Origin of the sequence: Ruegeria aquimaris (assembly GCF_025751555.1) — a bacterium.
In the GTDB taxonomy this organism is placed as follows: Bacteria; Pseudomonadota; Alphaproteobacteria; order Rhodobacterales; family Rhodobacteraceae; genus Ruegeria_B; species Ruegeria_B aquimaris.
On the sequence record NZ_JAOWLB010000003.1, the window covers coordinates 228,645 to 282,926 of the forward strand.

63 protein-coding genes (1 of these 63 cut by a window edge) are annotated in these 54,282 nt (G+C 63.4%); 24 read left to right on the forward strand and 39 right to left on the reverse strand.

Annotated elements, in window-relative coordinates; all coding sequences use genetic code 11:
* Positions 1–7 precede the first annotated feature (7 nt).
* On the forward strand, positions 8–691 hold the full coding sequence (locus OE747_RS06195; RefSeq protein ID WP_263827734.1) for a DUF1045 domain-containing protein: 684 nt from the start codon (positions 8–10) through the stop codon (positions 689–691).
* Here the strand turns inward: OE747_RS06195 and OE747_RS06200 are convergent.
* The 8 genes from OE747_RS06200 to phnG all read right to left on the reverse strand — a co-directional run bounded on the left by OE747_RS06200 (position 673) and on the right by phnG (position 6,633).
* Positions 673–1,221 (reverse strand): phosphonate metabolism protein/1,5-bisphosphokinase (PRPP-forming) PhnN, encoded by a 549-nt coding sequence (locus OE747_RS06200; protein WP_263827735.1) that lies wholly within the window; start codon positions 1,219–1,221, stop codon positions 673–675. The two genes, OE747_RS06195 and OE747_RS06200, sit on opposite strands and share 19 nt — an antisense overlap.
* Positions 1,218–1,901, reverse strand: a complete 684-nt coding sequence (phnL, locus tag OE747_RS06205; protein WP_263827736.1) for a phosphonate C-P lyase system protein PhnL — start codon at positions 1,899–1,901, stop codon at positions 1,218–1,220. Before phnL ends, OE747_RS06200 begins: the two co-directional genes overlap by 4 nt.
* Before the next feature lie 68 nt (positions 1,902–1,969).
* Positions 1,970–2,740 carry a phosphonate C-P lyase system protein PhnK gene (phnK, locus tag OE747_RS06210; protein WP_263827737.1) on the reverse strand — a complete coding sequence of 257 codons (771 nt, stop codon included), beginning with the start codon at positions 2,738–2,740 and terminating at the stop codon, positions 1,970–1,972.
* 85 nt (positions 2,741–2,825) lie between these two features.
* Positions 2,826–3,656 (reverse strand): alpha-D-ribose 1-methylphosphonate 5-phosphate C-P-lyase PhnJ, encoded by an 831-nt coding sequence (locus OE747_RS06215; RefSeq protein WP_263827738.1) that lies wholly within the window; start codon positions 3,654–3,656, stop codon positions 2,826–2,828.
* Positions 3,657–3,659: 3 nt separating this feature from the next.
* Entirely contained in the window at positions 3,660–4,505 is an 846-nt protein-coding gene (locus tag OE747_RS06220) for an EamA family transporter (protein ID WP_263827739.1), read from the reverse strand.
* Positions 4,502–5,599, reverse strand: a complete 1,098-nt coding sequence (locus tag OE747_RS06225) for a carbon-phosphorus lyase complex subunit PhnI (protein ID WP_263827740.1) — start codon at positions 5,597–5,599, stop codon at positions 4,502–4,504. The genes OE747_RS06220 and OE747_RS06225 overlap by 4 nt, the downstream gene beginning before the upstream one ends.
* A gap of 3 nt (positions 5,600–5,602) precedes the next feature.
* Entirely contained in the window at positions 5,603–6,178 is a 576-nt protein-coding gene (gene phnH, locus OE747_RS06230; RefSeq protein ID WP_263827741.1) for a phosphonate C-P lyase system protein PhnH, read from the reverse strand.
* Entirely contained in the window at positions 6,178–6,633 is a 456-nt protein-coding gene (gene phnG, locus OE747_RS06235; RefSeq protein ID WP_263827742.1) for a phosphonate C-P lyase system protein PhnG, read from the reverse strand. Before phnG ends, phnH begins: the two co-directional genes overlap by 1 nt.
* 103 nt (positions 6,634–6,736) lie before the next feature.
* Here phnG and phnF point away from each other — a divergent pair, with 103 nt between their 5' ends.
* The 3 genes from phnF to OE747_RS06250 are packed head-to-tail and all read left to right on the forward strand — an operon-like array spanning position 6,737 to position 8,775.
* A complete protein-coding gene (gene phnF, locus OE747_RS06240; RefSeq protein ID WP_263827743.1) occupies positions 6,737–7,447 on the forward strand; it encodes a phosphonate metabolism transcriptional regulator PhnF in 711 nt (236 codons plus the stop codon).
* Between the two features lie 57 nt (positions 7,448–7,504).
* Entirely contained in the window at positions 7,505–8,296 is a 792-nt protein-coding gene (locus OE747_RS06245; protein ID WP_263827744.1) for a formate/nitrite transporter family protein, read from the forward strand.
* Positions 8,293–8,775, forward strand: a complete 483-nt coding sequence (locus tag OE747_RS06250) for a pyridoxamine 5-phosphate oxidase (protein WP_263827745.1) — start codon at positions 8,293–8,295, stop codon at positions 8,773–8,775. The genes OE747_RS06245 and OE747_RS06250 overlap by 4 nt, the downstream gene beginning before the upstream one ends.
* Before the next feature lie 2 nt (positions 8,776–8,777).
* Here the strand turns inward: OE747_RS06250 and OE747_RS06255 are convergent, their stop codons facing one another.
* From OE747_RS06255 to parA, 4 genes are all read right to left on the reverse strand, one after another.
* Positions 8,778–9,356: an NYN domain-containing protein gene (locus tag OE747_RS06255; protein ID WP_263827746.1), complete on the reverse strand. Its 579-nt coding sequence runs from the start codon at positions 9,354–9,356 to the stop codon at positions 8,778–8,780.
* Positions 9,357–9,417: 61 nt separating this feature from the next.
* On the reverse strand, positions 9,418–9,825 hold the full coding sequence (locus OE747_RS06260; protein WP_263827747.1) for a universal stress protein: 408 nt from the start codon (positions 9,823–9,825) through the stop codon (positions 9,418–9,420).
* Positions 9,826–9,909: 84 nt separating this feature from the next.
* A complete protein-coding gene (locus OE747_RS06265) occupies positions 9,910–10,236 on the reverse strand; it encodes an antibiotic biosynthesis monooxygenase family protein (RefSeq protein WP_263827748.1) in 327 nt (108 codons plus the stop codon).
* Positions 10,237–10,267: 31 nt separating this feature from the next.
* Positions 10,268–10,900 carry a ParA family partition ATPase gene (gene parA, locus OE747_RS06270; RefSeq protein ID WP_263827922.1) on the reverse strand — a complete coding sequence of 211 codons (633 nt, stop codon included), beginning with the start codon at positions 10,898–10,900 and terminating at the stop codon, positions 10,268–10,270.
* A 150-nt stretch (positions 10,901–11,050) separates the two neighbouring features.
* Here parA and OE747_RS06275 point away from each other — a divergent pair, with 150 nt between their 5' ends.
* Complete coding sequence (locus tag OE747_RS06275; RefSeq protein WP_263827749.1) at positions 11,051–11,716, forward strand: hypothetical protein; 666 nt, start codon at positions 11,051–11,053, stop codon at positions 11,714–11,716.
* A 55-nt stretch (positions 11,717–11,771) separates the two neighbouring features.
* On the opposite strand, the gene OE747_RS06280 is transcribed toward OE747_RS06275, so the two are convergent.
* Both OE747_RS06280 and OE747_RS06285 read right to left on the reverse strand, forming a co-directional pair.
* Positions 11,772–14,057, reverse strand: coding sequence for a glycosyl hydrolase family 28-related protein (locus OE747_RS06280; protein WP_263827750.1), 2,286 nt, complete (start codon positions 14,055–14,057; stop codon positions 11,772–11,774).
* Positions 14,058–14,197: 140 nt separating this feature from the next.
* A complete protein-coding gene (locus tag OE747_RS06285) occupies positions 14,198–14,599 on the reverse strand; it encodes a DUF4864 domain-containing protein (protein WP_263827751.1) in 402 nt (133 codons plus the stop codon).
* Between the two features lie 199 nt (positions 14,600–14,798).
* Between OE747_RS06285 and OE747_RS06290 the strand changes: the two genes are divergently transcribed.
* Positions 14,799–15,257, forward strand: a complete 459-nt coding sequence (locus tag OE747_RS06290; protein ID WP_263827752.1) for a DsrE family protein — start codon at positions 14,799–14,801, stop codon at positions 15,255–15,257.
* A gap of 42 nt (positions 15,258–15,299) precedes the next feature.
* Here the strand turns inward: OE747_RS06290 and OE747_RS06295 are convergent, their stop codons facing one another.
* From OE747_RS06295 to OE747_RS06305, 3 genes are all read right to left on the reverse strand, one after another.
* On the reverse strand, positions 15,300–15,602 hold the full coding sequence (locus tag OE747_RS06295) for a DUF4389 domain-containing protein (RefSeq protein WP_263827753.1): 303 nt from the start codon (positions 15,600–15,602) through the stop codon (positions 15,300–15,302).
* A 93-nt stretch (positions 15,603–15,695) separates the two neighbouring features.
* Positions 15,696–17,270: a lysine--tRNA ligase gene (locus tag OE747_RS06300; protein WP_263827754.1), complete on the reverse strand. Its 1,575-nt coding sequence runs from the start codon at positions 17,268–17,270 to the stop codon at positions 15,696–15,698.
* A 101-nt stretch (positions 17,271–17,371) separates the two neighbouring features.
* The gene (locus OE747_RS06305) at positions 17,372–18,253 is read right to left on the reverse strand and encodes a LysR family transcriptional regulator (RefSeq protein ID WP_263827755.1); all 882 of its coding nucleotides are present in this window, start codon (positions 18,251–18,253) and stop codon (positions 17,372–17,374) included.
* 95 nt (positions 18,254–18,348) lie between these two features.
* On the opposite strand from OE747_RS06305, the gene OE747_RS06310 reads away from it, so the two are divergent.
* Together OE747_RS06310 and OE747_RS06315 are read left to right on the forward strand one after the other, a co-directional pair.
* Positions 18,349–18,807, forward strand: a complete 459-nt coding sequence (locus OE747_RS06310) for a cupin domain-containing protein (protein WP_263386927.1) — start codon at positions 18,349–18,351, stop codon at positions 18,805–18,807.
* Between the two features lie 91 nt (positions 18,808–18,898).
* Positions 18,899–19,321, forward strand: coding sequence for a tellurite resistance TerB family protein (locus OE747_RS06315; protein WP_263386926.1), 423 nt, complete (start codon positions 18,899–18,901; stop codon positions 19,319–19,321).
* Between the two features lie 8 nt (positions 19,322–19,329).
* Here the strand turns inward: OE747_RS06315 and dacB are convergent, their stop codons facing one another.
* The gene (gene dacB / locus OE747_RS06320) at positions 19,330–20,820 is read right to left on the reverse strand and encodes a D-alanyl-D-alanine carboxypeptidase/D-alanyl-D-alanine endopeptidase (RefSeq protein ID WP_263827756.1); all 1,491 of its coding nucleotides are present in this window, start codon (positions 20,818–20,820) and stop codon (positions 19,330–19,332) included.
* Between the two features lie 85 nt (positions 20,821–20,905).
* Here dacB and OE747_RS06325 point away from each other — a divergent pair, with 85 nt between their 5' ends.
* Positions 20,906–21,733, forward strand: coding sequence for a DMT family transporter (locus OE747_RS06325; RefSeq protein WP_263827757.1), 828 nt, complete (start codon positions 20,906–20,908; stop codon positions 21,731–21,733).
* Here OE747_RS06325 and OE747_RS06330 read toward each other — a convergent pair.
* From OE747_RS06330 to OE747_RS06340, 3 genes are all read right to left on the reverse strand, one after another.
* On the reverse strand, positions 21,686–22,327 hold the full coding sequence (locus OE747_RS06330; RefSeq protein ID WP_263827758.1) for a nicotinate-nucleotide adenylyltransferase: 642 nt from the start codon (positions 22,325–22,327) through the stop codon (positions 21,686–21,688). The genes OE747_RS06325 and OE747_RS06330 overlap by 48 nt on opposite strands.
* Before the next feature lie 33 nt (positions 22,328–22,360).
* Positions 22,361–22,831: an MOSC domain-containing protein gene (locus OE747_RS06335; protein WP_263827759.1), complete on the reverse strand. Its 471-nt coding sequence runs from the start codon at positions 22,829–22,831 to the stop codon at positions 22,361–22,363.
* A gap of 157 nt (positions 22,832–22,988) precedes the next feature.
* Positions 22,989–23,861, reverse strand: a complete 873-nt coding sequence (locus tag OE747_RS06340) for a hypothetical protein (protein ID WP_263827760.1) — start codon at positions 23,859–23,861, stop codon at positions 22,989–22,991.
* 371 nt (positions 23,862–24,232) lie between these two features.
* Between OE747_RS06340 and ettA the strand changes: the two genes are divergently transcribed.
* Positions 24,233–25,888, forward strand: a complete 1,656-nt coding sequence (gene ettA, locus OE747_RS06345; RefSeq protein ID WP_263827761.1) for an energy-dependent translational throttle protein EttA — start codon at positions 24,233–24,235, stop codon at positions 25,886–25,888.
* Positions 25,889–26,019: 131 nt separating this feature from the next.
* On the opposite strand, the gene OE747_RS06350 is transcribed toward ettA, so the two are convergent.
* Together OE747_RS06350 and OE747_RS24655 are read right to left on the reverse strand one after the other, a co-directional pair.
* Entirely contained in the window at positions 26,020–26,256 is a 237-nt protein-coding gene (locus tag OE747_RS06350) for a hypothetical protein (protein ID WP_263827762.1), read from the reverse strand.
* Positions 26,148–26,687 carry an REP-associated tyrosine transposase gene (locus tag OE747_RS24655; protein WP_404818298.1) on the reverse strand — a complete coding sequence of 180 codons (540 nt, stop codon included), beginning with the start codon at positions 26,685–26,687 and terminating at the stop codon, positions 26,148–26,150. Before OE747_RS24655 ends, OE747_RS06350 begins: the two co-directional genes overlap by 109 nt.
* A 209-nt stretch (positions 26,688–26,896) precedes the next feature.
* On the opposite strand from OE747_RS24655, the gene OE747_RS06355 reads away from it, so the two are divergent.
* Entirely contained in the window at positions 26,897–27,112 is a 216-nt protein-coding gene (locus OE747_RS06355) for a hypothetical protein (RefSeq protein ID WP_263827763.1), read from the forward strand.
* A gap of 6 nt (positions 27,113–27,118) precedes the next feature.
* Here the strand turns inward: OE747_RS06355 and OE747_RS06360 are convergent, their stop codons facing one another.
* The 4 genes from OE747_RS06360 to OE747_RS06375 all read right to left on the reverse strand — a co-directional run bounded on the left by OE747_RS06360 (position 27,119) and on the right by OE747_RS06375 (position 28,823).
* Positions 27,119–27,319, reverse strand: a complete 201-nt coding sequence (locus OE747_RS06360) for a YgaP family membrane protein (protein WP_263827764.1) — start codon at positions 27,317–27,319, stop codon at positions 27,119–27,121.
* A gap of 93 nt (positions 27,320–27,412) precedes the next feature.
* Positions 27,413–27,838 carry a thioredoxin TrxC gene (gene trxC / locus OE747_RS06365; RefSeq protein WP_263827765.1) on the reverse strand — a complete coding sequence of 142 codons (426 nt, stop codon included), beginning with the start codon at positions 27,836–27,838 and terminating at the stop codon, positions 27,413–27,415.
* 80 nt (positions 27,839–27,918) lie between these two features.
* Positions 27,919–28,287 carry a hypothetical protein gene (locus tag OE747_RS06370; protein WP_263827766.1) on the reverse strand — a complete coding sequence of 123 codons (369 nt, stop codon included), beginning with the start codon at positions 28,285–28,287 and terminating at the stop codon, positions 27,919–27,921.
* Between the two features lie 155 nt (positions 28,288–28,442).
* Positions 28,443–28,823: an acyl-CoA thioesterase gene (locus OE747_RS06375; protein ID WP_263827767.1), complete on the reverse strand. Its 381-nt coding sequence runs from the start codon at positions 28,821–28,823 to the stop codon at positions 28,443–28,445.
* Between the two features lie 129 nt (positions 28,824–28,952).
* Here OE747_RS06375 and OE747_RS06380 point away from each other — a divergent pair, with 129 nt between their 5' ends.
* From OE747_RS06380 to OE747_RS06390, 3 genes are all read left to right on the forward strand, one after another.
* Positions 28,953–29,336, forward strand: a complete 384-nt coding sequence (locus OE747_RS06380) for a hypothetical protein (RefSeq protein ID WP_263827768.1) — start codon at positions 28,953–28,955, stop codon at positions 29,334–29,336.
* A gap of 56 nt (positions 29,337–29,392) precedes the next feature.
* Complete coding sequence (locus tag OE747_RS06385; RefSeq protein ID WP_263827769.1) at positions 29,393–29,950, forward strand: L,D-transpeptidase; 558 nt, start codon at positions 29,393–29,395, stop codon at positions 29,948–29,950.
* Positions 29,951–30,171: 221 nt separating this feature from the next.
* Positions 30,172–30,378, forward strand: coding sequence for a cold-shock protein (locus OE747_RS06390; protein ID WP_164129056.1), 207 nt, complete (start codon positions 30,172–30,174; stop codon positions 30,376–30,378).
* 107 nt (positions 30,379–30,485) lie between these two features.
* Here OE747_RS06390 and OE747_RS06395 read toward each other — a convergent pair whose 3' ends face one another.
* Positions 30,486–31,115: an arylesterase gene (locus tag OE747_RS06395; RefSeq protein WP_263827770.1), complete on the reverse strand. Its 630-nt coding sequence runs from the start codon at positions 31,113–31,115 to the stop codon at positions 30,486–30,488.
* A 49-nt stretch (positions 31,116–31,164) separates the two neighbouring features.
* On the opposite strand from OE747_RS06395, the gene OE747_RS06400 reads away from it, so the two are divergent.
* Complete coding sequence (locus OE747_RS06400; protein WP_263827771.1) at positions 31,165–31,860, forward strand: ABC transporter ATP-binding protein; 696 nt, start codon at positions 31,165–31,167, stop codon at positions 31,858–31,860.
* Positions 31,857–34,385, forward strand: a complete 2,529-nt coding sequence (locus tag OE747_RS06405) for an ABC transporter permease (protein WP_263827772.1) — start codon at positions 31,857–31,859, stop codon at positions 34,383–34,385. The genes OE747_RS06400 and OE747_RS06405 overlap by 4 nt, the downstream gene beginning before the upstream one ends.
* Here the strand turns inward: OE747_RS06405 and OE747_RS06410 are convergent, their stop codons facing one another.
* Positions 34,386–34,832 (reverse strand): RrF2 family transcriptional regulator, encoded by a 447-nt coding sequence (locus OE747_RS06410; protein ID WP_263827773.1) that lies wholly within the window; start codon positions 34,830–34,832, stop codon positions 34,386–34,388.
* Positions 34,833–34,932: 100 nt separating this feature from the next.
* Between OE747_RS06410 and OE747_RS06415 the strand changes: the two genes are divergently transcribed.
* Positions 34,933–35,502, forward strand: a complete 570-nt coding sequence (locus tag OE747_RS06415) for a gamma-glutamylcyclotransferase family protein (protein ID WP_263827774.1) — start codon at positions 34,933–34,935, stop codon at positions 35,500–35,502.
* Positions 35,503–35,552: 50 nt separating this feature from the next.
* Here OE747_RS06415 and gltX read toward each other — a convergent pair whose 3' ends face one another.
* Together gltX and OE747_RS06425 are read right to left on the reverse strand one after the other, a co-directional pair.
* Positions 35,553–36,878: a glutamate--tRNA ligase gene (gene gltX, locus OE747_RS06420; protein ID WP_263827775.1), complete on the reverse strand. Its 1,326-nt coding sequence runs from the start codon at positions 36,876–36,878 to the stop codon at positions 35,553–35,555.
* 63 nt (positions 36,879–36,941) lie between these two features.
* On the reverse strand, positions 36,942–37,370 hold the full coding sequence (locus OE747_RS06425; RefSeq protein ID WP_263827776.1) for a DUF1801 domain-containing protein: 429 nt from the start codon (positions 37,368–37,370) through the stop codon (positions 36,942–36,944).
* Positions 37,371–37,488: 118 nt separating this feature from the next.
* On the opposite strand from OE747_RS06425, the gene OE747_RS06430 reads away from it, so the two are divergent.
* Positions 37,489–38,421, forward strand: a complete 933-nt coding sequence (locus OE747_RS06430; RefSeq protein ID WP_263827777.1) for an MBL fold metallo-hydrolase — start codon at positions 37,489–37,491, stop codon at positions 38,419–38,421.
* Here OE747_RS06430 and OE747_RS06435 read toward each other — a convergent pair.
* The 4 genes from OE747_RS06435 to OE747_RS06450 form a co-directional block, all read right to left on the reverse strand.
* Positions 38,418–39,749 (reverse strand): NAD(P)/FAD-dependent oxidoreductase, encoded by a 1,332-nt coding sequence (locus OE747_RS06435; RefSeq protein WP_263827778.1) that lies wholly within the window; start codon positions 39,747–39,749, stop codon positions 38,418–38,420. The two genes, OE747_RS06430 and OE747_RS06435, sit on opposite strands and share 4 nt — an antisense overlap.
* 113 nt (positions 39,750–39,862) lie before the next feature.
* Positions 39,863–40,519, reverse strand: a complete 657-nt coding sequence (locus OE747_RS06440) for a hypothetical protein (RefSeq protein ID WP_263827779.1) — start codon at positions 40,517–40,519, stop codon at positions 39,863–39,865.
* Positions 40,520–40,669: 150 nt separating this feature from the next.
* The gene (locus OE747_RS06445) at positions 40,670–41,359 is read right to left on the reverse strand and encodes a hypothetical protein (protein WP_263827780.1); all 690 of its coding nucleotides are present in this window, start codon (positions 41,357–41,359) and stop codon (positions 40,670–40,672) included.
* A gap of 102 nt (positions 41,360–41,461) precedes the next feature.
* Positions 41,462–43,120, reverse strand: a complete 1,659-nt coding sequence (locus OE747_RS06450; protein WP_263827781.1) for an NAD+ synthase — start codon at positions 43,118–43,120, stop codon at positions 41,462–41,464.
* 159 nt (positions 43,121–43,279) lie between these two features.
* Between OE747_RS06450 and OE747_RS06455 the strand changes: the two genes are divergently transcribed.
* Entirely contained in the window at positions 43,280–44,701 is a 1,422-nt protein-coding gene (locus OE747_RS06455) for an MORN repeat-containing protein (RefSeq protein ID WP_263827782.1), read from the forward strand.
* Here the strand turns inward: OE747_RS06455 and OE747_RS06460 are convergent.
* Both OE747_RS06460 and OE747_RS06465 read right to left on the reverse strand, forming a co-directional pair.
* Positions 44,698–46,224 (reverse strand): cryptochrome/photolyase family protein, encoded by a 1,527-nt coding sequence (locus OE747_RS06460; protein WP_263827783.1) that lies wholly within the window; start codon positions 46,222–46,224, stop codon positions 44,698–44,700. The two genes, OE747_RS06455 and OE747_RS06460, sit on opposite strands and share 4 nt — an antisense overlap.
* Positions 46,221–46,886, reverse strand: coding sequence for an SDR family NAD(P)-dependent oxidoreductase (locus tag OE747_RS06465; RefSeq protein ID WP_263827784.1), 666 nt, complete (start codon positions 46,884–46,886; stop codon positions 46,221–46,223). The genes OE747_RS06460 and OE747_RS06465 overlap by 4 nt, the downstream gene beginning before the upstream one ends.
* 274 nt (positions 46,887–47,160) lie before the next feature.
* On the opposite strand from OE747_RS06465, the gene OE747_RS06470 reads away from it, so the two are divergent.
* A complete protein-coding gene (locus tag OE747_RS06470; protein WP_263827785.1) occupies positions 47,161–48,735 on the forward strand; it encodes a 2-isopropylmalate synthase in 1,575 nt (524 codons plus the stop codon).
* 30 nt (positions 48,736–48,765) lie between these two features.
* Here the strand turns inward: OE747_RS06470 and OE747_RS06475 are convergent, their stop codons facing one another.
* Together OE747_RS06475 and OE747_RS06480 are read right to left on the reverse strand one after the other, a co-directional pair.
* Positions 48,766–50,508, reverse strand: a complete 1,743-nt coding sequence (locus tag OE747_RS06475) for an adenylate/guanylate cyclase domain-containing protein (protein WP_263827786.1) — start codon at positions 50,506–50,508, stop codon at positions 48,766–48,768.
* Between the two features lie 256 nt (positions 50,509–50,764).
* Complete coding sequence (locus OE747_RS06480) at positions 50,765–51,550, reverse strand: 23S rRNA (adenine(2030)-N(6))-methyltransferase RlmJ (RefSeq protein ID WP_263827787.1); 786 nt, start codon at positions 51,548–51,550, stop codon at positions 50,765–50,767.
* A 164-nt stretch (positions 51,551–51,714) separates the two neighbouring features.
* Between OE747_RS06480 and OE747_RS06485 the strand changes: the two genes are divergently transcribed.
* The 4 genes from OE747_RS06485 to mrdA all read left to right on the forward strand — a co-directional run.
* A complete protein-coding gene (locus OE747_RS06485; RefSeq protein WP_263827788.1) occupies positions 51,715–52,761 on the forward strand; it encodes a rod shape-determining protein in 1,047 nt (348 codons plus the stop codon).
* Between the two features lie 77 nt (positions 52,762–52,838).
* Entirely contained in the window at positions 52,839–53,747 is a 909-nt protein-coding gene (gene mreC / locus OE747_RS06490; protein ID WP_263827789.1) for a rod shape-determining protein MreC, read from the forward strand.
* Positions 53,740–54,276 carry a rod shape-determining protein MreD gene (locus OE747_RS06495; RefSeq protein ID WP_263827790.1) on the forward strand — a complete coding sequence of 179 codons (537 nt, stop codon included), beginning with the start codon at positions 53,740–53,742 and terminating at the stop codon, positions 54,274–54,276. Before mreC ends, OE747_RS06495 begins: the two co-directional genes overlap by 8 nt.
* Before the next feature lies 1 nt (position 54,277).
* On the forward strand, positions 54,278–54,282 hold the 5' end (the start) of the coding sequence (mrdA, locus tag OE747_RS06500) for a penicillin-binding protein 2 (RefSeq protein WP_263827791.1). It continues 1,942 nt past the right edge of the window; the window shows 5 of its 1,947 coding nt (coding positions 1–5); it begins with the start codon at positions 54,278–54,280; its stop codon lies off the right edge, out of view.

Below are 54,282 nucleotides of genomic sequence, written 5' to 3' on the forward strand. Positions count from 1 at the left end.
GGCCAATGTGACATTCCTGCGATACGCGATCTATTTCCTGCCGCCCGCGTCCGAGGCCTGGGCAAGGTTCGGTGCCGCCTGGCTGGGCTGGGATGTCGAGACCGGGCAGGAGCTGGCGCATCCCGAGGGCACCGGGCTGGATGTGGCCGCCCTGACCGCTACGCCGCGCAAATACGGGCTGCACGCGACGATGAAACCGCCGTTTCGCCTGGCCGCGGGGCAGGATCCCGAGGCGCTGCACCGGGCCTGCGCGGCGCTGGCCGCCCGCCGCCCGGCGGTGGTGCTGGCGGGGCTGGAGATCACCCGGCTCGGCCGGTTCCTGGCGCTGCGCCCGGTGGGGGAGCTGAGCGCGCTGAACGCGCTGGCGGCGGCCTGTGTCACCGAGTTGGACCCGTTTCGCGCCCCCGCCACCCCGCAGGAGCTGGAGCGCCGCCGCGCCGCCCGGCTCAGCCCGGCGCAAGACGCGCATCTGGAGCGCTGGGGTTATCCTTACGTGCTCGACCAGTTCCGCTTTCACATCACCCTGACCGGAAGGCTGGACGAGGACGCGCTGGCGCAGGCACAGGCCCTGTTGCAGGACCGGCTCGGCCCCTTGCTGCCGGTGCCGTTCACGCTCGCCGATCTGGCGCTGGTGGGCGAGGCCGCATATGGCCGGTTTCACCTGATCCATCGCTACGCGCTTTCCCTCTGAAGATGGGCCAGAACCGCCTCGACCGTGTCGTCGAGCGGGCCTGAATTGTCGATCGTGATTTCCCGGCGCAGCCCCTCGGGCAGGGCCATATCGGCACGCCCCAGCCGCCGCGCCTGATCGGCCACATCCTCGCGCCCGCGCGCGGCCAGCCGCGCCGCCAGCACCTCGGGCCGCGCCGTCAGGGACAGCACGGCAAAGGGGCGAAACACCTCCTGCGCGCGCAAGAGCACACCGCGCGACAGGTTGACCAGCAGCGCCCGCGCCCCTGCCCGTTCCGCGTCCGAGGGCATCGGAATTCCATAGCTCAGCCCATGCGCCTGCCAGCTCAGGGCAAAACCGCCCGCCGCGCGCATCGCCTCGAATTCCTGCGGTGAGACGCCGGTAAACGGCTCTCCACCCGCCTCTTCCGGCCGGGTGATCACCCGCCGGATCAGGCGCAATCCCGGATCGCGCGCCGCAAGTGCGGCCATGACGCTGTCCTTGCCCACGCCGGACGGGCCGACAACCGCGATCACCGGCACAGGACTCATGCCGCCACCACCGGGGTAAACCCCGAGACATCGACCACCCGGTCGCAGACCCGCTCCCGCGCCTCGACATCGTGAAAGATGCCGACGATGGCGGCGCCGCGCGCCTTGGCCTCTGCGATCAGCCCCAGCACCACCGCGCGGTTCTCGGCGTCGAGGCTGGCGGTCGGCTCGTCCAGCAACAACGCCGGATAGGCATGGGCAAAGCCGCGCGCGATGTTCACCCGCTGCTGCTCGCCCCCGGAAAAGGTGGTGGGGCTCAACGACCAGAGCCGTTCGGGAATGTTGAGCCGCCTGAGCAGCACCTCGGCCCGCGCCCGCGCCGTGTGGGGATCAACCCCCAGCGCCAGAAGCGGTTCGGCCACCACCTCAACCGTCGGCACCCTTGGCACAACCCGCAGGAACTGGCTGACATAGCCCAGCACCTCGCGCCTCAATCGCAGGATCTCGCGCGGCTCGGCCCGGGCCACATCCAGCCCGCCCACGAGGACAGAGCCCGAGGCCGCCAGGTAATTGCCATAGATCACCCGCATCAGGGTGGACTTGCCCGCCCCCGACGCACCGGTCAGCGCCACACATTCGCCAGGCGCCACATGCAGCGATGCGCCCTCCATCACCCGGATCACCGCGCCGCCCTGATTGTGCAGGGTGAAGCTTTTGCTCACGTCACGGATGTCGATCATCCCAAATCCCTTTCATTTCGCCCCAAAATACTCCGGGGGAGCGCCGCAGGCGCGGGGGCAGCGCCCCCTCAGACCTGCAACACGCTCGACACCAGCAGTTGCGTATAGCCATGCTGGGGATCGTCCAGCACCTGATCGGTCAGACCGCTCTCGACCACGCGCCCGTCCTTCATCACCATCAGCCGGTCAGCCAGCAGCCGCACCACCGCCAGATCGTGGGTGACGATGATGGCGCTCAGCCCCATCCGCCGCACCAGCCCGCGCAAGAGGTCGAGAAGACGCGCCTGCACGCTCACGTCAAGGCCTCCGGTGGGTTCGTCCATGAATACCAGCCGGGGACCTGTCACCAGATTGCGCGCGATCTGCAAACGCTGCTGCATGCCGCCGGAAAAGGCCGATGGCCGGTCGTCGATCCGGGCGCCGTCGATCTCGACCCGGTCCAGCCAGTCGAGCGCCGCCGCGCGGATGCGGCCATAATGCCGGTCGCCCACCGCCATCAGCCGCTCGCCGATATTGCCGCCCGCCGAGACAGACATGCGCAGCCCGTCGCGGGCATGCTGATGGACAAAGGCCCAGTCGGTGCGCGACAACATCCGCCGCTCGGGCTCGGACATGGTGACCGTATCCACCGGCCCCATGTGCCGGGTGTCAAAGATCACCCGCCCCGCATCGGGCGCCAGGTGCCCGGCCAGACAGTTGAGCAATGTCGACTTGCCGGACCCGCTTTCGCCCACGATCCCCATCACCTCGCCGGGATAGAGATCGAAGCTTACATCGGTGCAGCCGATCCGCGCACCATAGCGCTTCTCGATGCCTGCGACCTGCAACAAAGGGCTCATCCCTCACCTCCCGCGCCCAGGATTTTGAAAAAATCCTGTCCAAAAAATTTCGTGGAAATTTTTTCCCCTGTCCCGACCGATGCGCTCATGCCGCCTCCTCGCGGCGGGAGCGGCAGTAATCGGTGTCGGAACAGACGAACATCCGGTTTCCCGCATCGTCCATGATCACCTCGTCCAGATAGCTGTCCCCGGCGCCGCACAGGTCGCATGGATGATCGGCCTTCGTGGCCTCGAACGGATGGTCTTCGAAATCGAGGCTGACGACGCGGGTATAGGGCGGCACCGCGTAGATGCGCTGCTCGCGCCCGGCGCCGAAGAGCTGGATCGCCGCCATCTCCATCTTGGGGTTGTCGAACTTGGGGATCGGCGAAGGGTCCATCACATAGCGGTCGGCCACCCGCACCGGATAGGCATAGGCGGTCGAGATCGCGCCATGCTGGCTGATATCCTCGTAGAGCTTCACATGCATCAGCCCGTATTCCTGAAGGCTGTGCATCTTGCGCGTCTCGGTCTTGCGCGGCTCCAGAAAGCGCAGCGGTTCGGGGATCGGCACCTGATAGACTAGGATCTGGTCCTCGGTCAGCTCCGCCTCGGGGATACGGTGGCGGGTCTGGATCACCGTCGCCTCCTGCGTCGCCTCGGTCGTGGCCACCCCGGCCGTGCGTTCAAAGAACTTGCGGATAGACACCGCGTTGGTGGTGTCGTCGGCGCCCTGGTCTATGACCTTCAACCGGTCCTCGGGGGTCAGCGTCGCGGCCGAGACCTGCACGCCGCCCGTGCCCCACCCATAGGGCATCGGCATCTCGCGGCTGGCAAAGGGCACCTGGTATCCCGGCACCGCCAGCCCCTTGAGGATGGCGCGGCGGATCATCCGCTTGGTCTGTTCGTCGAGATAGGCGAAGTTATAGTCAGACATGGGTCAGCTCCGGCTCATGCGAAGAAGGATCGCGCCAGCGAGCGTCAGCGCGGTCGAGGCGACCTTTTTCAGGTCGAGCCTTTCATTGAGGAAAGTCACGCCGATGATCAGCGCAAAGACGATGGAACATTCGCGCAGCGCGGTGACCAGCGCGATGGGTGCCTGGGTAAAGGCCCAGACCACCAGGACATAGGCTGTGAAGGAAGCGGCGCCGCCAAGGATCGCCAGCCGCCAAAGGCTGGCCGCCCGCCTGAGCAGCCCGGGCCGCGCGACCCGTGCCACCAGGGCAAAGCCCAACGCGTTCGCGGCTGTCAGTGTGCCGAAAAAGCCCAGCGCGGTGCCCGCGATGCGCGCGCCCTGCCCGTCGACGATGGAATAGGCGGCGATGAACAGCCCGGTGATCAGCGCCAGCCCGGCGGCGGCCATGTTGAAATTGCCGTCCGCCCGCCGCACCAGCGCGATCGAGGCGATCCCGACCGAGATCATCGCCATCGCCAAAAGCTCGGTCTGGCTGAACGTCACCCCGAAGAACAGCGCCGTGCCCAGCGCCACCAGCAAGGGCGAGGCGCCGCGCGCGATCGGATAGACCTGGGTCAGGTCACCGATCTTGTAGGCCTGGATCAGGAACAACTGATAGCCCAGGTGCAGCCCGATCCCCGCCAGCAGATAGGGCCAGCAGGACCAGTCGAGCGGCGGGGCAAAGGGCAGGAGCAGCAGCCCCGACAGGCCCTGCCCCATCACCACCGCCGTCATCGCGGCGCTCTTGTCCGAGCCACCCTTGACCAACGCGTTCCATGTGGCGTGCAGCAGCGCCGCCAGCATCACCACCAGAAAGACAAATCCGCTCATTCCGCCGCCTCCCGACGTGCGATGCGCTCTTCCGCCTCGCGGCGCAGTTTGCGCACCAGTTCCAGTTCCGACTGGAAATCGACGTAATGGGGCAACTTGATATGCTCCAGGAACCCGGTGGCCTGGATATTGTCGCAATGGCTGAGCACAAATTCCTCGTCCTGCGCCGGCGCGCCCAGATTGTCCTCGCCCAGTTCCTGCCAGCGCAGGGCGCGGTCGACCAGCGCCATGGAGATCGCCTTGCGCTCGGACTGGCCGAACACCAGCCCATAGCCGCGGGTGAACTGCGGCGGCTCGGTCTTGGACCCTTTGAACTGGTTCACCGTCTCACATTCGGTCAGCTCGACCTCGCCGATCTCGATGGCAAAGCCCAGTTCGGGGATCTCCATCTCGACCGTGACCCGCCCGATGCGCAGCTCGCCGACAAAGGCATGGTTGCGGGCGTATCCACGCTGGGTGGAATAGGCCATGCCCAGCACAAACCCCTCATCCCCGCGCGCCAGCGATTGCAGGCGCAAGGCGCGGTCGGCGGGAAACTCCAGCGGTTCGCGGGTCAGGTCGCGCGGCACGGCCTCGCTTTCGGGCTCGGGCTCGGGCTGGATCAGCCCCTCTTGCCCCAGAAACTCGGTGATATGCGGTGTCGGCTCGCGGCGCGGGGGGGCGCTTGGCGCGGGCGGCACCGCGCCCTCGGCGGCCAGTTTGAAATCCAACAGGCGATGGGTGTAGTCGAAGGTCGGCCCCAGAACCTGCCCGCCCGGCGCGTCCTTGAACGTGGCCGAGATGCGCCGGTCGCAGGCCATGGCGCCGGTATCGACCGCGCGGCTCGCGCCAAAGCGCGGCAGGGTGGTGCGATAGGCGCGGATCAGAAAGATCGCCTCGATCAGGTCGCCGCGCGACTGCTTGATCGCCAGCGCGGCCAGGTCGGGGTCATAGAGCGAGCCCTCGGCCATCACCCGGTTCACCGCCAGGCTCAGCTGTTCGCGGATCTGGGCAAGGGAGAGTTCGGCAACGGATATATCGCCCCGCCGCTCCTCGGCCAGCCAGGCATGGGCGTTCTCGATGGCGCGTTCGCCCCCTTTGACGGCAACATACATGGCCTAGCCCTCCGCGCGGATAGTGGTACTGCGCGGCAGGGCCGCAACCCGGTCGCCGCAGGTGAAGAAGAAATCGCAGCCCAGCGGGTAAAGCGTCGCGTTGCCCTGCAACGCGTCCGCATCCGGTAATGACAGGCGGGCGGTGTCGCGGATACCCGGACCACTGAGCACCGCGCCGGTGTTCTCCAGCCGGTCGCATTCGACGATCAGCGTAGCCGAGCGGTCGGGATATTCCGGCGTGCCGATCCGGTAGCGCGACAGCGGCATCAGGTCGGCCCAGCTGCCCAGCGCGAAATCGGCCTCGGCGGCGGCGCAGTGCGGTGCACCGGTGTGAAAGCTCAGCCACTGGCGCACCGCGTCGGTGTCCACCGTCCCGCCCAGATGCACCCGCGTTTCCGGGTCGCAGAGCGTCAGCAACAGCGTGCCCGCCGCAACCGAAAGGGGCGCGGGCGGAGCAGCACCCGCGATCCTGCGGATGTCACCGGGCCGCGCCATGGCGGTCATCGCGGCGCGAAAGGCATGCGCCGCGTCGACAGGCGCGTCGCGAAAGCCACCGGCATAAAGGCTCGATCCGTCCATCAATCCTCTCCCCTGACCAGCGTGAAGAACTCAACCTTGGTGGCGGCGGCCCGGGCGGCGCGGGTTTCGGCGCGCTCGGCCATCTGGGCGGCCAGCGGCTCCAGCACGCGTGTGCGAATACGTTCGGCGGCCTCGGTCTGCATCAGGGCGTCAATCAGCGCCGCTGCTTCGGCCTTGGCCCGCGAGCGGCCCTGGACATAGGCGTGCCCCACCGTACCATCCGCCAATGCGAGGGCGCAGCGCGTCACGGTCATCTCGCCCAGGTTGAAGGGGGCGCCGGTACCACCGGTGCGACCGCGTACCATCACGCCGCCGGTCTCGGGCGCGCGCAGCCAGTCATAGGCGGGGCGCTCCTCGACCCGGTCCCAGAGCGCCATCAGCGCCGCCTCGGGCGCGCGGGCCAAGAGGCCCATCCAGCCCTGCCGCGCCGCCGTCTCTTTCTCTTGATCTGCCATAAAAGCCTCTTGGCCCGGTTGTCTACATTCACTATACAACTAGACAAATATTAGCGGGTTGCCCCCCATCCCGCAATCCACCCAACGATGAAGTTTTGATGACATGAGCCGCAGCCCCGTCTGGAAGACCATCGCGCTGAGCCTGACCGAAGACATCGCCGAGGGGCGTTATGGCGAAGGCGACCAGCTACCGACCGAGGCGCAGCTGGCCGCGACCCATGGGGTCAACCGGCACACGGTGCGTCGGGCGCTGGCCGATCTCGCCGATCAGGGTCTGGTGCATGCGCGGCGCGGCGCCGGTGTCTTTGTCGCCGCCCGGCCCACCGATTACGCCATCGGCAAGCGGGTGCGGTTTCACAAGAACATCGCCGCCGGCGGCCGCATTCCGGGCAAGCGCATCCTGACCCTTCTGACCCGCACCGCAGACGCGACCGAGGCCGAGGCGCTGCACCTGTCGCCCGGCGCGCAGGTGCATGTCTATGACGGGCTGTCGCTGGCCGATGGCCAGCCCATCGCCGTGTTCCAGAGCGTGTTTCCCGCCGCCCGCTTTCCCGGCCTGCCCGATGCGCTGACCGAGACCCGATCCGTCACCGCCGCCCTGCAACGGATGGGGGTGGCGGATTTCACCCGGGTCCGGACCCGGCTCACCGCCCGGCCCGCCACCGCCACACAGGCGCTGCACCTGCGGCTGAACGAGGGGGCGCCGCTGCTCCATACGACCGGCGTGAACGTGGACCCCGAAGGCCGGCCGGTGGAATACGGCCGCACCTGGTTTGCCGGTGACCGGGTGACCTTGACCGTGGGCGAGGACTGAGCCGCCCTTTGATCGGCATCAATGTACAGACGGCGCAACCATGGCTAGGCTAAGAATATGAGCGATATCAACCCTACCGGGCTAGATGCCTATAAGCCCGCCGAAATTGCCCGCCTGGTGGAAACCGCAGGCGCGGCCAAAGCCGGGCTCAGCGCAGCCCAGACCCTGACGCTTGCGGTGCTGGCGGGGGTTTTCATCGGCTTTGGCGGCGCGGCCTATACGATGGTGATGACCGGCGCGGATGCGGGATTTGGCCCGGCGCGGTTCCTGGGCGGGGTGGTGTTCTCTCTCGGGCTGATCCTGGTCATCGTTGGCGGCGCCGAGCTGTTCACCGGCAATGCGCTGATGGTGATGGCGGCGGTGGACCGGCGGATCACTCTGTCCGCATTGTTGCGCAATTGGGGCCTGGTCTATCTGGGCAATCTGGTGGGTGCGATCGGGCTGGCGCTGGCTTTTGGCCTGACGGGCCTGTTGGACGGACCGATGGGCGAAACCGCGCAGGCCATCGCGCGCGGCAAGGCGGCACTGGACCCCGGCGCCGCCTTCATGCGCGGGGTGTTGTGCAATGCGCTGGTCTGCCTCGCGGTCTGGCTGACCTTTGCCGCACGCACGGCGGCGGGCAAGATCCTGGCCATTCTCTGGCCGATCTCGGGGTTCGTCCTGCTGGGGCTGGAACACTCGGTGGCCAATATGTACCTGATCCCGCAGGGCATGCTGGCCGGGGCTGAGGTGACATTCGGCGCGGCGCTGTCGAACCTGCTCTGGGTCACACTGGGCAATATCCTCGGCGGGGCGGGCGGCGTGGCGCTGGCCTATCGCTTTGCCTATCTGCGCCAAAGCCCATCATGACCGACCCCTACCTGCCCGCCGATGCCGAAACCCGCGCCCAGGCCCGCGCCCTGATCGACGCGGCGCGGCACGCCGCGCTGGCGGTGCTGCAACCGGGTGGCCTGAACCCGTCGGTCAGCCGCATCGCGCTGGCCACCGATGCGCAGGGTGTGCCCGTCTCGCTGATCTCGGCCCTTGCCGCCCATAGCGCCGCTTTGGAGGCGACCCCCGCCTGCGCCCTGCTGATCGGGGAGCCGGGCAGTAAGGGTGACCCGTTGACTCATCCGCGCCTGACCCTGCACTGCATCGCACAACTGATCACGCGCGGCACGCCCGAACATGACGCCTTGCGCACCCGCTATCTGCAGCAGCGGCCCAAGGCGGGGCTTTACGCCGATTTTGGCGATTTCCGATTTGTCCGCTTTGCCATCACCGATGGCCTGCTGAATGCCGGTTTCGGCAAGGCGGTGCGGCTGACGGGCAAGGAGCTGTCGCCATAACGTCAGGCACGGCGGCGCGGATGCTCGTCCTCGACCCGCAGCACAACACCGGCGAACGAGGCACTGCCACGCAGGAACAGATCGGGGTCCCGCACCTGGGGATAGGTCTCGGCCCAGTCTCGGTAACGGTCGTTGGTGACGATGCGCGCGCCCAGTTTCTCGGCCTGTGCCAGCAGCAGCGGATCGGCCGGTCTGCCCTTGGGGGCAACCTTGATACAGGCCGCCGGATAGCGCAGCGCCCGCGACAGGTCGCGCGGACCCATGTAACGCGACCCGACCTGGTAACCGACATTGGCGTCGAACCACAGAACCGGGGTCCAGCCATGCAGAACCAGCGCCTCGATGCATTGCTGGACAGTCTCCAGCCGGGGCGTGTCATCGCGCCAGAACATCACATTGGACCCGTCGACGACGATCCATTGCGACGGGGGCCGCGTCCGGGCGCGGATCAGCAGCAGCAGACTGGCCACAAAGCCCGCGGCAGCCAGCAACAGGGCAGGAGAGAGAACCGGGCCGATGCTCAGGACGGACCAGGTGAACAGGGCAAGCGACAGCAACAGAATCAAAAGCGATACGACCATAGGTTGATCGTATCGCTTATTCAGTCGCTTAAGGCAACATCAACGGTGACCTGGGGTGAACTCAGCGCACCACATGCACCGCGCATTGCGCATGGCGGACAACCTGTGCGGCGGTGGAACCCAACAGCAGGTCCTGCATCCCCGGCCGGTGAGAGGAGATGATGATCAGGTCGGGCTTGTTGGTCTCGGCCCAGTCCAGGATCGAGCGGCCCGAATGCCCCTCGATCAGCACACCAGTGGCATTGGGCAGACCGGCGGCCATCTTGTCCAGCTCGCCTTTCAGCGCCTTGCGCGCCTCGGCCAGATAATCGGGCGGCATATACGAGATCGCATAGGCCGGGATATGCTCAACCACATGCAACAGCGTGATCCGCGCCTCGGGCGTGGCCAGCAGTCTGGCCAGCTTCAGCGGGCCAGATACGTCGCGCTCGGAATCGAACGAAATGGGGACGAGGATATTGTGATACATGGTTCGCGCCTCCGTTAGGGATGCGTATAGAATGCCCTGTGCCCCTCGCCCCTGCCTTGATCCAGATCAGCCTTTTCCGGCGACCTAGTCGGCGTCAAAGGTCTCGGCCACCTCATACATGACCGGCTCAAAGCTTTTGCACATCTCGTTCAGCTTGCGGTTTCTCTCGCGCATCTCGGGGGTGCGCAGCATGGCCAGGAAATCCTCGCGCCGCCGCCATTGTGAGTAATTGGCGATCCGGGTCTGGGCGTCGTTCACATGCAGGCCAGCGGCGATGAATCCGGGTTGTTTCGAGATGAACTCGGCATAGGCCTCGGTCAGCGCCTCGAGCAGATCCTGGCAGGTGCCCGGCGTCATCTCGAATGTGGTGATCACGGTTTGCACCGGGGCGGCCTTGACGATCTTGGGCATGGCGGGTCTCCTTTTCCTGCCCTTCAGCCTATCACAGCTTTTCCAGCGCGCGCTCTATTTCCTGCATCAATCCAGTCACTTCGGCATGGGCGGGGCCCTTGGGCGCCTCCAGCGCGGCGCGCCCCTGCCCCAATGTCTCGGCATAGACCACGCGGTTCGACATCACCGATTGCGCCAGCTCGGCCTTCAGTTCTCCGGCCTTGGCGGCGACATCCTGTGCCAGCCGGGTTCCGGGACGGTTGCGGGTCATCACCATCAGCGCGGGCTTTTCCTCGCGCTCAGCCAGGTACAGCACCATTTCCACCGCCCACAGGTCCAGATGCGAGGTCGCCACCGGGATCAGCACCAGATCGGCCTCGCGCAGGGCCGGGCGCAGATCGCTGTCGGCCTTGGGCGGGGTGTCGATGATGACGATATCGTGTTCCTTGGCCAGCTTGCGCACCTCATAGCTGACACCCCAGGCCGAGGCGGTGGAAAACTCCAGCCCCGGCGCGTCGCCCGCCTCGAGCCGCGCCATGAACCAGCGCCCGGCCGACCCCTGCGGGTCGGTATCCATCAACGCCACCCGTTTGCCCGCGCGGGCAAAGGCAACGGCCAGATTGACCGCCAGCGTGGTCTTGCCCGACCCGCCCTTCTGTTGCGCGACCGTGATCACCTGTCCCATGGCGCCCTCCATCATGCCGCATTGCAGCATATAGGGCGCACCGCAGAGCACAACGGCGATTCGTCCTGTTTCCCTGCGGCATCGCCGCCCGATTGCCCGTCCTAACGCTTCGTTAACCAATCCCGGCAAGGCTGAGGCCAGAGGGACGCAATGGGACGGGTGCTGTTTGCCGTTTGGATCTGCCTCGCCGTGGCCGGTCAGGCCGCGGCCGGCGCATGGCTGCGCGAGCGCGGCACCGGTTTCACCGCGGTCACCGCCACGCTCTACCGGTTCGATGGTGTTCTGGATTACAAGAGCGCAGTCTATGGCGAATGGGGTGTGACCGAGCGCTGGACGCTGGGTGTCGATGTGAACGAGCAGCCCGGCCTCGCAGGTCACGCCCTGCTGTTCCTGCGCTATCCGCTGGCGGACCTGGGTCAGCGCGGGCGCCTTGCTGTCGAGGCTGGCCTGGGCGGCCATCACTGGCTGGGCGAATGGAACCCAATGACCAAGCTGACACTGTCTTATGGCAAGGGTCTCGATACCCGCTGGGGGCCGGGCTGGTTCGCCGCCGACGCAGGGTGGGAGCGCCGATTTGGCACCGCGACAGAGATCTTCAAGCTCGATTTCACCGCGGGCCTGTCGACCCCGCGCCGCATCGACCCGATGCTGCAACTGGAAACCGCCTATGTCTCCGGCCTGCCGGTGTTCTGGACCCTCACGCCCTCGCTGCTGATCGACGCGGGCAAGGGCAGCATCTGGGTGGTCGGGCTGGAACGAAAATCGGCCCTGCCCGGCAACATCGGGCTGAAACTCGGCTTCTGGCGCAATTTCTGATCGCAACGACGAAAAAGGGGCTGCGCCTGCACGCAGCCCCGACACCTGCCCGCGCTTACTTGTCGGCGCGGATCGTAGCGATGACCGTACCCTTGACCGGCTCGCTCCAGCGCAGCCGGATCATGTCCTGCCCTGTCCCCTGCTGCGCCTGCGCATAAGGGGCAAGGTACCGCACCGCGCCGCCCGAGTCGGTCAGCGCCCCCTGCGCCACCACCGCCTGAATGCCCCGGCTTTCGGCCCCAAAAGGCAGCCTGCCCTCGGTGTCGATCAGCCAGTTATCCGAGGCGGTCGCCTGCTGATACTCCAGCCGCAACGGGTTTTCCGACTGGATGCTGACCCCGTGATACATGTTGCCCTCGAAAATCAGGTTCTTGGTCCGGTCATAGTTCAGCCCCGAGAAACTGGTATCGACCCGGTCGGCCCGGTCGATATAGCCGTTGATCGAGCGGAACTTGTTGCCGGTCACCGTCATGCCGTTGATGAAATGGCCCACACCATGCGGCTTGATCACCACATAGCTGAACCATGGCGCCACCTCTCCCGACAAAAAGATATTGTCGGTGATGCTCATCGAACTGAACGAGAACCCGCCGCTGAAATCGGGGTTGGCGTCCTGTTCGTTGGTCCATTCAAAGCTGCAATTGTCGACATAGTTCTCGGCGAAGGTGCAGCTGGAATAGGTACCGATGATGACGATCCCCGCCGTGCGCGGCCCGTTCGGCACAGCATCGCCCTGGAAGAAGTGATTGCCCAGGATCATGTGGTTCTGCCCGGCCATGACGCCAAAGTGCAGGAAATTGGTCGCGCGGTTGTGGCGCAGCTTGACGTCATTGGCATTGACGTTGAACGCGATCGAGGTTCGATCCGCGACATTCGCCCCCTCTTCCGAGGACAGGAACTGGCACCCGTCGATCAGCATCCCCTGACAGCCGCCCCCGATCGAGGTGATGCCGCGATCCTTGGGCCGGCTGATGAAACAATCGAACAGCGCGAATGTCGCGCCCGACGGGGCCAGCTTGATGCCGCTACAGTTGTTGTTGCACTGAAACTCGATGTTCTGCATGTTGAACTTCGACAGCGCGCTGAAGCCGCTGAAATCCAGCATGTATTTGTAATCGTGAAAGGTGAAGACCTGCGTGCCCGCCGCATCGTAGAGTCCGGCGTTCAGCGTGATCTCCCCCGCGCCCACATTCTTTGATCGCACGTAGATCTCGCGCCCGACCCCGGCCCCGGTGACCCGTGCGCCAATTGGAATATTGGCGACATTGGCGACATTGGTCAGCGTGCGCTGGTTCGCCGGATTGTATGTCGCCAGCGAGGTGTAGGTCTGGGTGTCCCAGGCCGGCCCGCCCACCGCGTCCAGCTGCCCGTTGCGGATCACCCGCCGCGTGGCATAACTGCTGCGGTTCGGCACCGCCGCCTGCATATCGATCGGCGCGGTGATCGTCACCTTGCGTCCGCCCAGGTCCAGCGATTCGTGATCGACCCCGTTCAGCAGCGCCTGAAACGCCTTGCGAAACGCGGTCTCCTCGTTGCCAAAGGCCGCGATATAGGCGGGCAGGTTGTAGTTCTTGGTCAGCACCAGCATCTTATCGACCGGCATCGACACCGTGCCCTCGAACTCGATCTCCGACTGGATATTGACCGTCTCGCCCAGGAAATAGCTGCCTTCGGGCACGAACACGCGCCGCCCGGCCGCGGCTGCGTCCGCTGCTTCAAACGCGGCCGCATCGTCGGTCACCCCGTCGCCCACCGCGCCATAGTCGCGCACATCCACAAGGCTCAGCATGTCGCGCAGAAACACGCCGGTGACGTCCGTGATCTCGATATCGTCGATCCGCACGATGCCGCCGCTCGGCCCTTCCAGGTTGATCCCGAAATGACCGTAAATCGCCGTCCGGCCCCAGGACATGTCGACGCCGCCGCGATTACCCGAGCCGACGATGCCGGTCACCTCGACCACCTGACCATAGCTGGTCAGTGTTACCGGCGGAGAAAGCTCGGTCACCCCCGTCACATGGGCGCCCCCCGCGCCCCCGGCCCAGCCCGCCACCCGCACGCTGGGCAGGTTGCCGCTGATCGCCTTGACGCGCACCTTGACCTGCAAGTAACAGCCCGGCTGCAACGGCGTCTGCCCCATGTAACGCAGCTTTTGTACCGAACTGGTCTTCTGCAACTCCAGGCAGCCGCCGAAATCCGCGTCCGCTGGCACAAAGGCGGCATTGGGCGCGCCGTCATAGGTATCCGACCCCGGTGTGCCGTCGCCGCTCGACCAGACATCCAGCCCCAGCTGGAAGGCCGGCGGCATAAAGTTGATGCCCTCGGTGATTGCCTTGTTCATCCAAATCCCTTTCCCAATCGCGCCGCAGACCACCTGCCCTGGCGCATGCATGTGACGGGTCCGGGTCGCCCCCGAACGCGCCATATCGCTAAAGGAAAGGGATTAACCGGCGCTCAGGGCACCGTGACGGTGGTGTTGCCTCAGGCCGACAGACCCGGCGCCTTCAACACCTGCACCGCGTTGATCTTCCAGCCGTTTTCCAGTTCGACCATCTGATAGCCCAGGTAGTGCACCATGCCCTGCGCATCGGTGATCCGCACCGTCTGCCACAGCGCGCCGTCTTCCTCGTGCAGCTCCAGAAAGGTCACATCGGCAGGTCGCCACACCATAGGATAGCCGCCCCGCACCATCGCCCCGAAGTTCTCGGGCGTGCGAAAGATGTCGCGAATCATCGGGCTGGCAAAGCTGAAGGCAGTCACGAAATCATCCGCCAGAAAGGCCTCGATCTGGCTGCTGATGACGGTCTCGATCTCGTCGCTCTGGGCCGCGGCGGGGGTTGCAAGACATGCGGCCAGCAGGAGACTTGCGATCAGTCGTTTCATGTCCGGTATCCTCCTGGCCTTCATACGAAGCTGTCACCTACTTCGGATCACCTGACTTACCGCCTCTTAAATTCCATGAATCAAATATCTTGATTCATAAACACATCAAGATGACACTCAAGAAACGTGCAGGGGATCTGCACCTTTTAAGTCAGAAGGGCTGCCCCTCGCACAGATTGCCATGTTCGGGGAGGATAACATGCAGATCATCAAGCACTTCGTTTGTGCCGTCATTTTTGCGGCCCTCGCAGCCACAGCCACTATGGCGCAGGACACGGAACGGTACGGCAAACAGAAAGTTGTCTATCACATTAACTACCCAGGCGGGGAAGGGTCCAAGGCCTACAAGGGTGCGATGCGCAACATCCAGAACCACATCAACGCCGTCGGCGCCGAGAATATCGACGTCAAGGTCGTGATGCATGGAAACGGTCTCGGTCTCCTGATGAGCGCCAAGACCGACACCGACGTTCAAACCATCGTTGCGTCCCTCAAGGGTCAGAATGTCGGCTTCCAAGTCTGCAACAATACGCTGGTCGGTCGCAAGATCAGCTACCAGAACGATCTCTACGACGTATGGGAGGAAGACATCGTGCCCTCGGGCGTGGCCGAACTCTCACGTCTTCAGCAGATGGGCTACACCTACATCAAGCCCTGATTTGAAACGGCCGGCGGTCGAAATCCGCCGGTCGATCCGGTTTCAGTCCAGATCGGTCCAGGGCCAGGGTTTGACCTCGCTGGCCGCGGTCTGGAACCGCGCCGCCTTGGCGATCCAGATGCCCAGGTCGGTGCCGAAATCGGCAAGCCGTGCATTCGGCTGGCTCTTGCTGACGGCCATGATGATGAATTGCACCACCGTGACCACTGCCAGGATGGTCTGCGCCAGATTGATCATGATCGCGATCAGGATCATGTGCAGCAGCCTCCACCACAGGCTGTCGCGCTGTTCCGGCTCGTGCTGTTCGCCGTGCACGCGACCTTCGAATTTGTCTTCGTCCGACATTGGCATGCTGTCCTCCGCGACTGTGATGCTGCGGAGCCTAACACAGAAAACGGCGCCCGCCAGCGGGCGCCGCCCTGTTCACTGCAAACCGCCTCAGGCCAGCTCGCCCGCCAGCGCCTTGTCGATCAGCGCGATGGTCTCGGGGATGCCGTAAAGCGCGATGAACCCGCCAAAACGCGGCCCCTGCGATGCGCCCAACAACACCTCGTAAAGCGCGCCGAACCAGGCGCGCAGCGGGTCGAACCGGTCGCGGCCCACCGCATAGACGATGGATTGCAGCGCCTCGTCCTCAACCGGTCCGTCATAGGCGGCCAGTTGCGCGCGCAACTCCACCAGTGCCTCGCGCTCGGCCTCGGTCGGCGCCCGGTAGACCCGCGTCGGCTTGACGAAATCGTTGAAGTAGCGCACCGCGAACCCGGCCGCCTGATCCAGATCGGGATGGCTCTCGGCGCTGGCCTCGGGCGCATAGCGGCGGATGAAGCCCCACAGCGCCTCCTTGTCCTCGGCCCCCGACACGCTGGCCAGGTTCAGCAGCATCCCGAACGGCACGATCAGGGTCGAAACCGGCACATCGCCGCCATGGATGTGCCAGACCGGGTTGTTCAGCTGCGCCGCCAGATCCTGGGTCGGATAGGCGCGCAACTGCTGGTGATACTCGTCCACCGCCTTGGGGATCACGTCGAAATACATCCGCTTGGCGGTCTTCGGCTTCTGATACATGAAATAGGCAAGGCTTTCCGAGCTGGCATAGGTCAGCCATTCGTCGATGCTCACCCCGTTGCCACTCGATTTTGAAATCTTCTGCCCGTTCTCGTCCAGGAACAGCTCATAGGTGAAATGCTCGGGCGCGGGCACGCCCAGCACCCGGCAGATCCCGTCATAGATCGGCGTATTGGTCGAGTGATCCTTGCCGTACATCTCGAAATCGACGCCCAGCGCCGCCCAGCGCGCGCCGAAATCGGGCTTCCATTGCAGCTTCACGTTGCCGCCCGTCACCGGCAGCGTCCATTCGCGCCCGTCCTCGTCGTCAAAGGTGATGGTGCCATCCTTGGCGTTCACCTCTTTCATAGGCACGTACAGTACCCGCCCCGTCTCGGGGTGGATCGGCAGGAAAATCGAATAGGTCTGCTGCCGTTCTTCGCGCAGCGACTTCAGCATGATCTTCATGATGTCGTCATAGCGTTCCGCCGCACGCAGCAGGATCTCGTCGAACTGACCCGACTTGTAGAACTCGGTCGCCGAATAGAACTCGTACTCGAACCCGAATGTATCGAGGAAGCGGCGCAGCATCGCATTGTTATGATGGCCAAAGCTCTCATGGGTGCCGAACGGATCGGGCACCGAGGTCAGCGGCTTTTGCAGATGCTCGCGCAACATCTCCTGGTTGGGTACGTTGCCCGGCACCTTGCGCATGCCGTCCAGATCGTCCGAGAAACAGATCAGCCGGGTCGGAATATCGCTGATCTCCTCGAAAGCGCGGCGGATCATCGTGGTGCGCGCCACCTCGCCGAATGTCCCGATATGCGGCAGGCCCGAGGGACCATAGCCGGTCTCGAACAACACATACCCCTTCTCCGGCGGCGCCTTCTCATAGCGTTTGAGCACCCGCCGCGCCTCTTCAAAGGGCCAGGCCTTGGACGCAAGGGCGAGTTCACGCGAGTTGGACATGTCGGTCTCCATCGGGGGGTATCCGGGCGCCCCATGCGCCCTGTCCGGCTGTCCTATTGTGCCAGTGCAGCATGAGTCAATAAACCGGTGCCTTTTCTGCCCTATTTCCGGGCATTTTCGGCGATCCAGTCCAGGATTCCCCGCACCTGCGGGTCCGCCGCCAGCCCGTCGCGCGCCGCCATGAAATAACCGCGCGCCGACACCGCCTCTGGCCCCTCCAGCCGCACCAGCGCGCCGGTGTCCAGGAAACTGTTCAGCACCCCGTCCCAGCACAGGCACACCCCCTGCCCGGCCAGCGCCGCATTGATCAGCATCGCGTAAGAGTTGAAATCCAGCACCCGCGCCCCCGCCGGCATCTCTGCCCCGACCGAGCGGAACCAGCTTGGCCAGTCGTGCCACTGGCTGCGCGCCGCCTCCATTGTCAACAGGGTCATGCAGGCAAAATCATAGGCATCGCCGCTCATCCCCCGCCGATCCAGATAGAGCGGGCTTGCCGCCGGGAACACGCCATCGCCCAGCAGCCGGACCTCTCCGGCATCCTCCGCCAGCCCGAACCGGATCGAGATATCGCCGGGGCGCTGCGGCTCACCATACTCCTGACTTATGATGCGAATCGTCACCTCGGCAAAAGTGTCCTCCAGTTCTCCCAGCCGGGGGATCAGCCAGAACGCCACCAGCCCCGAGGGCGCGGTGATCGTCACCACCTTGCCCCGCGCCGCCTGCCGGATTTGCGCCACAGCGGTTTCGATCTGCCCGAACCCGCCGCGCAAGGCCCGCAGCAAGTCCTTGCCATGCTGCGTCATTCTCACCGGTTTGTGACTGCGGTCGAACAGGGCGCACCCCAAATCCGCCTCCAGCGCCGCGATCCGCCGCGACACCGCGGGCTGCGACACGTTCAACTCGGCCGCCGCCTCCGTCAGTGTACCATGGCGTGCCGCCGCGTAGAATGCCGTCAGCCCGGAAAAGCCAGGAAGCCGCTCCATCTATCATAACCTCAGCGTATAATCATGCGCATCTTTACGCGATTGCCCGCGCCCGGCAAGCCACTGTATTGCTGCCCCAGAACAAGGAGCCCGCCATGACCGACCTTCTCGACAGCTTCGCCGCCGAAATCGGCACCGCAACGCCGCTGCACCAGGCCAGCAACCTGCCGCACGCCCCGTTGGCGGTCGATGCCGCCCATGTGCCGCTCTCCGGAGGTACCGACCCGACCTATGGCGAGGTGCGCTGGCGCACGCTGATCAACGGCACCCCCGAGGCGCCCCGCGATCTGGTGCTGGGCCTGGCCGAGTTCGGCCCCGGTGACCGCCTGCTGCCGCACCGCCATACCCCGGCGGAATTCTATCTGGGTGTCCAGGGCTCGGGCACCGTCACCATCGACGGCGTGCCGCATCACATCGCGCCCGGCATCGCGCTTTACATCCCCGGTGATGCCGAACATGGCACCGTCGCCGGCCCCGAGGGCCTGCGCTTCGCCTATGGCTTCGCCTCCGCCGGGTTTGAAAGCATCGAATACCGCTTTACCGCCAGCGCCTGATTGCCGCAAACCGGGCCGTGCGCTAGCGGTTGAACCTGAGGCGCGCGCCCCCTATCCTGCACCGCAGCACATATGCAGGCAGGACACCACCATGAGCGACCAACTCCCCCATCCGATGACGCCCCAGGATTGCCTTGTCGCGATCATGATGGCCGTCTCCGCCTCGGACGAGAACATCCGCACCGCCGAACTGGTCAAGATCCAGTCGGCCGTGAACATGCTGCCGGTCTTCGCCGATTACGACATCGACCGGATGAAACAGGTCAGCCAGGTGGTATTCGACCTCTTCGAACAGGAAGACGGGCTTGACGCGCTCTTTGGCCTCATCCGCGACAACTTGCCCGAGCGGCTGTTCGAAACCGCCTATGCGCTGGCCTGTGACGTGGCCGCCGCCGACGGTCAACTGGCAGAAACCGAGCTGCGCCTGCTGGAAGAGATCCGGTACGAGCTGAACCTCGACCGCCTGCACGCCGCCGCGATCGAACGCGGCGCGCGCGCCCGCCACGTGGTCTGATCCGCGCCTCAACTGCCGTAGATCGCGCCCCAGCGCTCGATCAGCTCCTGTTGCAGCTTCTTTGACCTCACATTCCAGCCGCGCGCGCCCTCGGGGCGTTCGCGGTCCTCGGGACGGATACGCGCCCGCCGGTCGAAATCGGCACTGAAAAAGGCAAAGGCCAGCACGGTGCCATCCGCCGCCGTCATAAACCCACCCAGCCCCGAGACAAAATTCAGCGTGCCGGTCTTGGCGACCACCCGGATCGGATGATCCCGGATCACCCGCCCCTTGGCATCGCGCATAGGGATATCCTTGAGCAGCCCCGGCAAGGCACCCGCCTTGCCCGCCTGCACCAGCGCCGCCGCCAGACCGCGCGGCGTCATGCGTGACGCCTCGCCCAACCCGGAATGGTCCACCAGGCTGGTGCCCGCCATGCCATAGCGCTCGGTGGCCCAGGCGCTCATCGCCTGCCCCGACTCCTTCAGCGTGCGCGGCTGTCCGCCGCGCGCGATCGTTGCCGCCAGCCCGACCATCTCGGCGGTCAGGTTGGTCGAGAACTTGAGCATGTCGCGCAGGATCTCGCTCAGCGGTTCGCTATCGTGATGCGCCAGCATCCGCGCGCTTGCGGGCAGGCTGCGGATCACCTCGACCTTGCCCAGAACCACACCGTTCGACCGCGCCAGCGTCTGGAACACATCCCCGGCATAAAGCGCGGGCTTGCGCACCGGCAACCAGCGCGACCCATCCTGGCCCAGCGCCTTGCTTGCGACCGTCCAACTGTCGATGCGCTGATGCTGCTCATAGGTATAGATCGGCAGCGCCCGGTTCACGACCTTCATCTCGGCCATGGCCACAACCGGTCTGATCTTGTCACTGCGCGCGTCCATGGCGACGGACCAGCCCTTGCCCGCCCGCTTCCACTCGAAATGCACCCGGTTGAAATTCAGCGCGATGCCGGACACCGCCGGGCTGTATCCCACGTGATCGGGCTGCTCGGGGTCGATGCTGAACACCTCGGGCAAGGCCCCGTCGTACACCTTGAACCCGCCGCGCACCTCGCGCAGGCCCGCGGCCTTCATCGCCCGCGCCAGGCTGGCCAGCGCATCGGTATCCAGAACCGGATCCCCGCCCCCCGCCAGGATCAGGTCGCCCTTCAGCACCCCGTTTTCCACCGGCCCATCTGCCAGCACCCGGGTGCGGAACCGGTGCGAGGGCCCCAGCGCCTCCAGCGCATAGAGCGCGGTCAGCGCCTTGGCCACGCTCGCGGGCGGCAGGCCGGTCGCGCCCTGCACGGCTTCCAGCTCTTCGCCGGTCTGCGCATTGACCACGGCAAAGCCGATCTCGCCCGACAGGCCCGCCCGCGCAAGAACCGCCTCGGGCCGGGTCACACCGCTGGCGTCGAACGGGCGCAGGGGCGGGCGCAGCGAGGTGGCGGGCGGCGCGGCAAGCCCGGCAACCGGGCTCAGCGCCGCGCCGAGGCCCGCCAGGAATACACGTCTGGAAACACAATCAACCATGCGCCCATAAAAGCGCAGCGCAGACAGACGCACAAGTGATCCTTTGCGGGCTTTTCGTCCGGTTTCCGGCATGTTACCGGGCAACATGGGTCGCGCCGTTCTGATCATGTTCCTTGCCATGTCGCTGATTCCCGCCGGGGACATGGCGGGCAAGCTCCTGACCGGTCAGCATGGCGTCTCGCCCGTCTTTGTCGCCTGGTCCCGCTTTGCGTTGGGACTGCTGGCGATCCTCCCCTTCGTCCGCGCCCCGGCGCTTGCGCTGCTTCGCGACTGGCGCGTCTGGCTGCGCGCGCTGTTGCTGGCAGGCGGCATCCTTTCGATCCAATCGGCGCTCAAGACAGAACCGCTCGCCAATGTCTTTGCCGCCTTTTTCGTCGGCCCGATCCTCAGCTATGCGCTATCCGCGCTCTGGCTGCGTGAACCGGTGACATGGACCCGCTCGGCCCTGATGCTGCTGGGGTTCTGCGGCGTGCTGCTGGTGGTCCGGCCCGGGCTTGGCGGTTCGCTCGGCCTGCTGCTGGCGCTGCTTGCGGGCTGTTTCTACGGTGCCTTCCTGACCGCCTCGCGCTGGCTCAGCCACCTCGGCACGCCGCTGGCGCTCAGCTTTACGCAACTGGCCATCGCCGGGCTGGTGCTGACACCCTTCGGTCTCGCCAACCTGCCCGCGCTCGACATAGAGACCGCCGGGCTGACCCTGGCCAGCGCCATGGGCTCGATGCTGGGTAACCTGCTGTTGCTGGTGGCCTATGCCCGCGCGCCCGCGACCCGGCTGGCCCCACTGGTCTATTTTCAGCTCATCGCCGCCGCCGGTCTTGGCTGGGCGGTGTTCGGCGACCTGCCCGATCTCTGGACCTGGGCGGGCCTGTCACTGGTGCTGGGCGCCGGTCTCGTCTCGGCGCTCCTGCGCCGCTGACCAGCCCCCCGCCGCCCGGATCCGGGTCGAGCTGACATCGACCATCGGCACATTGACGAAACACCAGGCGGGCGCCTGCGACCGGCCCAGCAGATGCCGTGCCTCTCCGTCGATGCGATAGGGCGCATAGGCCCGCGCCGCTGGTGACATCCGGGCCGAGATCCGGTCCCCCGGCCGGGCCACCACGCCCACCGGCACCGTCTCCATGATCCGCCGCCAATCCTGCCAGCGGTGAAGCTGCGCCAGGTTGTCGGCCCCCATCAACCAGACGAACCGCACCCGGGGATAAAGCCGCCGCAGCGCCGCGATCGTGTCCGCCGTGGCCCGCGTGCCCAGATGGGTCTCGATATCGGTCACATCGACGCGCGGATGCCGCATCACCGCCCGTGCCGCCTCTATCCGCCGCACCAGCGGCGCCGGTCCCCGCGCCTTGAGCGGGTTGCCCGGCGTCACCAGCCACCAGACCCGGTCCAGCCCGAACATCTTCAGCGCCTCGCGCGTCACATGTACATGGCCCGCGTGCGGCGGATCGAACGACCCGCCAAACAGCCCAATCACCTGGCCGGGCCGCGCATATGGAAACCCTTGTCTCATGGCCGTCTTGCTTGGCGCTTGCGTCCCGCCTTGTCAATCGGCAGGCCGCACCGCATCGCCCAGCCTGATCAGGCCCGGTTCCAGCACCTCGGCGCACCAGCCGCCATGCCCGCGCACCGCCGAATAGCCACCGGGGCCAAATGTCTCCTCCATCCGGGAACAGGGCGCACAGACCACCGTCAAGCGCAGAACCGCACCGCCCACCCGCAAAGGCCGATCCTTGAGCGCCGCCAGGTTGATCCCCTCGACCACGATATTGCGCCGCAGATCGAACGGAGAGACCGCCCCGCGCCCCAGATACGACCCGATGGCACCCAGATGCTCGCCTTGCACCAGCGTCACCGCCCGCTTGCCGGGCCGCCCGTGATCGCCCGCCAGACCATCAAGCCCGACAGGAACCGCGTCAACCGCGACCAGCGCCGCGCGCCGCTCGGGCCGCAGCCCGATCCAGCCGACCCGCCCCGGCTGCGCCCAGCCCGCGATCAGCGTTTTCAGCTCCGTCATCACTCTTCTCCGCTGCGATGGCCCAGGTCACGTACGGCTTGCATCAAACAAGCGGAACCATCCCGCGCAAATCACAACCACGGCACTACCAAGGAAAAGGCCCCGACCGTTTCCGGTCGGGGCCCAGATGCAGCGGCCGAAACCGTAGCATAAGGTATCAGGCAAAGATGAAATCGCCGCTGTCATCGACCGAGATATGAAGGTCGATCTCGTTGACCGGATCCACCGTTCCCTTGTCACCCGGCAGCGCAAAGCCGATACCGTCAGGCAGCGGATCGGGTGCGGTCCCGTTGGTATTGTAGTCGCCATAGGCGTAATACTCGGTCGTTTGCAACCCGCCCTTGATCACCACGCCCATCAGGTCCGCATCCGGTTCCAGGAACGGAACATTGGTGTCGTCATTGATCAGTGCGAACAGGAAGTCGTCGATATAATCGTCCAGGTCATTGCCCTGGGCCGCAACGAATTCGTCGGTGTAGTCCACCTTGATCGTGTAATAGCCATCGCCACTGGTGTCGCCCACGGTCTGGTTGAACACGAACACGACATGCGAGATGTCCTGCCCCCATTCCGGGAAGTCATCGCTGGGCGGCTCGACCGGGCAATAGGTGCCGGTGTTGGCCAGTTTCAGGCTGTCTTCGCGGTCTTCGCCCACGCTGGTGGCGCGAATGCCAATCTCGGCATTGGCCAGTTCCGCCAGACTGGAAATGCCCAGTTCGGCCATCGTAAAGGTCAGCGTCCCCGAGGTCGTGTCCGCGTCATTGCCGCCGACGGTGCCGATCTCTTCGGCGATGTCGAACCCGTCCAGCCTGTCGCCGTCGCTATCGCTGCCTTTCATGTTGTTGCCACCGGACAGCTTCGAGATATCCCCGCCGTTATTTCCGATGTCGATGAAGAACCCGTTCAGGTCGGCAATCCCGCTCACCAGCTCGTAGGTGAACGTGATATTGCCAAAACCGTCATCGGTCGCGATCACCTCGACGGTCACATCGCCAGAGGTCAAAGTCCATTTCACAGAGTCACAAGTCATTTAATATTTGCCCCACTCAGTATGTCCTTTGGCATCCCAATCTGGTGAAGCCAAAGCCCTAACAGGTGACACATTACCATTTATGCATGTTTTGAATATGATATATATCAAAATGTGAATATTATGGGGAATCTCGGGAAAATGACTCGCCCTTTGGTTTATCCACATTCACTTCAGGCTGCGCTTTGCCACCAAACAGCTACGCGGGATTGCGCCCCCAAAGTGACCTCCTGGCAGCATCAGGCGACCGAGTGATTCGATTTCGCCCCGATTTGGCCCCTTCAACCAGCACGCAGACGCTGGCGCATTGTCCCGCGACCGATGTTTCTGTAACAGGGCCTGCAAACAGAATTACCAACCGGAGTCGACCGATGGCCGCCTATCAATATGTCTACCACATGCAGGGTGTCTCCAAGACCTACCCCGGTGGCAAGAAATGCTTCGAGAACATTCACCTGAACTTCCTGCCGGGGGTCAAGATCGGCGTGGTCGGCGTCAACGGCGCCGGTAAATCGACCCTGATGAAGATCATGGCCGGCCTCGACAAGGATTTCACCGGCGAGGCCTGGGCCGCCGAAGGCGCCAAGGTCGGCTATCTGCCGCAGGAGCCGCAGCTCGACCCGAACCTGACCGTGCGCGAGAACGTCATGCTGGGCGTCAAGGCCAAGAAGGACATCCTCGATCGCTACAACGAGTTGGCGATGAACTACAGCGACGAGACCGCCGACGAGATGGCGCAATTGCAAGACCGGATCGACGCCGAGAACCTCTGGGATCTCGACAGCCAGATCGACGTTTCGATGGAGGCGCTGCGCTGCCCCCCGGACGATGCCGATATCGCCAATCTCTCTGGTGGTGAGAAACGCCGGGTCGCGCTCTGCAAGCTGCTGCTCGAAGCGCCCGACATGCTGCTCCTCGACGAACCGACCAACCACCTCGACGCCGAAACCATCGCCTGGCTGCAACAGCACCTGATCGACTACAAGGGCACCATCCTGATCGTCACCCACGACCGCTATTTCCTGGATGACATCACCGGCTGGATCCTGGAACTCGACCGTGGCCGCGGCATCCCCTACGAGGGCAACTATTCCGCCTGGCTGGAGCAGAAGGCCAAGCGCCTGGAACAGGAAGCGCGCGAGGACAAGGCCAAGCAGAAGACGCTGGAACGCGAACTCGAATGGATGCGGCAGGGGCAAAAGGCGCGTCAGGCCAAGTCCAAGGCCCGTATCCAGGCCTATAACGAAATGGCCGGCCAGTCCGAGCGGGAAAAGATCGCCCGCGCCCAGATCGTCATCCCCAACGGCCCGCGCCTGGGATCGAAGGTGATCGAGGTCAACGGCCTGTCGAAACACATGGGCGACAAGCAGCTGATCGAGGGGCTCGACTTCTCGCTGCCCCCCGGCGGCATTGTCGGCGTCATCGGCCCCAACGGCGCCGGTAAATCGACGCTGTTCAAGATGATCACCGGGCAAGAGCAACCCGACGCCGGCAGCATCGAGATCGGCGATACGGTCAAGCTCTCCTATGTCGACCAGTCGCGCGATGATCTGAAGGATGGCGATACCGTTTGGGAGGCGATCACCGGCGGCGCCGAACTGATCCAGCTGGGCGACGCCCAGGTCAACAGCCGCGCCTATTGCTCGTCCTTCAACTTCAAGGGCGGCGACCAGCAGAAAAAGGTCTCGCTGCTGTCGGGCGGGGAACGCAACCGGGTACACATGGCGCGGCTTCTGAAAGAGGGCGGCAACGTCCTCTTGCTGGACGAACCGACCAACGACCTCGACGTTGAAACCCTGCGCGCTTTGGAAGACGCCCTGACCCAGTTCGCAGGTTGCGCTGTGGTCATCAGCCACGACCGCTTCTTCCTCGATCGCATCTGCACCCATATCCTCGCCTTCGAGGGCGACGCCCATGTGGAATGGTTCGAAGGCAACTTCGAGGACTACGAAGAGGACAAGAAACGCCGCCTAGGACCGGACGCGCTGGAACCCAAGCGGTTGAAGTACAAGAAGTTCGTCCGGTAACTCACGGCGAGATTGATCGGGCGGCTACGGCGGTCACATTTCGCAAGACTGCGTAGGGTGGGCAATATTGCCCACCACCTCCATCCGCACCACGCAGGGCGGAAAAACGTAGGGTGGGTTTGAAACCCACCCTACGCAAACTCCCCAAATCGTCCCTCGGGTATGACACCCGACCAATCCGCCTCGATCCGCCCTTCCCTAATGTCCCGGTGGATCGACGAGTACGGCCAGTCAACTGGCCGTTCCGCCAACCCATGTTTCACCGGATTGAGCCAGCAATAACGCATATGCGCTTCGTAATCGGCGGTATCCCGGATATGATGCTCCCAGAACCGGCGCTGCCATATCCCGGCGTCACCCTTCGCCACTTTGCTGCCACTGCGCGCGCATCGCATACCTGCCACGTCGGTGGGTTGAAAACCCACCCTACGCGACCCCTGTAGGGTGGGTTTTGAACCCACCGCGCCGATCTCCTGTGACCGCACCGCCTGGAGAACCGCGCCTTGATCGCGCCCCAGCGTGTCGAGAAGTCGGCATCCCCTTCCGGCAAGGTCCAGATCGCATGCAGGTGATCCGGCAGAACCACCCAGGCGTCGATTCCGAACGGCCGCGCGCGCCGTGTCTGGCTGACCGCATCGCGCAACAGCTGCACCTGATCCACCAGCAGGTCACCGCCGCATCTGCTCAGCGCCACCGTGAAGAAGATTGTTGCGCCAGGCCGCTGAGGTCTGATGTAGCACGCCATCGCCAAGCCATAGCGCAACCTGGTTAACGGATGATCAACGCGGCCCTGTCGCATCGCTCTCCCACGGCCGCGCGACAGCCCGGTACAAAACGGTCAATCCGCCCTCTGGAGCCTGTACAAAACGGTCAATTCGCGCCGAAGACAAACAGGAGCGGTCGACGGAAAATTACGGGATTAACACAATATGAACACATTTCGCGTTAATGTATTGCATCAACGGAGACGTCTCATCGTCATGTCTTGAGGATCCGGGGAGAGGAAACATGGCTTGGCTCGGCATAGTTCTGGGAACCCTTGCAGGTCTCATGACCAGCATTTCCGCCTGTGTGCTCTGGGACTTGCCCTTGTGGGTCGGCTTGCTGCTCTACCCCGCGATCGGGTCCGCCGTCGCCATCTGCATCATCCTCTTGCTGCTGCTGCGCAGCGAGCAAACGCCTGGCGCCGACCCGATGGGCGACGTCAGGACGGTTACAGGTTAGACGGGATCAGAACGCGGTACCGGCCTTGAAACCCAGCTTTTTCAACACCATGGCCGCCGGGCAAAAGCCGGTGATCGAAGATTGAATCAAGTTCACGCCGATAAAAACGGTGAGCCACATCCACAGCGGCGAAACCAGCGCGGTCAGCACTACGCTGAGCAGAACCATGAAGCCGGCAAACATCATCACGGCACGATCGAGGGTCATTCATCCAACTCCTGAATAGCGCCGGGCACCCCGCCCGACCTTGACTTCAATGTAGCCTCGATTTCATTCACATTCAAGTATGAGAATGTAATATCAGTTCTGAATCCAGCTCACGATCTGCCCGGCCCGCATCGCGCCCGACTGCCGTTTCTTTTCCTTGCCGCGTTCAAAGGCGACCATGGTAGGAATACCCCGGATGGCATATCGCCCGCCGGTCGACTGGTGCCTTTGCGTGTCGAGCTTGACCAACCGCGCCTGCCCGACAAGGGTGCCTGCCGCCTTGGCATATTCGGGGCCCATCATCTTGCACGGTCCGCACCACGGCGCCCAGAAATCGACGACCAGAGGCAAGTCATCGTTTTTCTTTGCTTTTTCCAGGATGGCAGGATCAACATCCACCGCTTCCCCGGTCACCAGACCCTGGCCGCATTTGCCGCACTTGGCCCCGGCGGTCAACCGTTCCTCGGGCACCCGGTTCAATTGCCCGCAGGCCAGGCAGGTCAAAGTCTTGTCACCCATGTCGCGCCTCCGACGTTCATATTCGGAAATTGACATAGGTTGTGAAAGGTGGGGCCGCAAGACCCCACCCTCTGATCGCGTCACGCTGCCAGACGCCGCGCAGATGATGGGACGACGGGTTTTCCCGGACCACCGGGCAGGGGCACGATCTCTGCGCCGGGTTTCTTCGCGCGCTGCAACAGGCGGCGTGAGAGCACCCAGACCACCGGCACCATCACCGCCCCTGCGGTCAGCCCCACGAGCAACCCCAGAGTATCCGGCCACAAGAGGCCGGCGGTCAGGTAACCCGCTCCCACCGGAGCAAGGGACGTTGAAACAAGCGACGCGACAGAGGCGAACAACTGCCTGTGCGCCCATTTGGGCCCGTCCGGATCGTGTGCGAGACCAAACGCCCAGGCATAGACAAGCACCGCCAGCGACAAACCGGCAACGCCCACCAGAATCTGCATGATATTCTCCAAGCTCAGGGCGCCGGATACCCGTCGGGTCCACTCTGGCCCGTCACACTGAGTCGGGCGCCCGAGTGAGAAGCATATCGCTTTCCTATTCTTGGAAAAGCGGGATTTTTCGCAAATTCATGGGCTGGCAGCTTTCGGCTGCAAGCTTATGCGTCGACCTGTCTCGGCCGCCCCTGCTCGTCGATTGCGACAAAGGTGAACACGGCCTCGGTCACCTTCTCCCGAACACCTTGCCGGTCGCGCAAGACCCAGGCTTCGATCTCGATGGCCAGGGATGTGCGTCCGACGCGCGCGATCTGACAGTAGATGCACAAGACATCCCCGACCCGCACCGGACGGATGAATTTCATGGTATCCACCGCAACCGTCGCCACCCGTCCCGCGGCCCGGGCACCGGCAGTGATCCCGGCGGCGATGTCCATCTGGCTCAGCACCCAGCCGCCGAAAATGTCGCCATTCACATTGACGTCGCGCGGCATTGCCAAGGTCCGCAGCGTCAGTTCTCCGTTGGGTTGATTATCCGGCATGCTCCGTTCCTCCAGATGCTGCGACGCGGCTTCAGACAATCTAAACCGTTTTGTCGGAACCTTCGCAACGAAGATCACGAAGCCGAGACAAGGACTTTTATAAAACGAGACAGGCATCAGATGAACACCATGACACCCTTTGTTCGCATCTTTTTCCCCGGGATCATGCTGGTTGCCACCGCATTTGCGATCCAGCTGACCGGCCTCGCGCAACGGCTTGGCGCCGATCCCTGGTGGGCGGACAAGGTGATCTGGGCGGGGATACCATTGGGGATTGGCCTTGCGATGACAGCCTGGGTGTTGCGGATTCCGCGAAACATGCGGCTTGTCGGCTTCTCCCTGCTTACCTTCTTTGCCTTTGCCGTCGCGAAAGAGGGAAAGCTGAGGTTCGCGGACTCGCTGGCCGAAGACGCTCTGGCCGGACAGGCCTGGTACCTGGGATGGCTTGCGACTTGCGCACTGGCGGCGGCTGCGGTGTCATCACTTTTCCGGTACGACCGCCAAACGCATTGACCCGCGCGCGTCGCCAGCCGAAAATGCCTCAGGACCTGGCAATAAGGAGGGTATTGATGTTCACGCGACGCGATTTCCTTGCGACAGCAACGGCCGCAATCGGAATCCACTGGGCCATTCAGGCCGATGCACAAGCGGCATTCGATCCGACCCCACAGGAAGTGCGCATCAAGAAAGAGTTCGAACCAGGGCTTTTGATGATCCTGCCGCGCTCGTATTACCTTTACCTTGTAACCGAGCCGCGAAAGGCGATCCGGTACGGGTGCGGCGTTGGAAAAGCCGGGCTGGAGTTTACCGGCAGCGCCACGATCGACGTCAAGAAAGAATGGCCGACCTGGCGTCCCACCCAGGAGATGATCGAGCGGGATCCGCGTACATATGCGAAGTTCGTCGGCAACGACTATGTGCAACCCGGAGGGCCGGGAAACCCCTTGGGCGCCCGGGCGCTCTATCTTTTCCAGAACGGGGTGGACACGTATTTCCGCATCCATGGCACCACCCAGCCGGAAACGATTGGCCAAGCGGCGTCGAACGGATGTATCCGGATGCTCAACGAACACGTGATAGATCTGTATGCGCGGGTACCGATTGGAACCAGGGTCAACGTTCTCTGAACGGATGCCGACATAGCTGCCGGGATGCGCCGGATCTCTGGCGGATATTGAATTGGATGTGCGATTTTTCTTGAAAAAAGAGGAATCCAACTGCATTTCTTATTTCTGCAAAGTTACGCTATCGACCTCACTGCTCCCTGACAGGCTCAGTTTTCGATGTTGCACTGACCGAGCCGACCTGCCGCACGTCGCGGGCAGAATAGACTACAGGAGAGAGGACGATGGCCACCGGCACCGTCAAATGGTTCAACACCACCAAGGGCTTTGGGTTCATTGCCCCCGAAGGCGGCGGAAAGGACGTATTCGTCCATATCTCCGCCGTGGAACGTTCGGGGCTGACCGGGCTCGCAGACAATCAGAAGGTCAGCTATGAGCTGAAACCTGGCCGGGATGGCCGGGAATCGGCGGTTGACCTGAAGCTGCTCTAAGCACAATGCACGTCCAAGGGGCCGTTTGACCGGGCCCTTGGCACCATCTTCTTCCCGCTTTTGCCATTTGCGCGGGTCCCGATGGGTGCGGGCATTGCTGGCCTTGGTCAGTTGTCCGCCCGTTCGATGAGTTCCAGCACCGCGGGTCCTACAGCCTCGACGATCCGGCCGACCCCTTCGGCATTCGGGTGGATGCCGTCACCCTGCATCAGAGCGACGATACTGGCCGGATCCTCGCCCAGGGCCGAAAAGAAGCTGGGCACGTACAGCGTATCGAACTGATTTGCGAGGTCGGGGTAGATCGCGTCGAAGTTGGTTTTGTACTCCACCCCGTAATTGCCCGGCGCTTGCATTCCGATCAGTAACACCGCTACGCCAGCCGATTGCGCAGCGACCAGAATTTCGGTCAGGTTTCGCCGGGTCATGTCCGGTGCGAGACCGCGCAAGAGGTCATTGCCGCCCAAGGTGACGATCAGCCCGTCGACGTCAGGCGTCAGCGTCCAGCCGATGCGGGCGGCGCCACCTGCCGAGGTATCGCCGGAAACGCCGGCATTTATCAGGATGACATCCGCCCCCTTGGCGCGTGCCCAGCTCTGCAATTGGGGAACAAAACCGTCATCGGCTGGCAGCCCGTAACCCTGGGTCAGGCTGTCGCCCAATGCCGCGATCACGACCGGTTCGGCGGCGACTGGGACAGCCCCAACACCCAACATAAGCCAAAAAAGAACCTTGCGCATGCCAGCCTGTACTCCATATCCCATTGTGATCCTTAACGAAGGCTTACCCATGAATGACCACGCCATATCCCTAGAAGATGCCCGTTTGTCGTTCGATGGCAATGCAGGGCAGGTGGAAATTCTTCATGGCATTACGTTGAGCGTGCCAAAAGGGCAGACTCTGGGTCTCGTCGGCCCGTCCGGATCCGGCAAGTCCTCGATCCTGATGCTGATGGGGGGCTTGGAGCGGGCAACCGGCGGGCGTGTCCGGGCCTTGGGCAAGGATCTGAACGATACCGACGAGGACGCGCTTGCGCGGTTTCGCCGGGGGTCGATGGGGATCGTGTTTCAGAACTTTCACCTGATCCCGACGATGACCGCGCTGGAAAACGTTGCCACGCCCCTTGAACTGGCGGGCCGGAGCGATGCGTTTTCGCGCGCAGAGGCAGAGTTGGAGGCGGTGGGGCTCAAGCACCGGGCGGGGCACTATCCGGCTCAGCTCTCGGGCGGCGAGCAGCAGCGCGTGGCCCTGGCGCGAGCCGCGGCCCCTCGGCCCGCGATCCTGTTGGCCGACGAACCGACCGGCAACCTGGACGAGGCCAACAGCACCGCGATCATCGAGATGCTCTTTGGTCTGCGCGACCGGCATGGATCGACCCTGGTTCTGGTCACGCATAGCGATGCGCTCGCCCGCCGGTGCGACCGGGTCGTGCGCATACGTGACGGCCGTATTGTCGCGGATGACAACAACGAGACGGGCGCATGAGCCTGCGCCTTGCGGCTCGGTTGGCACGGCGCGACCTGCGCGGCGGCGTGCGTGGTTTCAGGATTTTTCTGGCCTGCCTTGTCCTTGGGGTAGCCACCATTGCCATCGTGGGCTCGGTGCGTAGCGCGATCCAGACCGGCCTGGCGCGCGAGGGGGCCGCATTGCTGGGTGGCGATGCAGAGATGCGGTTCACCTATCGCTTTGCCACCGATGCGGAACGGGACTGGATGGCGGGCACGGGCGCCGAGATATCCGAACTGGTGGATTTCCGGTCGATGGCCGTTGTCGGATCGGGCGATGCAGCAGACCGGGTCCTGACCCAGGTCAAGGCGGTCGACGCGGCCTATCCTCTTTTGGGACAAGTGGTTCTGGATCCGCCCATGCCGCTTGCCGATGCCTTCGCCACAGTCGACGGGTTGCCTGGCGCGACGATGGAACGCGCGCTGTCTGACCGGTTGAGCTTGCGTCCGGGCGACAGGTTCCGGTTGGGCGAGCAGGAGTTTGTCCTGCGCGCAACAATCCGCAGTATTCCCGATGGCCTGGCAGACGGGTTCGCGCTAGGCCCGCGCACGCTGGTCCTGTCTGGCGATCTTGCCAATTCGGGCCTGCTGCAACCTGGCACATTGTTCACGACAAAATACCGGCTGGACCTGCCCGAGGGGGCCGATCTGAGGCAAACCGCTGACGAGGCCAAGGGCCAGTTCACCGAAACCGGCATGCGGTGGACCGACGCCCGGAACGGCGCCCCGGGGATAGCGGATTTTACACGCAGGCTGAGCGCCTTTCTGATCCTCGTGGGCCTGTCCGGCCTTGCGGTCGGTGGCATCGGGGTGTCGGTTGCCGTGCGGACCTATCTTGCCGACAAGACCGCCACCATCGCGACCTTGCGGACATTGGGCGCGGACCGGAGGACGATCTTTCAGCTCTATTTCCTGCAAATCGGCGCGCTTTCACTGTTGGGGATCGTTCTGGGGCTGGCGCTTGGCGGGCTGACGCCGGTGCTTCTGGCGCCGTTGATCACCGCGCAGCTACCGGTACCGGCCGTTTTTGCGATCTACCCCGCCCCGCTGGGAGAGGCCGCCATCTATGGTCTGTTGACGGCTTTCATCTTCACGCTCTGGCCGCTGGCCCGGACCGAAGACATTCGCGCCGCCACCCTTTTTCGCGAGGCGCTCAGCCAGGCGTCGTGGTTTCCACGCTGGCCGTATCTGCTGACAATTCTGGCGGCGCTGGGTCTGCTCATCGGATTGGCCATGTGGTTCAGCGGGTCGGCGCAGCTGACGCTCTGGACCATTGGCGGATTGTGCGGCGCCTTGGTCCTGCTGTCGCTGGCCGCAGGCGCCACTCGTTTTCTGGCCCGCAGCGCGGCCCCGATGGTGCGCGGCAAACCAGCGATGCGCTGGGCTCTGGCGGCCATTTCGACAGGTCGCGGTGGCGCGTTCCCGGTCATGCTGTCGCTGGGTCTGGGGCTGTCGGTTCTGTCTGCGGTCGGGCAGATCGACGGCAACCTGCGGGTCGCCATTTCGGGTAACCTGCCGGATGTGGCGCCGTCGTATTTCTTCGTCGATATCCAGAAGGACCAGATCGACGGGTTCAACGCGCGGCTGGACGAGGATCCGTCTGTGACCCGCGTGGAAAGCGCACCCATGCTGCGCGGCGTCATCACACGGATCAACGGCCAACCCGCGCAAGAGGTCGCGGGAAATCACTGGGTGGTGCGCGGCGACCGGGGTATCACCTATGCCGAAGCGCTACCCAAAACCACCCGGCTGACCGCCGGTGAGTGGTGGCCCGCCGGATACACAGGCCCGCCCTTGATCAGCTTTGCCGCCGAAGAGGCCGAAGAGCTGGGGTTGCGCCTGGGAGACACGCTGACGGTCAACATCCTGGGCCGGGATATCGAGGCTACCATCGCATCCTTCCGCGAAGTGGATTTCTCGACCGCCGGCATGGGGTTTGTCATGACCCTGAATCCCGCATCGGTGGCGGGCGCCCCGCATAGCTATATCGCCACGGTCTATGCCGAGGAGCGGGCCGAAGCCGCGATCCTGAGGGATCTGGCATCGGCCTACCCCAATATCACCGCAATCCGCGTCCGCGATGCCATCGACCGGGCATCGGATGTGTTGGCGGGGCTGGCAACGGCGACCTCTTATGGGGCCGGCACATCGCTGCTGACCGGATTCCTGGTCCTGATCGGCGCGGCGGCCGCTGGCCAGGTGGCGCGGCTCTACGAGGCTGCGGTCCTGCGGACCCTGGGCGCGACGCGCGGGCTCATCCTGTGGAGCTTCCTGCTGCGCAGCGCCCTGCTCGGGGCAGTCGCGGGCGCGATTGCCCTGTCGGCCGGGCTGCTGGGCGCCTGGGCGGTTGGTACGTTTGTCTTTGAAACCGGCTTTACGATCATATGGCCTTCGGCCCTGATGATCGTGGCCGGTGGTGTCATCGTGACAACGGCTGCCGGGCTCATCTTTGCCTGGCGGCCGCTGGCCGCGCGCTCTGCGGCTGTACTGCGCGCGCGCGAGTGATTACCGGGCGCACATGACGGGATTGAGGATCTTCAGCAGGTCTGTGTTGTCACAGACCAGCGCATCCAGGGTGATCTCGTCCAGCGAGGCATAGAACGCCTGTGCCGCATCCCTGAGCGCCAGTTTCAGGCGGCAGGCATCGGTCAGCGGGCAACTGTTGTCGGCATCCGCAAAACATTCGACCATCGGCAGATTGCCTTCGACATGGCGAAAGACCTCGCCGATGCGGATCGCGTCCGAGGGCTTGCCCAAGCACATGCCGCCATTGCGGCCACGCTGTGTGTTCAGATAGCCAAGCTGGCTGAGCTGGTTGATGACCTGTGCCAGATGGTTTTCGGAGATGTTGCAGACATCGGCGATTTCAGACTTGGTGACAAGCCGACCCTGGTGGGCGGCACAATACATCAACAGCCGAACGGCGATGTTGGTCCGCTTGGTGATGCGCATACGGGTTCCTCCCCAATGGGATATTCGATGCAGGTTTATTGCACATCCACGGAAAAACCTGTTTGACATACATCAATTGCTTGTTTTTCCGGAATGGACGATGCCAGACCCCTATTTCTTTGGTTACGGTAGCCTGGTCAATCTGATGACGCATGATTTTCCCGACCCGCGACCGGCGCGGCTGAAGGGATGGCGGCGGGTCTGGCGGCACACCGATCTGCGCCAGGTGGCGTTTCTGACCGCAACCCCCGATCCCGATTGCGAGATCGAGGGTATGATTGCCCATGTCCCGCATGACGACTGGGCGGCGCTGGATGCGCGCGAATGGGCCTATGACCGGGTTCCGGTGACCGGCGCGGTGTCACATGACCTTACCCGCCCGGTCGACATCGCCGTCTATGCGGTTGCCGCCGAAAAACAGAGCCTGCCCAGCACCCGGCACCCGATCCTACTGAGTTATATCGACGTGGTGGTTCAGGGGTACCTGCGCCATTTCGGCGAGGCGGGGGTAGAGCGTTTCTTTGCCACGACAGACGGCTGGGAAGCGCCGATCATCAACGACCGCGCGGCGCCCCGCTATCCCCGGCATCAGGTCCTGAAGCCTTCAGAAACCGCGCTTGTCGACAGCCATCTGGCGGCGGTTTCGGCAAACGTCGAAAGCATGATCTGAAAGCGGCAGGCATTGCTGCCCACCGCTTCGTGATATCATCCGCCCCCGGCCTAGCCGCGGGCGCGGATCACTTGCAGCAGGGGCAGCAGCGTTGCCATTTCCGGGCCCCGCTCCATCCCGGTCAGTGCCTTGCGCAGGGGCATGAAGAGGGATTTTCCCTTGCGGCCCGTGGCCTCTTTCACGGCCTGTGTCCAGGCCGACCAGGTCCCGCCGTCGAACGGGCCTTCGGGCAGCAGAGCCATGGCCTCGGCGATGAAGGCGCGGTCCTCGTCCTCGATCAGAGGTTCGGCGCCGTCGCGGCAAAGGATCCACCAGCCTTCGAGGTCGTTCAGCGTCGTGATATTCTCGCGCGCCATCGACCAGAACGCCTCGGCCAAATCCGAGGGGACACCGGCGGCGGCCACGGCATCGGCGACCGAGGACAAGGGCAGCCCCTGAAGGTAGCGGGCGGTCAACGGGAACAGGTCCTGCACATCGAACTTGGTCGGCGCGGCGCCGAACCGGGTCACGTCGAACCCTTCGATGAGCTCGGCCATGTCGCCCCGCATCTCGACCGGATCGGCCGATCCGAGCCGCGCCATGAGGCTGAGCAGAGCCATCGGCTGCACCCCCTGTTCGCGCAGGTCGCGCAGGGCCAGCGTGCCAAGGCGCTTGGACAGCGCCTCGCCCTGCGGGCCGGTCAGCAGCGAATGATGGGCGAAACGCGGGTGATCAAACCCAAGCGCCGCCATGATCTGGATCTGGGTCGCGGTATTGGTCACGTGGTCGGCGCCGCGCACCACGTCGGTGACGCCCATATCGGTGTCGTCGACCACCGAGGCGAGCGTATAGAGCACCTGACCGTCGCCGCGGATCAGCACCGGATCGGACACGCTGGCCGCGTCGATCGAGATGTCGCCCAGGATACCGTCGGTCCACTCGATCCGCTGCTGGTCCAGCTTGAACCGCCAGACGCCATTGCCACGCTCGACGCGCAATGCATCCTTCTGAGCCTCGGTCAGATCCAGCGCGGCCCGGTCGTAAACCGGCGGCTTGCCCATGTTGAGCTGCTTCTTGCGCTTGAGGTCCAGTTCGGTGGGCGTTTCGAACGCCTCATAGAACCGGCCCATCTGGCGCAGCTTGTCAGCCGCATCGGCATAGCGGTCCAGCCGCTCGGACTGGCGCTCGACCCGGTCCCAGTGCAGGCCCAGCCATTCCAGGTCCTGCTTGATCGCGTCGACATATTCCTCTTTCGACCGCTCCGGGTCGGTATCGTCGATCCGCAGGATGAAGGTGCCGCCCGACTTGCGGGCGATCAGGTAATTCATCAGCGCGGTGCGCAGATTGCCGACATGGATATAGCCGGTGGGCGACGGGGCAAAACGGGTGGTGGTCATGGACATCTCCTGTTGCCGCGTCCCTTGTCACAGAGGCGGCATTTTGTCCAGCGGCGCGGGTGTTCAGGCCGGAAAGACCGGCCAGTGGCGGGCGAGATCTTCGAGCCCCGCCTCGATCAGCTCGGCCAGAGCATCGAGGTCGATATCCGACAGTCTTGTAACATAGAGACAGGATTTGCCGGTCTTGTGTTTTCCCAGCCGAGCAAGGATGTCGGAGAAATCGGCATAACCCGGCATGATATAGATGCTGAACGCCGCCTTTCGGGGCGAGAACCCGGTGGCCAGGAAATCGCCTTCGCGCCCCGACGCATAGCGATAGTGATATCGCCCGTAGCCCACCATCGACGGCCCCCACATCACCGGCGGAAAGCCGGTCACCTCGCGAAACAGGGCGTCCAGACGCACGCCATCCGAAAGCCTCGCCTCCGGCGTGATCGCGGACAGGAAAAGATCGACGTCCGCGCCTGTGGGAACCGTCTTGTTCGTCACCATGACACCACTTTAGGGACCATTGCGATTCTTGCACAGGTTTCCGCGCATTTTCCCACATTGCCGAACCGGGTGTTCGACCTAGGCTCTACGGTGTTCGTTCAACCCTGGGAGTGTTTCGATGACTATCAAGTTCACGCGCCGCGCCGCCTTGGCGGGGGCATCCGCTCTTACATTGGCAGCCACTGCCAGGCCCGTGCTCGCCGCCGCGCATGGCGGCAAGGCAGCAGCGCCGATTGCCCGTTCGTTCAAACTGGGCGGGTTCGGGGTCACCACCTTGCTGGATGGCAGCCTGCCCCGGGACAATCCCAAAGGCATCTTTGGCGGTGGCGCAAGTGATGAGGATTTCGCCCGGGTATCGGCAGAGAATTTCATTCCTGCGGACATGGCTCAGTTCTTCTTCACCCCGACGCTGGTCGATACCGGTGCAGAACTGGTGCTGTTCGATACCGGCCTCGGCCAGGGCGGTATCGCCAAGGCGCTGGATGCGGCTGGCGTGTCCCCCGATGCCATTGATGTGGTCGTGATCACCCATATGCATCCCGACCATATCGGCGGCATGATGACCGATGGCGCGCCGACCTTTGCGAATGCCCGCTATGTCACCGGCACCACGGAGTACGATTTCTGGTCAAAGGCAGAGGCCGGCAACCGGGTTGGCGATCTGGTGAAATCCAATGTGACGCCGCTGGCCGAGAAGATGACCTTTGTCGAACCAGGCGGCTCGGTTGTTTCCGGCGTTACAGCAGTGGACGCCCGTGGCCATACCCCCGGCCACATGGGGTATATGCTGGAGAGCGACGGGCAACGGCTGATGCTGACGGCGGACCTGGCCAACCATTATGTCTGGTCGTTCGCACATCCCGAATGGGAGGTCATGTTCGACATGGACAAGGCCCAGGCCACTGCCTCGCGCCGCGATATCCTGGGCATGCTGGCTGCCGACCGGGTTCCGATGATCGGATACCATATGCCGTTCCCGGCGGTTGGCTATGTCGAGACCCGTGGCGAAGGCTTCCGCTTTGTTCCGGTCAGCTATCAGTTGATGGGCTAATAGCCCGGGTCGGGCGCTATGCGGCTGCCATCGGTGAACCGTGACAGGCGAAACTCCCAAGGATCGACCACCGGGGTTTCGCCGGTCGCCAGATCGGCGATCAGCCGCCCGGCGCCCGGCCCTATGCCAAATCCATGCCCGGAGAAGCCCGTCGCGATGTAGAGGCCCGGCATCTGCTCGACATTCGAGATGACCGGAATGGCATCCGGCGTCACGTCGATCATCCCGGCCCAGCTCTGCATGATCTCCGCGCCTTCCAGCACCGGAAAGGCGTTCCGGGCCGCCGCCCAGGCATGGCGGATGTGTTTCTGCGACGGCTCGGGGTCGAGGATGCGGGTCAGTTCGAACTGGGTCACGTCGGACGGCGACCAGTGGCGTGCATAGTGTGCCTCCTCCAGCCAGCGGCCTGAAACGCGAAAACGGAGCGAGCGCCACTCCTGCCGGAACGCGGGCAAGAAGCGGCGCGCCAAGCGAAAGCTGTCGGGCACCAAGTCAACCGTATTCTGCGTCCCGTCGGCAATGGTAAAGCCGCCATCGGCACGGCGGCGGATGGCGAAGCGGTCCGACCAGTACGCCGTATCGGGCCCACCGTTGACCGGTGAGCTGCGAAGGACCGTATTCAGCACCTTGAGTTGCGGCAGGCAGATGTCCGCGTTACCCGCAAAGAGACGCGACCACGCACCACCCGCCAGGATGACACCGGAACAAGCCACCCTGCCCCGTTCGGTGTAGACACCCGTGATGCGTCCCGCTTCAACATCCAGAGATCGCACCGCACAAGCGGTGAGAATCTGTGCGCCCCGGTCGCGCGCGCCCTCGGCAATCGCCGGGGCTGCCCATTGCGGCTCGGCCCGGCCGTCCTGCGGCATCAGCAGCGCCGTGCGCGGCGGATTGCGGTGGCCCGGCAGGCAGGTGGCGATCTCGCCGCCCTCAATCATCCGCGCCTGCGTGCTCAGTCCGTCCACATGACGCGCCCAGCGTTCCAGATTTCCCGCGTCACGCCGCCCCGAGGCGGCAAACAGGATACCCGAGCGGACAAAACCGGTGCTGCGGCCCAGCCGGGCATCCAACCCGCCCCAGATCTCCAGCGCGGCCTGCATCAGCGGAATCTCGCGCGGGTCGCGCATGCCCAACCGCACCCAGCCCCAGTTGCGCGAGCTTTGCTCAGCCCCGATCTGGCCCTTTTCACAGAGCAGGACCGATACACCCCGCTCGGCCAGCTCCAGCGCCGCCGAGACGCCGATGATGCCGCCCCCAATCACAACGACCTCGACCTGCTTGGGCAGGGCGAGGTCCGAATAGAAATCGGTTGGGCGGGGTCCGGGCATAGGGCTCAATCAATGGCGCAATCTGTGCCAGTGATGTAGCCCGACCGGCCCGGACGGAAGGGGCAAAATCGACGCGCCGGATCACATCCCGGACAGTTGTGGCAAAACTGCACTCACAGCTCGGCATCCGGGTTGCGCAGGCGTTCGTACAACCTGTCAAACGGGTCCATTTGCATCTTTTCGGGCATTCCGGTTTCGGCCTCGAAATCTGGCAGGTACAACCCCGAAACCCAGCTTTCCGGCAAATATGACAGCCAACGCTCCATCGCCGTGGTTTGCCGTGCGGCCCAGTCTTTCAAATACTCGGCATGTCTTGGGCTAAAGCGGGAAAGCAGGCCAAATCCCTGAAGACCAATCTCGACCGAACGATCATGGCCAAGCGTGAAGTACGAGATCGCGAGGATTGCCATGAACAATCCGAAGGTGCCCAGTAACAAGAGCGGCCAACCGACCAGAATGGCCAAAACGAGAATGACCAGCGAAACCCGCCATCCCGGCGGATTGTCCAGAAAATAGCGCCACGCCGGGCCGGAAGCAGAGCGGACGGGCTGCTCCTGTTCCGAGGCCTGCTGCTCTTCGCGAAGGGTCTCCCGGACGGGGTGCAGCCGCGGGCCTAAAACGTCGCTGGCCAAGAGGGCTCGAATGGTTGCGTCGATCGTCTGATCATCGACGTCAAGTCCCTCGGACCGGATCATGTTGTCAGCGGACAGGTGCAGCGAATGAGGCGCTTTCATTTGACTGTTCCCAAGCGAGTTCGGCTTCTTCCCCATGTCCGCCTGGTCCAGACGGCCTTCACTGCTCGGGCAAAACCGCCACTTTTATGGTCTTCGCTTGCCTATATGGACTGTAAAAAGGCAAATCGGGCACCATTCGGGCTGAATTATGGCAGCAAAGGGAATTGTTCCGACATTGCTCCTGGGTCAGATTTCGGCCTGGTCCATGCGAATTCTTTCGAACGGATCCTGCTGCATCCTGTCGGGCCTGTCTGGTGTGGGTCCAAAATCCGGCAGATAGAGCCCGGCGGTCCAACGATCCGGCAGACGCGCCAGCAGCCGCTCCAATCCGGCGACACGGCGCATTGCCCAGCGGCGCAACGCCTCTGCCTGAACCGGGCTGAACCGGTAAAACCGGGCGAAGGCAGCCACGACGGCCCTGCAAATGCGATCATACCCCAGCGTCAGACAGGCAATCACCGGCAGCAGAATCGCAAGCCCCAACAAGGTCGGCAGCAGCCAGGGCCAACCGATCATCAGCGCCAGGGCCAGAATCGCGGCCGAGTGGCGGAACTTCGGCTGATAGCGTGGTTTGCGTTTGGTGCCGCCCTCGCCCTGTTCCCGCATTGGCACGGCGGGCGCAATCTCTGGGAGGGTCTTGCGCGGCTTGACCTTGGGCTTGGCTGCTTCTTCGCGCATAACTTCTTGAACTACCTGATCTATTTTGGCTTCGTTGAATTCGCGCGGAGGCGATTTGAGCATTTCCACCCTTTGCGGGGGGGCATTCAGAGGATTCAACATGGCACACATCCCAGATACGAGTATCCATCGCCCTGGTTTGCGCCCGGCTTGCGGGCAAAGGGCGGTAACTTTGGCGATTTTGCCATCATCACGCACCCGACGCCCAGAAAATGTCACATTTGGGTCAAATTCGCCTCAAATCGAGTTGAGACCGGGGATAATCCCGTCTGCCCCGGCTCCATTGTTCGCATGACGGCATCAACTCGGGTCGCGCCAGCGATTCACGATGGGGTAACGCCGGTCCAGCCAGAAGGCACGCGAGGTCAGCCGGGCACCCGGGGCCGACTGAAAACGCTTGTACTCGCTGATATAGATCAGATGCTCGACCCGGCGGGCGACGTCGCGATCGAACCCGGCGGCCACGCAATCGGCGATGGAGCCGTCCTGATCGACCAGGATATCCAGGATCGCGTCCAGTTCGGGATAATCCGGCAGGCTGTCGCTGTCCTTCTGATCCGCGCGCAACTCGGCGCTGGGGGGCTTGTCGATGACCGAGGGCCGGATCACCTCGCCCGCAGGTCCCAGCATCCAGGGCCGGTGATTGGCGTTACGCCAGCGGCAGGTTTCGAACACCCGCGTCTTGTAGAGATCTTTGATCGGGTTATAGCCACCCGCCATGTCGCCATAGATGGTGGCGTAGCCCACCGCCACCTCGGACTTGTTGCCGGTAGTCAGCAGCATTTCGCCAAACTTGTTGCTGAGCGCCATCAGCAACAGGCCGCGCAGGCGGGATTGGATGTTCTCTTCGGTCAGGCCCGGTTCGGTCCCGGCGAAGAGCGGCGCCAGCGTATTGGTCACTGCCGCCCGGCTTTCCGAGATCGGCACATAGTCGTAGCGCACGCCCAGCGCCTGCGCCACGGCCTCGGCATCCGCCAGCGACTCGGCGCTGGTGTATTCCGACGGCAGCATCACACAACGCACGTTTTCGGCGCCCAGCGCATCGGTGGCGATCGTCGCCACAAGCGCCGAATCCACTCCGCCGGACAGGCCCAGCAACACCTTGGCAAAGCCGGTCTTGCGCATGTAGTCGCGCAGGCTTTCGACCATCACGCGGTAGTCCTGTTCCCAGGCATCAGGCAGCGGCGCGATCTCGCCCTTGGCGATGCGCCAGCCCTCGGGCCCGCGTTCTAGGTCGACATGGGCCACGGTCTCGTCAAACACCGGCATGCGGAACGCCAGTGAACCACCGGGGTTGAGCCCAAAGGTTCCACCATCGAACACCTGATCGTCCTGACCGCCCACCATGTTGAGATAGATGAGCGGCAGCCCGGTTTCGACCACCCGCGCCACCATTTGATTGATCCGCACATCGTATTTGTCGCGGAAATAGGGCGAACCATTGGGCACCAGCAGAAACTCGGCCCCGGTCTCGGCCAGGGTCTCGGCCACATCCTCGTGCCAGGCATCCTCGCAGATCGGGCTGCCGATGCGGGTGTTGCCAACCGAATAGGGCCCGCCCAGCGGACCGGCGTCGAAGATGCGCACCTCGTCGAACACGGTTTCATTTGGCAGATGGGTCTTGAGCGAGCGGCTGGCGATCTTGCCACCCTTGAGGATCAGGTAGGCGTTATAGAGCTTGCCCTCCTCGACCCAGGGGCCGCCAATGGCCAGCGCCGGGCCGTCTGCGCAATCGCGGGCCAGTGTCTCGATCATCGAAATGGCGGTCTTGTGAAAAGACGGTTTCAACACCAGATCCTGGGTGTTGTACCCAGTGATGAACATTTCAGGCAGCGCAACCAGGTCCGCCCCAGCATCGCGCCCCTGCGCCCAGGCCTGTCTGGCCTTGGCCGCATTGCCGGCCAGATCACCGACCATCGGGTTGAGTTGCGCCAAAGTAATTCGGAAACGCCCGGCCATATTGCCCTCTCAGCCTGTCCCTCGGATAGCCGATTTACCAGATCGACGCGCGAGGGAAAGCCAAATGCGCCAAAAGACATTGCTCCTGCCCTTAGCCTGCCGTAATTTTGCCGTGCCGCACAGCATCAGACGGCCGACAAGGCAGACAGAGGCACAGGAATGACCAGAATCCCCAGACGTATCGCTTTCGTTGTGGCGATAGCTGTTTCACAGGCTGCATTTGCGCAGGACGTGCAGGTCCTGACGACGCAGGATGATATCGGGGGCGTCTACGAGGGCACGTTTCGGGGCGGGCTCCAGCACGGGACCGGTACATACCGGTTGCCCAACGGCTATGAATACGCGGGCGAGTGGGTCGACGGAGAAATCCGCGGCCGGGGTGTCGCGCGGTTTCCGAACGGGTCTGTCTACGAAGGGCAGTTTGCCAAGGGCAAACCCGAAGGCATGGGCAAGATCACCTTTTCCGACGGCGGCACCTATGAGGGCGAGTGGAGCGACGGCGTCATCAATGGCCAGGGTGTCGCCACCTATGCCAACGGTGTCCGCTACGAAGGCGGCTTTCGCGACGCGAAACACCACGGCAAAGGCGTGATGCAAAGCCCCGGCGGTTATGTTTATGACGGCGACTGGGTGGATGGCGAAAAAGAGGGGATGGGCAAGATCACCTATCCCGACGGCGCGATCTACGAAGGTCAGATTCTGGCGGGTCAACGCCACGGGGACGGCAAGCTGACCTTGCCCGATGGGCTGGTCTATGTCGGACTCTGGGCCGATGGCCAGATCAACGGGACCGGAACCCTGACACAAGCGAATGGCGACGTCTACGAAGGCGAACTGGTCGCTGGGCGCCGTCAGGGAATGGGCAAGGTCATCTATGCCAACGGCGATGTCTATGAAGGCCAGTTCGCCGATGACCGGCGCGAGGGAAAGGGCACCTTCACCGGCACCGACGGCTATGTCTACACCGGCGACTGGGTGGCCGGGCAGATCGAAGGCCAAGGACGTGTGACCTATCCCGACGGGTCGGTCTACGAAGGCAACTTCCGCACCGACCTGGCGGATGGCCAGGGCAAGATTACCTATCCTGACGGATCGAGCTATGAGGGCGATTGGGTCGCCGGCGTGATCGAGGGCACGGGCACCGCCACCTATGCCAACGGCATTGTGTACCAGGGCGAGTTCAAGAATGCGCGCAACCATGGTCAGGGCATCATGACCTATGCCGATGGATATCGCTATGAAGGTGGCTGGCAGGATGGCGTTCGCCATGGCCAGGGCAAGGCGACCTATCCGGATGGTTCGGTCTATACCGGCCAATATGTGAACGGGCAGCGCGAGGGTGATGGCGAAATCGTTATGGCGGACGGGTTCCGTTACAAGGGCCAGTGGGAAGGCGGCAAGATCAGCGGCCTGGGCGTGGCCACCTATGCCAATGGCGATGTCTACGAGGGCCATTTCCGCAATGGCAAGCGTCAGGGAGAAGGCACAATGAAGTATGCCAGTGGCCAGGAAGAGACCGGCAACTGGGACAATGGTGCGCTGAATCGCGGAGAGACGGCGCCTGCCGCGTCGGACGGCTAGACCGTTTCACCCGCCTCCAGTCTTGAGAGAAACGTATCGGCGTCGGCAAGAACCGTTTGCCGCTGCGTGTCCTCCATCCGATCCCATGTCCGATACATGTTGCCCATTCTGGGATTGTCGGAAAACCGGTCGCGATGCCTGTCAAGGAAATGCCAGTAGAGCAGGTTGAAAGGGCACGCCTGCGCACCTGTTCTGGCCTTTACGTCATAGGAACATTGGCTGCAGTAGTCTGACATCCTGTTGATGTAAGAACCGCTCGATACATAGGGTTTGGAGGCAACGACGCCACCATCGGAAAACTGGCTCATGCCCAGCGTGTTGGGGGCCTCGACCCATTCGAAAGCATCGGCATAGACCGCCAGATACCATTCGTGAACTTTCTGCGGGTCCACGCCCGCAAGCAGGGCAAAGTTGCCCGTGACCATCAGGCGCTGGATGTGATGGGCATAGGCCTCCTCCCTTGTCTGCGAAACCGCCTCGGCCATGCAATGCATGCGCGTTTTCGCCCCCCAATAGAGCGGCGGCAAATCGCGATGATGGTCCAGCAGGTTGCGCGAAGTGTACTCTGGACCTTCAAGAAAATAGATGCCGCGCACGAATTCCCGCCAGCCGATAATCTGCCTGATGAAGCCCTCGGCACAGTTTAGCGGAACCCTCCCCTGCTGCCAGGCCGCCTCGGCGGCACGGCAAACCTCCAAAGGTTCCAGCAAGCCAATGTTCAAATAGTGTGAAATGACCGCATGGTAGAGAAACCGCTGCCCCGACAGCATCGCGTCCTGATAGTCTCCGAACAGCGGCAGGGCCTGTGATATGAAATGATCCAGCGCCAAGTGCGCCTGAGCGCGGTCGGTTGCAAACCAGAAAGGATGCAAGCTGCCGAAGTTCAGGCCAAACCTGTCTGCGACGAGAGCCAGAACCTCTTGGGTAATCGCGTCGGGTTCAAATCGCATGGGAGCGGGGAAAGCCGGGTCTGTCGGCGGTCCTTTTCGGTTTTCCGTGTCGTAGTTCCATTTCCCGCCGGCCGGTCGATCGCCTTCCATCAACAGGCCGGTTTTGCGCCTCATGTCGCGATAGAACCATTCCATGCGCAACTGTTTACGCCCTCTGGCCCAGCGCCGAAAGTCGGAACCCCGGGATACAAACCGTTCATCCGGCAGGAACCGCACGGTCAGGGGCAAATCTCGTAGTGATGTGATCAGGCGCCACTCCCCCGGTGTGGTCACAAGAACCTCACCCGAACCGTTCTCGTCAGCCCGGCGCAAGAGTTCTGCGGGTATCGACCCAGCGTTTTCCGGATCATCCAACCGCGTATAGGCCACGGTCCAGCCCAGGGCGCGCAGCCTGATGGCGAATTTGCGCATGGCGGTCAGAACCAAAGCGATCTTCTTTGGGTGATGGCGGACATAATCCGTTTCGGCAGCCACCTCGGCCATGACGACAAGATCATTGGCCTTGTCCCCCGACGCAAGCGCCGACAAGCTTTCGCTCAGTTGATCTCCCAACACCAGGACAAGCCGGGTCACCAGGGGATTTCCTTTCCTGCCCAGTCAAAGAACCCACCGGTTTGTGCGGGCGTCAGGTCGTCGATCACCCGCAGAAGGTTCGAGGCCGCCTGATCTGGTGAAACAGCGGGATGACGGCCCAGATAACGCTCGGTAAACGCCGTCGCCACAGTGCCGGGATGCAGTGCGACGCATATGGCCTGCTTGTGGCTTCGCGCCAGTTCGATGGCGCCGGATCGGACGATCTGGTTCAGCGCTGCCTTTGCCGCCCGGTAACTGACCCACCCCCCCAAACGGTTGTCTTCAATGGACCCGACCCGGGCCGAGAGAACAGCGAAGACGGCGCGGCGATCCCGGGGCAGGAGCCGTGACACCTGACGCAGCACAAGAGCCGGACCAACTGCGTTCAGCGCGAACTGATCGAGCATGGCGCGCGCCGAAATGGCACGGAGCGATTTTTCGGGCCTATTGCCATCGATTTCCAATGCCCCGGTGGCCACAAAGACAAGTTGGAAAGGACCATCCAGCCTCGACAGTCTCGTTTCGACAGCATTTTCGTCGGTGAGGTCGAACCCGTCGGTTGAGCGGGATAGTCGGGTGACCATCACCGTCTGCCGATCGAGATGCGCCGCGATCGCAGCACCGATCCCGCCCGAGGCCCCTATGACAAGCGCTTTTTCCATGTCACGTCAGCTAGCGGGAAATGAATCGTGATCAACATGAGAGATCAGAGTTTCAACCGTGGCATTTTCGCTCTTTCCATTCACGATGCGGCCTGTATAACCTTTTGTCATGATCAACCGCGCAGATATCCCTTTGACCGGCACCGCCATTCGTGGCGGCGATCTGCGTGGTCTACTGATCCTAATCCGCCTCTGAGCGTGCCCTTCGGCGCGCCCGCTCAGAGGAGGAGGCTTGCGCGCCATTTGGCTTAGGACAGATACGAAAGTTACCGACATGACCCATGCGACCGACCAAGACCGCGTCTTGATCTTTGACACCACGCTCCGCGACGGCGAACAAAGCCCCGGCGCCACCATGACCCATAGCGAAAAACTCGAGATTGCCGAGATGCTCGACGAGATGGGCGTGGACATCATCGAGGCCGGTTTCCCCATCGCCTCGGAAGGCGATTTCAAGGCGGTGAGCGAAATTGCCAGACGTGCGAAAAACAGCCGCATCTGCGGGCTGGCACGCGCCAACTTCGCCGATATCGACCGCTGCTGGGAGGCGGTGAAACACGCCGAGAAGAACCGTATTCACACCTTCATCGGCACCTCGCCGCTGCACCGGGCCATTCCCAACCTGACCATGGACGAGATGGCCGAGAAAATCCATGAAACCGTCAGCCACGCCCGCAACCTCTGCGAAAACGTGCAATGGTCGCCGATGGATGCGACCCGGACCGAATGGGATTACCTGTGCCGGGTGGTGGAGATCGCCATCAAGGCGGGCGCCAGCACCATCAACATCCCCGATACCGTCGGCTATACCGCGCCCGAGGAATCGGCGAGCCTGATCCGCCGCCTGATCGAGACCGTGCCCGGCGCCGACCAGGTGATCTTTGCCACCCATTGCCACAACGACCTGGGCATGGCGACGGCCAACAGCCTGGCCGCCGTGGCCGGTGGCGCGCGCCAGATCGAATGCACCATCAACGGGCTTGGCGAACGCGCCGGCAACACCGCCCTGGAAGAGGTGGTCATGGCGATGAAAACCCGCCACGACATCATGCCTTGGCACACCGGTATCGACACCACCAAGATCATGGCAATCTCGCGCCGGGTGGCGACCGTTTCGGGCTTTCCGGTACAGTTCAACAAGGCCATCGTGGGCAAGAACGCATTTGCCCATGAAAGCGGCATCCACCAGGACGGGATGCTGAAGAACCGCGAGAACTTCGAGATCATGCGGCCCGAGGATATCGGCCTTTCCGGCACCTCGCTGCCGCTTGGCAAGCATTCGGGGCGCGCGGCGCTGCGCGACAAGCTGGAACATCTTGGCTACGAGGTGGGCGACAACCAGCTCAAGGATATCTTTGTGCGGTTCAAGGAACTGGCCGACCGCAAGAAAGAAGTGTTCGACGACGATGTGATCGCGCTGATGCGCTCGGGCGAAAATGCCGAACAGGACCATTTGCAGCTGGTGTCGATGAAGGTGATCTGCGGCACCGGCGGCCCGGCCGAGGCCACGGTCGAGATGGAGATCGACGGCAAGGATGTCAGCGCCACGGCGCATGGCGACGGGCCGGTGGATGCCAGCTTCAAGGCAATCCGCGCGTTGCATCCCAACGAGGCACATCTGCAACTCTATCAGGTGCATGCGGTGACCGAGGGCACGGATGCCCAGGCCACGGTCAGCGTCCGGCTGGAAGAGGACGGCATGATTGCCACCGGCGAGTCGGCCAATACCGACACGGTAGTGGCCAGTGCCAAGGCCTATATCAACGCGCTCAACCGTCTGATTGTGCGCCGTGAAAAAGCCGGACCCGGTGCAGACATGCGCGAGATCAGCTACAAGGACCTGACCTGAAGCGCCGAGCCCGCCATGCGGGCCCGTGCCTTATGACAGCCCGGCACGCGCCATTCCCTCACGCAGATGGTCGCGATCCTCGTCGCGGCCATAATGGGTCATGGACAGAAATTCCCCGGCGCTGAACTGCGGTTGAGAGGCCAGAACCAGATCGGCATGGCGGCGGGCCTCGCCCTCGTCGCCGCGCCACCCATGACATGCGGCAAGAAATACATTCTGCAAGACGTCGAAGGCCCCCAGGTGATGGAATGCGTCGATCGCCTGGTCATAGTTGCGGGCGCAGAAATGGGCCTTGCCCAAGTGGCTCCAGAACCGGGCGGGGTGATGCGGATTGAGCCGCATGGCCTTTTCGATCCATTCGACCCCCTCCTCAGGCTGGCCCATCCAGGTCAGCAGCTCCCCCATCTGCACGACAACCAGATCGTAATTGGGATTGAGCGACAAGGCGCGCTCCTGGTGGTACCGGGCCTTGCCCAAATCGTTGCGCATGATCTGGATTGCGGCCATCAGGCGATGAACATCGGCATCATTGTCATCCAGTTCTGCCGCCTTCCTGATGGCGACTTCGGCTTGCGCATACATGTCGGCGGGATCGTCGCTCCATCCATAGCCCCAGGCCTGGCCCCGAATGCACCCGCTCCACGCGTGCGCATGTGCGTATTCGGGATCAAGGCTTATGGCCCGGTCAATCAGACGGATCGCCTCCTCGTTGTCGGTGGGCGTGCTGCGGTGGTGCAGCACCTTTGCGGCCAGTACACATTCATAGGCCGCTAGGTTCGATGGTTTCTTGCGCGCGATCTGATCCGTCTTCGACGCCTCGATCCGGCCCGGCAGCGTCGCGACCACTGCTGTCGTGATCTCGTCCTGAATGGCAAAGATGTCGTCCATTTCCCGGTCATAGCGCTCGGCCCAGATATGGGTGTCGCGGTCGCTGTCTATCAGCTGCACGGTGACTCTCAGGCGGTTTCCGGCCTTTCTGACACTGCCTTCGACGATGTATTGTGCGCCCAGTTTTTCAGACACTTCGCGCAGGTTCACCGCCTTCCCTTTGTAGACGAAGCTGGAGTTGCGCGAGATGACGAAAAGCTCGTGTCGTCGGCTGAGTTCGGTCAGCAGGTCTTCGGTCAACCCATCGACAAAGAACTCCTGTTCCGGATCCCCGCTCATGTTGGCAAAGGACAGAATGGCGATGGTCGGTTTCACCACCTTGGTTTGTTCCGCGCCAGATCCCCGGGACATTGTTGACGGTATCGACGGCAGCTCAAGCGCGACACGATAGGCGCGCACCGGATGGCTCAGGTTCTTCAGGGACAGCTCACCCATATCCTGGAACTGAAGTTCCATCTGCCGGCAAACCTGATCGTAAACCGCCGAGGAGACCAGCACTTCGCCTATGCCTGCCACTTGTTCCAGCCGCGCGGCGACGTTGACGCCGCTGCCAAAGATGTCTCCGTCCTCGCAGATGATATCGCCCAGATTGACGCCGATGCGAAACCGGATGCGCCGGTCCTCGGGGACATCCATGTTGCGCCGACACATCCGCGTCTGCACTTCGACCGCACAGGCGACCGCATCGCGGGCGCTGGAGAACTCGACCAGCATCCCGTCGCCCGTCGTCTTGATGATCTTGCCCCGATTAAGGGTGATTGACGGATCGATCAGTTCGATACGGTGGGTTCGCAACCGTGCCAGCGTACCTTGCTCGTCGGCTTCCATGAGTCGGCTGTAGCCCACCATGTCCGCCGCCAGAACAGCTGCCAGTTTTCGGTCCATCAGGTCACTCCCCGAAGATGATAGTAGACCAGAAGATACCGCACTTCCAAATGTTTCCATTGTCTGGAATGCACGGAGTCAAAGCAGACGAGAGGCGCCCGAAGAAAGGCCTGCGGCGCTCAGCTTTACGTCAGGCGTGCAGACATGGCTAAACGAGAACGGCGATGCACGTTGCCGCCGCATGGTTTACCAGTATCAGGCGGCCGTATGGTGAGGTTGTTTAGGCGCCCCTTGACCCCTGCAAACCTGCGCCGTGTCACAGTTGCGAGAACAGCGCCGAAAGTCTTGCCGTCTCCTCTGTCAGCCCGAAGGGCGCGTTGATCAGGAACATGCCCGACCCGACCATCCGGTGACCCTCGCGTGCAGGTGGGAAGAGCACCTCGTGCCGCAGAACCCTGGGCAGGTCCAGCCGTTCCAGCGCCGTCAACATGGGCTTGTGCCGCCCATCGGTCAGGACCGGGTACCAGAGCGCGATAACACCTACATTCCACTTGCGGTGCAATTGGGCTATCACCGCAGGGATCCGGTCATAGTCGGATTTCACCTCGTAACTGGGGTCGATCAGCATCATGCCCCGTCGTGGCTCGGGCGGCAGCAGCGATTGCGCCATCTCGAACCCGTCCCGCTTATAGACCCGGGCCGGAAACCCCGCCATCGCCTGTTCCAGCGCCGCGTGTTCCTGCGGATGAAGCTCGGCCAGATGCATGGTATCCCCGGGCCGCAGAAGGTGCCCCGCCACCAGCGGCGACCCCGGATAGGCCGCGTCGCCATGACTCAACCGCACCGCCGCCAGAACCCGCATCAGAGGGTGGGTCGCATCGAACCATTCCGCCCGTGCGACCCGGCCGATGCCTGCCTGCGCCTCACCGGTGCGTACCGCCTCGACCGCATCCAGTTGATACAGCCCGCGCCCGGCATGGGTTTCGAGATAGACCATCGGCTTGTCTTTGCGGGTCAGATAGTCGAGCGCCACCGCCAGAACAGAGTGTTTCTGCACATCGGCCAGGTTTCCGGCATGGTAAATGTGCTGATACGACAGCATTTCGCCCCTTAACTCTGTCTCGCCCGCCTTTCCGTGGCGGATTGGCGCTGATTGAGCCGGATTCGGCCCTTTTCCACAGTGCGTCCGCGCCCTATAAGTCAATCGGCCCCGAGCCGTCGAGTCGCGGGCAATCGCAACAATCGAGAAGAGCAGGATCAACCGCAATGGGGTTCTTTGACAATTTGACTGGTCTGTTCGCAGCGGACATGGCCATCGACCTGGGAACCGCCAATACGCTGGTCTATGTCAAGGGGCGTGGCATCATCCTGTCCGAACCTTCGGTGGTTGCCTATCACGTCAAGGATGGGGTCAAGAAGGTTCTTGCCGTGGGCGAGGATGCCAAGCTGATGCTGGGCCGGACCCCGGGTAGCATCGAGGCGATCCGCCCGATGCGCGAAGGCGTGATCGCCGATTTCGACACCGCCGAGGAGATGATCAAGCATTTCATCCGCAAGGTTCACAAGCGCTCGACCTTCTCGAAACCCAAGATCATCGTCTGCGTCCCCCATGGCGCCACCCCGGTGGAAAAACGCGCCATCCGACAGTCGGTGCTGAGCGCCGGCGCCCGCCGCGCGGGCCTGATCGCCGAACCGATCGCGGCGGCCATCGGGGCCGGTATGCCGATCACCGATCCGACCGGCAACATGGTTGTGGATATTGGCGGCGGCACCACCGAAGTGGCGGTACTGTCGCTGGGTGACATCGTCTATGCCCGCTCGGTCCGTGTCGGTGGCGACCGGATGGACGAGGCGATCATCAGCTACTTGCGCCGTCAGCAGAACCTGCTGGTGGGCGAAAGCACGGCCGAACGCATCAAGACCTCGATCGGCACCGCGCGCATGCCCGATGACGGGCGCGGCCAGTCGATGCTGATCCGGGGCCGCGACCTGCTCAATGGCGTGCCCAAGGAAATCGAGATCAGCCAGGCCCAGGTGGCCGAGGCGCTGGCGGAACCGGTGCAGCAGATCTGCGAGGCGGTGATGACCGCGCTGGAAACCACGCCGCCCGATCTGGCCGCCGATATCGTCGACCGGGGCGTCATGCTGACCGGTGGCGGCGCGCTGCTGGGCGATCTTGACCTCGCGCTCCGCGAACAGACCGGGCTGGCGGTTTCGATCGCCGACGAAAGCCTGAATTGCGTCGCTCTCGGCACCGGCAAGGCGCTGGAGTATGAAAAGCAACTGCGCCACGCGATTGACTACGACAGCTAAGGCGCGCAGATTCCGGGACACGATCCAGGGACATGGGTCGCCCTGAGGCGGCTGTTTACGCACCGGAGAAGAGCTTCGTGGCCAAGGACCGCTCACAGCGAGAGGATTATTTCGCCCCCCTGCGCCGGCTGTTTCTCGGGGTTATCTTGTTGTGCCTGATCGGGATTTTCCTGGTCTGGAGAATTGACAGCCCCCGGGTCGAGATTTTTCGCGCGCGGGTGGTTGATACGGTGGTTCCCTCGATGGACTGGGCCATGACCCCGGTGACCGGCCTGATCAACCTGGTTCGCGATTTCCAAAGCTACCAAAGGCTGAGCGAGCAGAACCGCGAGTTGCGCAGCGAACTGCGGCAAATGCGGGCCTGGAAAGAAGCCGCTCTGCAATTGGAGCAGGAGAACGCGCGCCTTCTGGATCTGAACAACGTCCGCCTTGATCCCCGGCTGACTTTTATCACCGGTGTGGTGATGGCCGACAGCGGCTCTCCCTTCCGGCAATCGGTCCTGTTGAATGTCGGCGCGCGCGACGGGATCGTCGACGGTTGGGCCGCCATGGACGGGATCGGGCTGGTTGGCAGGATATCCGGCATCGGCCAGAATACCGCGCGCGTCATTCTGTTGACGGATGCAGCAAGCGCGGTCCCTGTCACGATCCAGCCATCCGGGCAAAGCGCGCTAGCGGTCGGTGATAACAGCCCCGCGCCCGTGGTCGATTTCCTGGAGAACCGGGAAATGGTCCGTCCCGGCGACCGGGTCGTCACCTCGGGCGATGGCGGCGTATTCCCCGCCGGTCTTCTTGTCGGCCAGATCGCCGAGGACCCCTCGGGACGGCTCCGCGTCCGTTTGTCGGCCGATTACGAGCGGCTCGAATTCTTGCGTGTGCTTCGCCACCACGGAACGGAAAAAGTAGAGGATCACGGCGGTATCGTGGGTCCGGAGCTGCCGCCGCAGCAAGCTCCTGAAGCTCCAAGAGAGGGGACAGATGGATAGCCTGTCGCCATCCTGGATCTGGACCATGCGTCTCGTCTATGCCGGACTGAGCCTGGCGATCCTGTTCTTTCAACTGTTGCCGCTTGATACATCGCCGGGGTTCTGGGCGGGGCCCGATCTCTTGATCGCCTTGACACTGGCATGGTCGCTCAGACGCCCTGATTATGTACCCGCGTTCCTCATCGCGCTGGTCCTGCTTATGGCGGACTTGTTGTTGCTACGACCTCCCGGCCTGCTGTCAGCCCTGAGCGTGGCAGCAACGGTGTTCCTGCGGAACCGAATGTCCGGACAGGGGGAAACCGGATTTGTCGGCGAATGGATCTCGGTTTCCATGCTGTTGGTTGGTCTTGCGCTGAGTTACCGCTTGGCCCTTACCTTGACAGCGGTGGAACGCGCCCCTTTCTATCTTTCGGCCAGTCAGGTTTTGCTGACCATCGGGTGTTATCCCTTGGTCGTGGCCGTCAGTCAGACGCTGTTCGGCGTGCGCCGCCTGGCACCCGCAGACGCAGAAGCCTTGGGAAACCGTTAAGATGAG

Coding starts and splice junctions, on each gene's coding strand:
- OE747_RS06200 (WP_263827735.1), bottom strand. CDS start 1,221: ATGAGTCCTGTGCCGGTGATCGCGGTTGTCGGCCCGTCCGGCGTGGGC.
- phnL (WP_263827736.1), bottom strand. CDS start 1,901: ATGATCGACATCCGTGACGTGAGCAAAAGCTTCACCCTGCACAATCAG.
- phnK (WP_263827737.1), bottom strand. CDS start 2,740: ATGAGCCCTTTGTTGCAGGTCGCAGGCATCGAGAAGCGCTATGGTGCG.
- OE747_RS06215 (WP_263827738.1), bottom strand. CDS start 3,656: ATGTCTGACTATAACTTCGCCTATCTCGACGAACAGACCAAGCGGATG.
- OE747_RS06220 (WP_263827739.1), bottom strand. CDS start 4,505: ATGAGCGGATTTGTCTTTCTGGTGGTGATGCTGGCGGCGCTGCTGCAC.
- OE747_RS06225 (WP_263827740.1), bottom strand. CDS start 5,599: ATGTATGTTGCCGTCAAAGGGGGCGAACGCGCCATCGAGAACGCCCAT.
- phnH (WP_263827741.1), bottom strand. CDS start 6,178: ATGGACGGATCGAGCCTTTATGCCGGTGGCTTTCGCGACGCGCCTGTC.
- phnG (WP_263827742.1), bottom strand. CDS start 6,633: ATGGCAGATCAAGAGAAAGAGACGGCGGCGCGGCAGGGCTGGATGGGC.
- phnF (WP_263827743.1), top strand. CDS start 6,737: ATGAGCCGCAGCCCCGTCTGGAAGACCATCGCGCTGAGCCTGACCGAA.
- OE747_RS06245 (WP_263827744.1), top strand. CDS start 7,505: ATGAGCGATATCAACCCTACCGGGCTAGATGCCTATAAGCCCGCCGAA.
- OE747_RS06250 (WP_263827745.1), top strand. CDS start 8,293: ATGACCGACCCCTACCTGCCCGCCGATGCCGAAACCCGCGCCCAGGCC.
- OE747_RS06255 (WP_263827746.1), bottom strand. CDS start 9,356: ATGGTCGTATCGCTTTTGATTCTGTTGCTGTCGCTTGCCCTGTTCACC.
- OE747_RS06260 (WP_263827747.1), bottom strand. CDS start 9,825: ATGTATCACAATATCCTCGTCCCCATTTCGTTCGATTCCGAGCGCGAC.
- OE747_RS06265 (WP_263827748.1), bottom strand. CDS start 10,236: ATGCCCAAGATCGTCAAGGCCGCCCCGGTGCAAACCGTGATCACCACA.
- parA (WP_263827922.1), bottom strand. CDS start 10,900: ATGGGACAGGTGATCACGGTCGCGCAACAGAAGGGCGGGTCGGGCAAG.
- OE747_RS06275 (WP_263827749.1), top strand. CDS start 11,051: ATGGGACGGGTGCTGTTTGCCGTTTGGATCTGCCTCGCCGTGGCCGGT.
- OE747_RS06280 (WP_263827750.1), bottom strand. CDS start 14,057: ATGAACAAGGCAATCACCGAGGGCATCAACTTTATGCCGCCGGCCTTC.
- OE747_RS06285 (WP_263827751.1), bottom strand. CDS start 14,599: ATGAAACGACTGATCGCAAGTCTCCTGCTGGCCGCATGTCTTGCAACC.
- OE747_RS06290 (WP_263827752.1), top strand. CDS start 14,799: ATGCAGATCATCAAGCACTTCGTTTGTGCCGTCATTTTTGCGGCCCTC.
- OE747_RS06295 (WP_263827753.1), bottom strand. CDS start 15,602: ATGTCGGACGAAGACAAATTCGAAGGTCGCGTGCACGGCGAACAGCAC.
- OE747_RS06300 (WP_263827754.1), bottom strand. CDS start 17,270: ATGTCCAACTCGCGTGAACTCGCCCTTGCGTCCAAGGCCTGGCCCTTT.
- OE747_RS06305 (WP_263827755.1), bottom strand. CDS start 18,253: ATGGAGCGGCTTCCTGGCTTTTCCGGGCTGACGGCATTCTACGCGGCG.
- OE747_RS06310 (WP_263386927.1), top strand. CDS start 18,349: ATGACCGACCTTCTCGACAGCTTCGCCGCCGAAATCGGCACCGCAACG.
- OE747_RS06315 (WP_263386926.1), top strand. CDS start 18,899: ATGAGCGACCAACTCCCCCATCCGATGACGCCCCAGGATTGCCTTGTC.
- dacB (WP_263827756.1), bottom strand. CDS start 20,820: ATGGTTGATTGTGTTTCCAGACGTGTATTCCTGGCGGGCCTCGGCGCG.
- OE747_RS06325 (WP_263827757.1), top strand. CDS start 20,906: ATGGGTCGCGCCGTTCTGATCATGTTCCTTGCCATGTCGCTGATTCCC.
- OE747_RS06330 (WP_263827758.1), bottom strand. CDS start 22,327: ATGAGACAAGGGTTTCCATATGCGCGGCCCGGCCAGGTGATTGGGCTG.
- OE747_RS06335 (WP_263827759.1), bottom strand. CDS start 22,831: ATGACGGAGCTGAAAACGCTGATCGCGGGCTGGGCGCAGCCGGGGCGG.
- OE747_RS06340 (WP_263827760.1), bottom strand. CDS start 23,861: ATGACTTGTGACTCTGTGAAATGGACTTTGACCTCTGGCGATGTGACC.
- ettA (WP_263827761.1), top strand. CDS start 24,233: ATGGCCGCCTATCAATATGTCTACCACATGCAGGGTGTCTCCAAGACC.
- OE747_RS24655 (WP_404818298.1), bottom strand. CDS start 26,687: ATGCGACAGGGCCGCGTTGATCATCCGTTAACCAGGTTGCGCTATGGC.
- OE747_RS06355 (WP_263827763.1), top strand. CDS start 26,897: ATGGCTTGGCTCGGCATAGTTCTGGGAACCCTTGCAGGTCTCATGACC.
- OE747_RS06360 (WP_263827764.1), bottom strand. CDS start 27,319: ATGACCCTCGATCGTGCCGTGATGATGTTTGCCGGCTTCATGGTTCTG.
- trxC (WP_263827765.1), bottom strand. CDS start 27,838: ATGGGTGACAAGACTTTGACCTGCCTGGCCTGCGGGCAATTGAACCGG.
- OE747_RS06370 (WP_263827766.1), bottom strand. CDS start 28,287: ATGCAGATTCTGGTGGGCGTTGCCGGTTTGTCGCTGGCGGTGCTTGTC.
- OE747_RS06375 (WP_263827767.1), bottom strand. CDS start 28,823: ATGCCGGATAATCAACCCAACGGAGAACTGACGCTGCGGACCTTGGCA.
- OE747_RS06380 (WP_263827768.1), top strand. CDS start 28,953: ATGACACCCTTTGTTCGCATCTTTTTCCCCGGGATCATGCTGGTTGCC.
- OE747_RS06385 (WP_263827769.1), top strand. CDS start 29,393: ATGTTCACGCGACGCGATTTCCTTGCGACAGCAACGGCCGCAATCGGA.
- OE747_RS06390 (WP_164129056.1), top strand. CDS start 30,172: ATGGCCACCGGCACCGTCAAATGGTTCAACACCACCAAGGGCTTTGGG.
- OE747_RS06395 (WP_263827770.1), bottom strand. CDS start 31,115: ATGCGCAAGGTTCTTTTTTGGCTTATGTTGGGTGTTGGGGCTGTCCCA.
- OE747_RS06400 (WP_263827771.1), top strand. CDS start 31,165: ATGAATGACCACGCCATATCCCTAGAAGATGCCCGTTTGTCGTTCGAT.
- OE747_RS06405 (WP_263827772.1), top strand. CDS start 31,857: ATGAGCCTGCGCCTTGCGGCTCGGTTGGCACGGCGCGACCTGCGCGGC.
- OE747_RS06410 (WP_263827773.1), bottom strand. CDS start 34,832: ATGCGCATCACCAAGCGGACCAACATCGCCGTTCGGCTGTTGATGTAT.
- OE747_RS06415 (WP_263827774.1), top strand. CDS start 34,933: ATGCCAGACCCCTATTTCTTTGGTTACGGTAGCCTGGTCAATCTGATG.
- gltX (WP_263827775.1), bottom strand. CDS start 36,878: ATGACCACCACCCGTTTTGCCCCGTCGCCCACCGGCTATATCCATGTC.
- OE747_RS06425 (WP_263827776.1), bottom strand. CDS start 37,370: ATGGTGACGAACAAGACGGTTCCCACAGGCGCGGACGTCGATCTTTTC.
- OE747_RS06430 (WP_263827777.1), top strand. CDS start 37,489: ATGACTATCAAGTTCACGCGCCGCGCCGCCTTGGCGGGGGCATCCGCT.
- OE747_RS06435 (WP_263827778.1), bottom strand. CDS start 39,749: ATGCCCGGACCCCGCCCAACCGATTTCTATTCGGACCTCGCCCTGCCC.
- OE747_RS06440 (WP_263827779.1), bottom strand. CDS start 40,519: ATGGGGAAGAAGCCGAACTCGCTTGGGAACAGTCAAATGAAAGCGCCT.
- OE747_RS06450 (WP_263827781.1), bottom strand. CDS start 43,120: ATGGCCGGGCGTTTCCGAATTACTTTGGCGCAACTCAACCCGATGGTC.
- OE747_RS06455 (WP_263827782.1), top strand. CDS start 43,280: ATGACCAGAATCCCCAGACGTATCGCTTTCGTTGTGGCGATAGCTGTT.
- OE747_RS06465 (WP_263827784.1), bottom strand. CDS start 46,886: ATGGAAAAAGCGCTTGTCATAGGGGCCTCGGGCGGGATCGGTGCTGCG.
- OE747_RS06470 (WP_263827785.1), top strand. CDS start 47,161: ATGACCCATGCGACCGACCAAGACCGCGTCTTGATCTTTGACACCACG.
- OE747_RS06475 (WP_263827786.1), bottom strand. CDS start 50,508: ATGGACCGAAAACTGGCAGCTGTTCTGGCGGCGGACATGGTGGGCTAC.
- OE747_RS06480 (WP_263827787.1), bottom strand. CDS start 51,550: ATGCTGTCGTATCAGCACATTTACCATGCCGGAAACCTGGCCGATGTG.
- OE747_RS06485 (WP_263827788.1), top strand. CDS start 51,715: ATGGGGTTCTTTGACAATTTGACTGGTCTGTTCGCAGCGGACATGGCC.
- OE747_RS06495 (WP_263827790.1), top strand. CDS start 53,740: ATGGATAGCCTGTCGCCATCCTGGATCTGGACCATGCGTCTCGTCTAT.